At 71.2% G+C, this 57,671-nt stretch carries 43 protein-coding genes and 4 pseudogenes (1 of these 47 only partly in view); 19 read left to right on the top strand and 28 right to left on the bottom strand.

All coding sequences use genetic code 11. The features are described from left to right. The 3 genes from OV079_RS34445 to OV079_RS34435 form a co-directional block, all read left to right on the top strand. On the top strand, positions 1-17 hold the 3' end of the coding sequence (locus tag OV079_RS34445; RefSeq protein WP_346660444.1) for a CsbD family protein. It extends 178 nt beyond the left edge of the window; 17 of the gene's 195 nt are visible here — the last part of the coding sequence; its start codon lies beyond the left edge, outside the window; it ends in the stop codon at positions 15-17. A gap of 254 nt (positions 18-271) precedes the next feature. Then, positions 272-448: a DUF1328 domain-containing protein gene (locus OV079_RS34440; protein ID WP_267712013.1), complete on the top strand. Its 177-nt coding sequence runs from the start codon at positions 272-274 to the stop codon at positions 446-448. A gap of 494 nt (positions 449-942) precedes the next feature. Continuing rightward, positions 943-2,880: an IgGFc-binding protein gene (locus OV079_RS34435; RefSeq protein ID WP_267773588.1), complete on the top strand. Its 1,938-nt coding sequence runs from the start codon at positions 943-945 to the stop codon at positions 2,878-2,880. 88 nt (positions 2,881-2,968) lie between these two features. Here OV079_RS34435 and OV079_RS34430 read toward each other — a convergent pair whose 3' ends face one another. From OV079_RS34430 to wecC, 11 genes are all read right to left on the bottom strand, one after another. Next, positions 2,969-5,362: a cation:proton antiporter domain-containing protein gene (locus tag OV079_RS34430; protein ID WP_267773587.1), complete on the bottom strand. Its 2,394-nt coding sequence runs from the start codon at positions 5,360-5,362 to the stop codon at positions 2,969-2,971. A gap of 58 nt (positions 5,363-5,420) precedes the next feature. Further along, positions 5,421-7,673: a cation:proton antiporter domain-containing protein gene (locus tag OV079_RS34425; RefSeq protein ID WP_267773585.1), complete on the bottom strand. Its 2,253-nt coding sequence runs from the start codon at positions 7,671-7,673 to the stop codon at positions 5,421-5,423. A gap of 23 nt (positions 7,674-7,696) precedes the next feature. Next, positions 7,697-9,769 (bottom strand): hypothetical protein, encoded by a 2,073-nt coding sequence (locus tag OV079_RS34420; protein WP_267773584.1) that lies wholly within the window; start codon positions 9,767-9,769, stop codon positions 7,697-7,699. A 200-nt stretch (positions 9,770-9,969) separates the two neighbouring features. After that, positions 9,970-12,738, bottom strand: coding sequence for a beta-propeller fold lactonase family protein (locus tag OV079_RS34415; protein WP_267773583.1), 2,769 nt, complete (start codon positions 12,736-12,738; stop codon positions 9,970-9,972). A gap of 158 nt (positions 12,739-12,896) precedes the next feature. Continuing rightward, the gene (locus OV079_RS34410) at positions 12,897-13,796 is read right to left on the bottom strand and encodes a DUF2804 family protein (RefSeq protein ID WP_267773582.1); all 900 of its coding nucleotides are present in this window, start codon (positions 13,794-13,796) and stop codon (positions 12,897-12,899) included. Between the two features lie 128 nt (positions 13,797-13,924). Next, positions 13,925-14,428: a TIGR03790 family protein gene (locus tag OV079_RS34405; protein ID WP_267778719.1), complete on the bottom strand. Its 504-nt coding sequence runs from the start codon at positions 14,426-14,428 to the stop codon at positions 13,925-13,927. Next, positions 14,344-15,540: a TIGR03790 family protein gene (locus OV079_RS56460; protein WP_267773581.1), complete on the bottom strand. Its 1,197-nt coding sequence runs from the start codon at positions 15,538-15,540 to the stop codon at positions 14,344-14,346. The genes OV079_RS34405 and OV079_RS56460 overlap by 85 nt, the downstream gene beginning before the upstream one ends. Then, positions 15,492-16,223: a site-2 protease family protein gene (locus OV079_RS34395; protein ID WP_267773580.1), complete on the bottom strand. Its 732-nt coding sequence runs from the start codon at positions 16,221-16,223 to the stop codon at positions 15,492-15,494. The genes OV079_RS56460 and OV079_RS34395 overlap by 49 nt, the downstream gene beginning before the upstream one ends. 447 nt (positions 16,224-16,670) lie before the next feature. Beyond that, a complete protein-coding gene (locus OV079_RS34390; RefSeq protein WP_267773578.1) occupies positions 16,671-17,264 on the bottom strand; it encodes a nitroreductase family protein in 594 nt (197 codons plus the stop codon). A gap of 38 nt (positions 17,265-17,302) precedes the next feature. Beyond that, complete coding sequence (locus OV079_RS34385) at positions 17,303-18,916, bottom strand: heparinase II/III family protein (RefSeq protein WP_267773577.1); 1,614 nt, start codon at positions 18,914-18,916, stop codon at positions 17,303-17,305. Next, a complete protein-coding gene (gene wecC / locus OV079_RS34380) occupies positions 18,913-20,184 on the bottom strand; it encodes a UDP-N-acetyl-D-mannosamine dehydrogenase (RefSeq protein WP_338088967.1) in 1,272 nt (423 codons plus the stop codon). The genes OV079_RS34385 and wecC overlap by 4 nt, the downstream gene beginning before the upstream one ends. Before the next feature lie 33 nt (positions 20,185-20,217). Here wecC and wecB point away from each other — a divergent pair, with 33 nt between their 5' ends. The 4 genes from wecB (at position 20,218) to OV079_RS34360 (ending at position 23,951) form a co-directional block, all read left to right on the top strand. Beyond that, entirely contained in the window at positions 20,218-21,411 is a 1,194-nt protein-coding gene (wecB, locus tag OV079_RS34375) for a non-hydrolyzing UDP-N-acetylglucosamine 2-epimerase (RefSeq protein WP_267773575.1), read from the top strand. A gap of 52 nt (positions 21,412-21,463) precedes the next feature. Beyond that, positions 21,464-22,936, top strand: coding sequence for a glycosyltransferase family 4 protein (locus tag OV079_RS34370; protein ID WP_267773574.1), 1,473 nt, complete (start codon positions 21,464-21,466; stop codon positions 22,934-22,936). Positions 22,937-23,164: 228 nt separating this feature from the next. Beyond that, positions 23,165-23,299, top strand: a complete 135-nt coding sequence (locus OV079_RS34365) for a hypothetical protein (protein ID WP_267773573.1) — start codon at positions 23,165-23,167, stop codon at positions 23,297-23,299. Between the two features lie 454 nt (positions 23,300-23,753). Beyond that, a complete protein-coding gene (locus OV079_RS34360; protein WP_267773572.1) occupies positions 23,754-23,951 on the top strand; it encodes a hypothetical protein in 198 nt (65 codons plus the stop codon). 30 nt (positions 23,952-23,981) lie between these two features. On the opposite strand, the gene OV079_RS34355 is transcribed toward OV079_RS34360, so the two are convergent. The 3 genes from OV079_RS34355 to OV079_RS34345 all read right to left on the bottom strand — a co-directional run bounded on the left by OV079_RS34355 (position 23,982) and on the right by OV079_RS34345 (position 27,043). Continuing rightward, positions 23,982-24,305, bottom strand: a complete 324-nt coding sequence (locus OV079_RS34355) for a hypothetical protein (RefSeq protein ID WP_267768255.1) — start codon at positions 24,303-24,305, stop codon at positions 23,982-23,984. Continuing rightward, positions 24,302-25,408 carry an IS630 family transposase gene (locus OV079_RS34350; protein ID WP_267769327.1) on the bottom strand — a complete coding sequence of 369 codons (1,107 nt, stop codon included), beginning with the start codon at positions 25,406-25,408 and terminating at the stop codon, positions 24,302-24,304. Before OV079_RS34350 ends, OV079_RS34355 begins: the two co-directional genes overlap by 4 nt. A 726-nt stretch (positions 25,409-26,134) precedes the next feature. Then, positions 26,135-27,043 carry a hypothetical protein gene (locus tag OV079_RS34345; RefSeq protein WP_267773571.1) on the bottom strand — a complete coding sequence of 303 codons (909 nt, stop codon included), beginning with the start codon at positions 27,041-27,043 and terminating at the stop codon, positions 26,135-26,137. Between the two features lie 870 nt (positions 27,044-27,913). Here OV079_RS34345 and OV079_RS34340 point away from each other — a divergent pair. Both OV079_RS34340 and OV079_RS34335 read left to right on the top strand, forming a co-directional pair. Then, positions 27,914-28,990 carry a type I glyceraldehyde-3-phosphate dehydrogenase gene (locus OV079_RS34340; protein WP_267773569.1) on the top strand — a complete coding sequence of 359 codons (1,077 nt, stop codon included), beginning with the start codon at positions 27,914-27,916 and terminating at the stop codon, positions 28,988-28,990. Positions 28,991-29,442: 452 nt separating this feature from the next. Then, positions 29,443-29,724 (top strand): hypothetical protein, encoded by a 282-nt coding sequence (locus tag OV079_RS34335; RefSeq protein ID WP_267773568.1) that lies wholly within the window; start codon positions 29,443-29,445, stop codon positions 29,722-29,724. Between the two features lie 341 nt (positions 29,725-30,065). Here OV079_RS34335 and OV079_RS34330 read toward each other — a convergent pair whose 3' ends face one another. After that, on the bottom strand, positions 30,066-31,460 hold the full coding sequence (locus OV079_RS34330) for an FAD-binding oxidoreductase (protein ID WP_267773566.1): 1,395 nt from the start codon (positions 31,458-31,460) through the stop codon (positions 30,066-30,068). Positions 31,461-31,478: 18 nt separating this feature from the next. Beyond that, complete coding sequence (gene erpA / locus OV079_RS34325) at positions 31,479-31,874, bottom strand: iron-sulfur cluster insertion protein ErpA (protein WP_267773565.1); 396 nt, start codon at positions 31,872-31,874, stop codon at positions 31,479-31,481. A gap of 357 nt (positions 31,875-32,231) precedes the next feature. On the opposite strand from erpA, the gene OV079_RS34320 reads away from it, so the two are divergent. Continuing rightward, on the top strand, positions 32,232-33,779 hold the full coding sequence (locus OV079_RS34320) for a hypothetical protein (protein WP_267773563.1): 1,548 nt from the start codon (positions 32,232-32,234) through the stop codon (positions 33,777-33,779). Between the two features lie 111 nt (positions 33,780-33,890). Here the strand turns inward: OV079_RS34320 and ligD are convergent. After that, positions 33,891-34,771: pseudogene (ligD, locus tag OV079_RS34315) on the bottom strand (non-homologous end-joining DNA ligase LigD). Positions 34,772-35,171: 400 nt separating this feature from the next. Between ligD and OV079_RS34305 the strand changes: the two are divergent. From OV079_RS34305 to OV079_RS34295, 3 genes are all read left to right on the top strand, one after another. After that, positions 35,172-35,828, top strand: coding sequence for a hypothetical protein (locus OV079_RS34305; RefSeq protein ID WP_267773559.1), 657 nt, complete (start codon positions 35,172-35,174; stop codon positions 35,826-35,828). Positions 35,829-35,867: 39 nt separating this feature from the next. Continuing rightward, entirely contained in the window at positions 35,868-36,896 is a 1,029-nt protein-coding gene (gene dusA, locus OV079_RS34300) for a tRNA dihydrouridine(20/20a) synthase DusA (RefSeq protein ID WP_267773558.1), read from the top strand. Between the two features lie 101 nt (positions 36,897-36,997). Beyond that, positions 36,998-37,864 (top strand): NAD(P)-dependent alcohol dehydrogenase, encoded by an 867-nt coding sequence (locus tag OV079_RS34295; protein WP_267773557.1) that lies wholly within the window; start codon positions 36,998-37,000, stop codon positions 37,862-37,864. Between the two features lie 104 nt (positions 37,865-37,968). Here OV079_RS34295 and OV079_RS34290 read toward each other — a convergent pair whose 3' ends face one another. Both OV079_RS34290 and OV079_RS59105 read right to left on the bottom strand, forming a co-directional pair. Next, complete coding sequence (locus OV079_RS34290) at positions 37,969-38,331, bottom strand: TetR/AcrR family transcriptional regulator C-terminal domain-containing protein (RefSeq protein ID WP_267773556.1); 363 nt, start codon at positions 38,329-38,331, stop codon at positions 37,969-37,971. Between the two features lie 167 nt (positions 38,332-38,498). After that, positions 38,499-38,546 (bottom strand): annotated as a pseudogene (locus OV079_RS59105) (hypothetical protein); the annotation flags it as partial. Positions 38,547-38,735: 189 nt separating this feature from the next. Here OV079_RS59105 and OV079_RS34285 point away from each other — a divergent pair. Together OV079_RS34285 and OV079_RS34280 are read left to right on the top strand one after the other, a co-directional pair. Further along, the gene (locus OV079_RS34285) at positions 38,736-40,085 is read left to right on the top strand and encodes an efflux RND transporter periplasmic adaptor subunit (RefSeq protein ID WP_267773555.1); all 1,350 of its coding nucleotides are present in this window, start codon (positions 38,736-38,738) and stop codon (positions 40,083-40,085) included. A gap of 9 nt (positions 40,086-40,094) precedes the next feature. Continuing rightward, a pseudogene (locus OV079_RS34280) lies at positions 40,095-43,242 on the top strand (efflux RND transporter permease subunit). Between the two features lie 96 nt (positions 43,243-43,338). On the opposite strand, the gene OV079_RS34275 reads toward OV079_RS34280, so the two are convergent. The 5 genes and pseudogenes from OV079_RS34275 to OV079_RS34255 all read right to left on the bottom strand — a co-directional run. After that, positions 43,339-44,025: a hypothetical protein gene (locus tag OV079_RS34275; protein ID WP_267773554.1), complete on the bottom strand. Its 687-nt coding sequence runs from the start codon at positions 44,023-44,025 to the stop codon at positions 43,339-43,341. A gap of 280 nt (positions 44,026-44,305) precedes the next feature. Then, a complete protein-coding gene (locus OV079_RS34270) occupies positions 44,306-45,052 on the bottom strand; it encodes a hypothetical protein (RefSeq protein ID WP_267773553.1) in 747 nt (248 codons plus the stop codon). A 220-nt stretch (positions 45,053-45,272) separates the two neighbouring features. Beyond that, positions 45,273-45,692, bottom strand: a complete 420-nt coding sequence (locus OV079_RS34265) for an SRPBCC family protein (protein WP_267773551.1) — start codon at positions 45,690-45,692, stop codon at positions 45,273-45,275. Positions 45,693-45,940: 248 nt separating this feature from the next. After that, positions 45,941-46,834 carry a DMT family transporter gene (locus tag OV079_RS34260; RefSeq protein ID WP_267773549.1) on the bottom strand — a complete coding sequence of 298 codons (894 nt, stop codon included), beginning with the start codon at positions 46,832-46,834 and terminating at the stop codon, positions 45,941-45,943. Positions 46,835-47,188: 354 nt separating this feature from the next. Further along, a pseudogene (locus tag OV079_RS34255) lies at positions 47,189-48,606 on the bottom strand (WGR domain-containing protein); the annotation flags it as partial. Between the two features lie 241 nt (positions 48,607-48,847). On the opposite strand from OV079_RS34255, the gene OV079_RS56455 reads away from it, so the two are divergent. From OV079_RS56455 to OV079_RS34235, 3 genes are all read left to right on the top strand, one after another. After that, positions 48,848-49,048, top strand: a complete 201-nt coding sequence (locus tag OV079_RS56455) for a SiaC family regulatory phosphoprotein (RefSeq protein WP_267773545.1) — start codon at positions 48,848-48,850, stop codon at positions 49,046-49,048. Then, entirely contained in the window at positions 49,036-49,215 is a 180-nt protein-coding gene (locus OV079_RS34240; protein ID WP_267773542.1) for a hypothetical protein, read from the top strand. Before OV079_RS56455 ends, OV079_RS34240 begins: the two co-directional genes overlap by 13 nt. 602 nt (positions 49,216-49,817) lie before the next feature. Beyond that, complete coding sequence (locus tag OV079_RS34235) at positions 49,818-50,774, top strand: YopT-type cysteine protease domain-containing protein (protein ID WP_267773539.1); 957 nt, start codon at positions 49,818-49,820, stop codon at positions 50,772-50,774. Positions 50,775-50,853: 79 nt separating this feature from the next. Here the strand turns inward: OV079_RS34235 and OV079_RS56450 are convergent, their stop codons facing one another. Together OV079_RS56450 and OV079_RS34225 are read right to left on the bottom strand one after the other, a co-directional pair. Beyond that, a complete protein-coding gene (locus OV079_RS56450) occupies positions 50,854-51,870 on the bottom strand; it encodes an ABC transporter permease (RefSeq protein ID WP_267773536.1) in 1,017 nt (338 codons plus the stop codon). Beyond that, positions 51,857-52,651 carry an ABC transporter ATP-binding protein gene (locus OV079_RS34225; protein ID WP_267773533.1) on the bottom strand — a complete coding sequence of 265 codons (795 nt, stop codon included), beginning with the start codon at positions 52,649-52,651 and terminating at the stop codon, positions 51,857-51,859. The genes OV079_RS56450 and OV079_RS34225 overlap by 14 nt, the downstream gene beginning before the upstream one ends. 250 nt (positions 52,652-52,901) lie before the next feature. Between OV079_RS34225 and OV079_RS34220 the strand changes: the two genes are divergently transcribed. Further along, positions 52,902-53,387: a host attachment protein gene (locus tag OV079_RS34220; protein WP_267773531.1), complete on the top strand. Its 486-nt coding sequence runs from the start codon at positions 52,902-52,904 to the stop codon at positions 53,385-53,387. Positions 53,388-54,265: 878 nt separating this feature from the next. On the opposite strand, the gene OV079_RS34215 is transcribed toward OV079_RS34220, so the two are convergent. Further along, a complete protein-coding gene (locus tag OV079_RS34215) occupies positions 54,266-55,453 on the bottom strand; it encodes a GAF domain-containing sensor histidine kinase (RefSeq protein WP_267773529.1) in 1,188 nt (395 codons plus the stop codon). Further along, positions 55,408-56,361, bottom strand: a complete 954-nt coding sequence (locus OV079_RS34210) for a hypothetical protein (protein ID WP_267773527.1) — start codon at positions 56,359-56,361, stop codon at positions 55,408-55,410. Before OV079_RS34210 ends, OV079_RS34215 begins: the two co-directional genes overlap by 46 nt. Between the last annotated feature and the right edge of the window lie 1,310 nt (positions 56,362-57,671).

Here is a 57,671-nt window from a genome sequence, read left to right as displayed (position 1 = left end):
ACCTCCATCTGCCATAGCAACGAAGCGCCGGCGACATGTGGCCGCCGGCTGAATCACCGCGCCTGCCCCCTCGTGCAATCGGGGGCGGGCGCGGTCCCTTTAAGGGCCAGAAGCCCGTAGGAGCCTGAATTCTGGCACGTACGTGCTGGGCTCGCTGCCCTGAGAATCGACGCGCCGGGGTTGATTGTGCATAATGAGATGATCAAAATGGCGATAGCATCGTTGCCCGGCCGCCCGACCTGCCTATTAATATCCGTAGGAGGAAAAAACAATGCTTCGTTGGGCCGTCGTCTTCTTCATCATCTCGATCATCGCTGCGATCTTCGGCTTCGGCGGTGTCGCCAACGCCGCCTCCGACATCGCGCAGGTGCTGTTCTTCATCTTCATCGTGATCTTCGCGGTGATGCTGGTCGCCGGCCTCGTGGCGGGCAAGAAGATCGCCGGCTGAGGCGCCCCGCGCCGCGCTGTCCCGCGCGGGACGGCGCGCCGGAGGGCGCACCGCGGACGCTTCCACGAGCCCGCGGTGCTGCGAGCGACGAGTTCAGCCGTGCGCGGGTCGATGACGACCGCCGCGCACCGCGTCGCGTGACGGCCACGGGCCAGGTCACGTGGCGCGCGCCCCGCGGCAGATCCGCGCCGCGCACGGCCGTTCCATAAGATGTCTTGAAGGACAGATAGGGCCCCGCAGCGCGCGCCACGCGAGCTGCGGGGCGCCCTTGTCTGTCCCGAGCGCCATGTGCCCCGAGGGACATGTGCAAGCGTCGACGCATGTCGCCGTCGACCCGCAGACGCGGAGCTGCGAGCGAGCGCACGGGTCGCGAGCGCGCGTACGGCCACACATGCAGGCCGGCGGACCCCCCGGTCGCGCGCGCGTGACTGCTCGGACTGCTGCGCCGCCACTTTGCGTTTGAGCGGCTCGGCGGTGTGTGGCACACGTGGCTGATGCTGAAGCGGGAAGACTTGTTCAAGCTTGGGTTGACGGCGGCCGTACTGCTGCCTGCGTGTGGCGACGACGGGGCGACGACGGCCGTGTCGGCGACGAACGTGACGGGCCAGACGGAGGCGACGACCACTCCGGGGACCACCGACACGCCGACCTCGACGAGCGACACGCCGACCTCCACGGCGGCCACCACCGAGGGGACCGGCACCGCCAGCGCGAGCGAGGGCACGACCGACACCTCGACCACCAACGCGAGCACGGTGAGCACCACCGACGTCTCGACCTCGACCACCGACACCACCGGGCCGGTCTCCGGGACCACGACAACCTCCACCACCACCACGAGCGACACCGACACGACCGCCGGCCCGTGCGTGTGCAACCCGGGCGACCTCAACGGCTGCGAGGGCGACCAGATCCTCGTGTGCAGCGACGACTGTCAGGGCTTCGAGCCGCAGCCGTGCCCCGGCAACGGCCAGACCTGCAAGAACGGCGCGTGCGGCTCCATGCTGTGCAACCCGGGCCAGGTGCTGTGCGAGGGCCTCGACGCCGAGAAGACCTGCAACGCCAACGGCGACGCCTTCGACCCGCCGGTCGCGTGCAGCGCGACCCAGCAGTGCGACTTCGGCGGCTGTACCGAGCTGTGCGACCTCGTGCAGACAAGCCCGAGCTCGGTCGGCTGCTCGTTCCTCGGCCAAAAGATGGACAACTTCAACGACGGCCAGGCGGACTCGCTGATCGTCGGCAACACGCACCCGACCAAGACGGCGCAGGTCCAGCTGTACTTCGTGCCGAACGGCCAGAACGTCGAGCAGCCCCAGGGCGCGCCGGTCAACCTCGCGCCGGGCATGACCTACACGTTCCAGATGAGCAACGCCGCGCTCGACAAGAAGTCCGAGCTGCGCAAGGGCGGGGTCTACCGCGTAAGCAGCAACATCCCGATCATCGCCTACCTGCACTCGCCGCTCGGCTCGCAGGCGACCAACGACGCGTCGATGCTGCTGCCCGAGTACGCGCTGCGCCAGAACTACATCGTGGCCTCGTGGAAGGACACGCACAACCAGTACCCCAGCTACTTCAACGTGATCGCGCTGCAGGACGGCACCACGGTCAAGTGGACGCCGCCGCAGAACACGCTGGCGGGCGCGGGCGTGCCGGCGGTCAACGGCGGGGCGACCGGGCAGGTGACGATGAACCGCTTCGACACCCTGCAGGTCCGCGGGCCGCAGACGGGCAGCGACGTGTCGGGCACGTTCATCGAGGCCGACAAGCCGATCTGGGTCGTCGGCGCCGTCGAGTGCGTCAACGTGCCGACCAACCAGGTCACCTACTGCGACCACATCGAGGAGCAGATGCTGCCCCTCGACTACTGGGGTAAGACCTACGTCGGCGCCCACTCGCCCGACCGCGGCAACGAGAAGCACTACTGGCGCGTGTTCGCCGGCGAGGACGGCACCACCGTCTCGACCGACCCCGTCCAGCCCGGTACGCCCTTCACCATCAACAAGGGCCAGTACAAGGACATCGTGGTGCCCAACAACACCAGCTTCATGTTCTCGGGCGACAAGCCGTTCCTGCCGGTCCAGTACCTCGAGAGCCAGGACGGCGGCGCCGGCACCGGCGACCCCGCGATGTACCAGATGATCCCCGTCGAGCAGTTCCTCGACCGCTACGCGTTCGCCACCGGCACCGGCTACTCCGCCGACTACGTCCAGGTCATCCGCGTCAAGGGCGGCGCCGACGTCAAGGTCGACGGCGCGACCGTCGGCGGCTACTACACGGTCGGCAACTACGAGGTGTCCGACTGGAAGATCAGCCAGGGCGGCCACCTCGCCGAGAGCGACGAGCCGTTCGGCATCGTCAGCGTCGGCTACACCGGCGTGACGTCCTACGCCTACCCCGGCGGCATGCGGCTCAAGATCATCAACCCGCAGTGAGCGCCGTCCGCGAGGGCATGACCCTCGGGACATGAAATAAGGGACATGCCCGCGAGGGCATGTCCCTTCGTTTTATCGGCCGTAGCGATCAGCCGGCGCTGAGCAGGACGACCGGGCAGGGCGCGTTCTTCAGCAGGCTCTCGACGCGGTGGCCGAAGAAGGCGCGGGCCGAGACGGCGCGCAGGCTGCTGCCGATGATCAGGAGGTCGTAGCCGCCCTGCGCGGCCACGCGGACGATGTCCTCCTCGGGCCGCGCGCCCTCCATGACGACGGTCTCGACGCTGGCGCCGAACTTCTTGGCCCGCTCGGCCTCGCGCGCGACGATCTGGGCGCCGATCTCGTGCGGCCGGGCGATGTCGACGTCGTTCGAACCGGTGCGCGAGATGTGGATGATGGTGACCTCGGCCCTGGTGCTGGTCGCCAGCACCGCGGCCAGCTCGACGGCGTTCTTGCTGTACTCGGTGCCGACGGTGGGCACGAGGATCTTCTTCGGCGACCACACGCGGTAGAGCGGCGGCTTCTCGCCCTTGGCGATCTTGGGCGCCGGCTCGCGCACGATCAGGGTCGGGCACGGCGACTTGTGGATGATGCGGTCGGCCACCGGCCCGAACAGCGCCTCGGTGCTGCGCTGGGTCTCGCCGAGCACCAGCAGCTCGTAGTCGCGCGCGGCCTCGGCCAGCACCTGCTCGGCCGGGTCGACGTCGGTGATCAGCTTGAGCTCGGGCCGCGAACCCTTGAGCAGCCGCAGCGGCCGACCGATCCGCTCGAGCGCCTTGGCGCCGGTGGCGTGGTAGCGCCGCACGCGACGCGCCAGGCCGCGCCACCACGGGGTCTTCACCGCCTGCGGGCAGGCGTACACGGCGGTGACCTCGATCGGCTGCTCGTGGCTGAGGTAGCCGAGGATCTGCGCCGGCAAGTCGACGCTGTGGGCGTTGCGGCTGACCATGAGGACGCGCCGCACCTGGCGGATGAAGCTGCTGGCCGCCAGCGCCTCCATCTCGAGCCGCTTGGCCTCGCTCTCGCCCATCTTGACCTTCGAGAGGGTGTAGCGCAGGAGCGGCGGGGCCATCAGCGAGGTGGCGATCGCTACCATGACGACGATCGAGTACATCTCGACGCTGAGGACGCCGAGGCTGAGGCCGATGGTGGCGACGATGATCTCCATGGCGCCGCGGGCGTTCATGCCGGAGCCGAGCGCGAGCCGCTCCCAGTGGGAGATCCCGCAGACCCAGGCGCCGAGGTAACAACCGACGAACTTGCCGAAGCAGGCGATGCCGAGGACGATCGCGCCGACGGTGGCGACGTCCGGGTCGGCGAGGCGCATGAGGTCGACCTTGACGCCGGCCGAGGCGAAGAAGATCGGGGCGAGGAAGCTGGCGGTGACGAGCTCGAGGGTGTGCGCGACCTCGTGGCGGAACCGCGGGGCCTGGCCGGCGAGGATGCCGACGGTGAAGGCGCCGAGCACGGCCTCGATGCCCATCTCGTGGGTCAAGGCGGCGGTGGCGAACGCGAGCGCGAGCACCAGCGACATCTGCGAGCCGGAGCCGCCGAACCGCTTGTCGACGGTGGCCATGACCCGGGCGATCAGCGGCGCGCCGAGCGTGAAGGCGAACAGCATGAACACCACCGCGCCGCCGATCGACTTCAAGGCGGTGACGACGTCGACCACGCCGGTCTTGGCCAGGCCGGCGACGACGGCGAGGAGGATCCAACCGATCGTGTCGTCGGTCATCGCCGCCGCCAGGATCAGCTGACCGATGTCGCGCCGGATCAGCTTGAGGTCCATCAGCACCTTGGCGATCACCGGCACCGCCGAGATGCTCATCGCCACCGCCATGAACAGGCTGAACACCAGCCGCGCGTCAGGGTTGGCGAGGTAGGCCTCCGGCAACATCTCGCCGAGCGCGAAGCCGGTGGCGAACGGGACGAGGATGCCGCCGGCCGAGATCATCAGCGCCGTCTTGCCCCGCCGCTTGATGAGGCCGAGGTCGGTCTCGAGGCCGGTGCAGATCAGCAGGAAGAGCACGCCGATCCACGAGATCGCGGCCAGCAGATCGGCCAGGTGCTGGTCCTTCGGGAACAGGGTGTGCTGCGCCTCGGGCCACACGAGGCCGAGGATCGACGGGCCGAGCACGACGCCCGCCATCAGCTCGCCGACCACCGGCGGCTGCTTCAACTTGCGCATGATCTCGCCGAGGAAGCGCGCCATCGCCAGCAGCACGGCGATCTGCACGAGCAGCATCAGCACCGCGTGGTGCGCGAGGCCCTTGATGACGGCGGTCGACGCCGCAGCCTCGGCGGTGTCGCTCAGGGCCGCGAAGAGAGAGGTGAGGTCGAACGAGGACGCGAGGGGGCGCAGAAGGACATGGTCGCGGTCACAGGTCCCTTGGGTCCGCTCAGGACGCGTCCGGGAGGGCTCGATGCCGCGAGGTCCCCGGCGAGACCCGTAGCGACGGTGATTCTTGCCCTTTCGGTGTATCACGAAGCGCTGTTCGTGAAGCGCGCCGCAGCGGCGCTATTTCGAGCCGGGCCCGCGAGCTTCAACCGGCGCTGAGCAGCACGACCGGGCAGGGGGCGTGCTTCAGCACGCTCTCGACGCGGTGGCCGAAGAAGGCGCGGGTCGAGACGGCGCGCAGGCTGCTGCCGAGCACGATGAGGTCGAAGCTCCCCTGCGCGGCGAGGCGGACGATGTCCTCCTCGGGCCTCATGCCCTCCATGACGACGGTCTCGACGCTGGCGCCGAACTTCTTGGCCCGCTCGGCCTCGCGGGCGACGATCTGCGCGCCGATCTCGTGCGGCCGCGCGGTCTCGACGTCGTTCGAGCCGGTGCGCGAGATGTGGAGGATCGTGACCTCGGCCTTGGTGCTGGCCGCGAGGACAGCCGCGAGCTCGACGGCGTTCTTGCTGTACTCGGTGCCGACGGTGGGCACGAGGATCTTCCGCGGCGACCACAGGCGGTACAGCGTCGGCTGCCCGGACCCGAGCTCGCGCGCCGGCTCGCGCACGATGAGGGTCGGGCACGGGGCCTTGTGGACGATGCGGTCGGCCATCGGCCCGAACAGCGACTCGGTGCCGCGGTGGACCTCGCCCAGCACCAGCAGCTCGTAGTCGCGGTGCGCCTCGGTCAACACCTGCTCGGCCGGGTCGGGGTCGCTGATGATCTTGAGCTCGGGCCGCGAGCCCTTGAGCAGCCGCAACGGCCGGGCCAGCCGCTCCAGCGCCTTGGCGCCGACGGCCGCGTAGCGGCGCCCGCGGCGGCTCCAGAACTGCCACCACGAGGTCTTCACCGCCTGCGGGCGGGCGTACACGGCGGTCACCTCGATCGGCTGCTCGTGGCTGAGGTAGCCGACGATCTGCGCCGGCAGGTCGACGCTGTGCGCGTGCCGGCTGACCAGGAGGACGCGCCGGATCTGCCGCACGAAGCTGCTGGCGGCGATCGCCTCGGCCTCGAGCCGCTTGGCCTCGCTCTCGCCCATCTTCACCCGCGACAGCGCCCACCGCAGCATCGGCGGCGCCATCATCGAGGTCACGATCGCTACCATGACGATGATCGAGTAGAGCTCGATGGTGAGGATGCCGAGGCCGAGGCCGACGGTGGCGACGACGATCTCCATCGCCCCGCGGGCGTTCATGCCGAAGCCCATGGCCAGCCGCTCCCAGTGCGACAGGCGGGCGAAGGCGGCGCCGACGTAGACGCCGGTGATCTTGCACGCGCACGCGAGCCCGAGCACGCCGAGGCCGACGAGCGCGACCTCCTGGTTGGCGAGCCGCGCGAGGTCGACCTTGACGCCGGCGGAGGCGAAGAAGATCGGGGCGAGGAAGCTGGCGGTGACGACCTCGAGGGTGTGGCCGACCTCGCGGCGGAACCGCGGCGCCTGGCCGGCGAGGATGCCGACGGCGAAGGCGCCCAGCACCGCCTCGATGCCCATCTGATGCGTCAGCGCGGCGGCCCCGAGCGCGAGGGCGATGACCAGCGAGGTCTGGGCGTTGACGCCGCCGATCCGCCGGTCCACGCCGGAGATGATGCGGGCGACGATCGGCACGCCGACGGTGAGCATCACGCCGAGGAACACCAGCGCGCCGCCCACGGCCTCGGCGACGGAGATCGGGTCGACCTGGCCGGCGGTGGCGAGGCCGGCGACGACGGCGAGGAGGATCCACCCGACGGTGTCGTCGGTCATCGCCGAGGCGAGGATCAGCTGGCCGATGTCGCGCCGGATCAGCTTGAGGTCCATCAGCACCTTGGCGATCACCGGGACCGCGCAGATGCTCATCGACACCGCCATGAACAGCGCGAACACCAGGCGCTTGCTCGGGTCGGCCAGGTAGACCTCGGGCAGGTACCAGCCGAAGGTGGCGCCGGCGATCAGCGGGATGGTGATCCCGCAGCTCGAGATCAGGAGCGCGCTCTTGCCCCGGCGCTTGATGAGGCCGATGTCGGTCTCGAGGCCGGTGACGATGATGAGGAAGAGGACGCCGAGCCACGACACCACCGACAGCAGGTCGGCCTGGTGCTGGTCGCGCGGAAAGATGTAGTGCTGCAGCTCGGGCGCCAGCGCGCCCAGCACCGACGGCCCGAGCAGCACCCCGGCGGCCAGCTCGCCGATCACGGCCGGCTGCTTGAGCTTGCGCAGCAGCTCGCCGAGCAGCCGCGCGGTCGCCAGGAGCACCGCCAGTTGCAGTAGCAGCAGGAACACCGCGTGGTGCCCGAGCGACTTGAGGACGGCTTGCCCGGCCTCGCCGGCCTCGGCGGCCGTCTCCGTCAGCAGAGTTGCGGCTGTTTCAAAGACCATGATGCTCAGGACAGGTCCGAAGGTCAGATCATGCTGCGCCAGCGGAGGTCGTGGGTGACGGGGCCGACGGCGGTGGAGCGGAGGGTGAGGAAGCCGCCGGGGCCGCCCTGATCGACGAGGTGGCGGCGGCGCAGGTCGTCGATCTCGGGGCCGATCCCGCCGCCGCTGCGCACGATCTCCTGCAGCTGCGTCTCGGTCAGCGCGCCGTGCTGGACCAGGCTGACCAGCACCTGCCGCTGCGACAGCGACAGGTCGTTCAGGGCGGTGCCGCGGCGGCGCGGCAGCGGACGCACGAGGATGTCGTGCTCGGTCTTCACATCGAGGCGGGCCGAGAGCAGCCAGTAGTCGAGGGCCTGGCGCAGGTTGCCGGCGCACATGCGCTCGAGGTCGGCGAACCACTCCTCGCCCGGGTCGGGCAGCATGTCGGCGCGGGTGAAGGGCCGCCGCAGGCGCTGCAGCGCGGGGGCGCGGCGCTCGCGGAAGCGCAGGCCGAAGCCGCTGACGCGGTGGCGCGAGCGGATCATGTTCTCGATGAAGCGACCGGACTCGGCCGGCACCTCGACCACCTGGCCGAAGTAGAGCGGCAGCCGCAGGCAGGTCTCCAGCAGCGTCGCGGCGGGCGCGGCCATCAGCACGATCCACAGCATGGCCTCGTCGGTGACGCGGACCATGTCGAGGAAGGCCTGCATGCGCGCGAGGCCCTCGGGGGTGCGCACGAACAGCTGCTCGGCGTTCTCGAGGATCAGCACGCGCCGCTTGCCGACCAGCGGGACGACGCGGGAAAACTCGGCGAAGCTGGCGGCGTAGGGGGCGCCGGTGACCTCGCACAGGGCGGCGCACAGGCGGGCCTCGCTGGCCAGGTGCGGGCCCATCGAGATCCAGTGCATCGGCAGCTCGCCGTGCAGCTCGGCGCGCACGCGGTTGACGAGGGTGCGCTTGCCGGCGCCGCGGTCGCCGGTGACGAGCAGGGCGGTGCGCTGCCCCTCGAGCCAGGTCTCGAAGACCTTGCGGCACGGGGCCTCGAGGCGCGGGCGCCGCTGGTAGAGGTCGGACAGGCCGAGCGGGACCTCGCCGAACAGGCGGCGGTAGATCGCGGGCAGGCTGCTGGCGCGGTCGTCTCCGGCGATCAGGAGGTCCCAGTAGCCGACGCGCGGGCCCTCGCCGGTGAAGGTGCGGCGGACGTCCTGGGCGAGCTCGCGGACCAGCGGCGCGGCGCGGGTGTAGAGGGCCGAGGCGCCGAAGCGGGCGCGGTCGCGCTGGGCCCGCAGCCACGACGGCCGCGACCGGGCGGCCCGCGCCTCGAGCTGCTGCATGAGCTCGTCGGGCCGGTGCGTGCGCAGCGGGGCGAGGGCGTCGTCCATGCGCGCGGAGCTCTCGCCGACGAACCACGCGAACAGGCGCCGGACGTCGCGAGCGCTGCGCTCGGACAGCGTGCGGACCAGGCGGATCGCGTGGCCGAGGCCGGTGTGGGCCGACTCGTCGCGGGCCTCGACCTCGCGGCTGTCCTCGACGATGAAGAGGTGGTAGTCGAGGACGGTCTCGATGCGCTCGAGCTCGGCGGCGGCGTCGCGGGCGAGGGCGGCGGCGCGGCGGGTGAGCTCGATGACGAGGCCGCGCACCGGCTCGGCGAACATCTCTTCGAGCCAGCGGCGCAGCGGCACCGCGATCTGGACCGGCCCGGCCTTGGCGGCGGCGGAGTCCTCGGCGGAGCGATCGAGGAAGTAGAGCTCGGGCTCCTCGGCGACGGTGCGCGCGAGATCGGTCAAGAGGCCGGCGGCGGCCATGCCGCCGTCGAAGGCGGTCGCGGTGGCGGCGAGGGTGTCGCGGGCGGCGTGGATGGCCGGGCGGATCTCGTGCTCGAGCACGGTGCGCCAGCGCGTCCGCGACAGCGGGTGCCGGTTGTCGTCGTCCGCCAGAGTGACGAGCGTCTCCTCCGGCGCCTGCGCCGGCTGCATCTGCTGCTCGAGCGTCAACGCGACCTGTTCCAGGCCGCCGAGGCAATCTCCGCGCAAACGTTGGTCGAGCAGCTCGCCGGCCCGTCCCTGGAGCGCCGCGAACCACTCAGCCAGCCGGGCGAGCTGAGGGTCGAGGATCACAGGCCGAGGATATCAGCTCGCGACCCCCGGCGGTGAAGGCGACGCAAGGCGCGTTCCCGCGCCGTCAGCGCGCGCCTGAACAGGCGCGCACCTGCTCGGCGCGATCGGCGGAGGTCTTACCTGTCCCTCGGGACATGCTCGGGTGTCCCGAGACATCCGGGGTGTCCCGAAAGACATGTCGGTTTCCGCGCCGCGCGGGCTCACGGCGTGTCGTTCGGGTCGGCCGGGTCGCTGAGGTGCAGCAGCTCGTCGCCGTCGCGGTGGCCGTCGCCGTCGCGGTCGACGCCGAGGCGGAAGCCCGAGCCGGGCGGGGTGCAGGTGTAGGTGACGGGCTTGCCCGACTGGGCCAGCAGGCGCACCGCGACGTCGCTGAGCGGCGGGATCGCCGAGAAGCTGGTGACGTAGCTGCCGCCCGAGTAGTAGAGGCCGAGCTCCTGGCCGCCGACGTGGGCCTTGGCGACCAGGTCGCAGTCGCCGGCGTCGGCGCGCTGGCGCAGCAGGTTGATGCGGGGGCCGACGACCGCGCCGTTGCTCGCGGTGAGGCTGATCTGCTGGCCGACGATCGGCTTGAAGTTGGTGTCGAAGGCGAACGTGAACTCGGCGACCTTGCGCATCTGCTCGAAGTCGGTGAAGCCGTTCGGGGTCACCGGCGTGGCGACGAAGGCGTTGAAGAAGCGCATCGGCGAGTCCTTCGAGCCGTCGTGGGTGTAGCCGAAGCCGCGGATCTGGTCGCCCTTGTGGCTCGGGTCGTAGAAGGCGCTGGCGTCCGGGTCGTTGAAGACGGGGTCGCCGCCGGGGAAGCCGAAGGTGCCGACCTTGGTGTACATGTTGCGCAGGTGGGGGATCTTGAAGGTCTGCGAGAACTCGCCGCCGACGAGCTCGCCGTCGCTGCCGAAGAAGCCGGGGTGCGGCTCGCCCGGGTTGGCGGTCGGGTCGAGGCGGTGGCAGCCCTCGCAGGTGAACTTGCGCTCGGGCACGAACGAGAAGGTCTCGACGTTCATGAAGAAGTCGCGGCCGAATTGCTGGTCGGCGTTGAGGCTGTTGTCGAGCGCGCGGATCGGGTTCGGCGGGTACATCACCTGCAGCTGGAAGTCGGTGAACGCTTGCATCTGCTGGGCCGTCAGCGGCCCGTCGCGCCCGAGCAGGCCCTCGAAGGCGACGTTGAAGGCGCCAAAGGCCGCGACCTCGCTGAAGGCGCCGCCGTTCGGCTGGGCGTTGGCGCCCTGACCCTCGCCGTTGCGATCGCCGCGCCAGTGCATCGGCCCGTGGTTGGCGAGGCCGCGCAGGCTCTGGGTCGTCATCGGCCCCTTGTTCGGGTGGAACGGGACCTGGAAGTCGAAGAACTCGTCCTTGAGGATGTTCGGCGGGTCGGTGACGTCGCCGTCGGGGTCGCCGAGGTCCCACGCGAGCTCGTCCTTGTCGCCGAAGATGTGGCACGACGCGCACGCCTGGTCGCCTTGGCTCGAGGTGAGCGCGGCGTCGTAGAGGAAGCGGCGGCCGGCCACCAGCGACTGCGGCTCGGGGTTGTGCATGGTGACGTGGCCGACCTCCTCGCGGTCGTCGGTGTCGATGATCGAGATGCCGTTGTCGAAGCGGGTCAGGACGTACAGGCGGTCGCGGTACTCGTCGAGCACCAGGCCGGTCGGGCCGCCGCCGCTGACCGCGATCTGATCGATCTCGTCGGGCCAGTGGTCGTCGCCCTCGAGGTCGCCGGTGTCGTAGAGCACGACCTTGTCGTTGCCGAGGACGGCGGTGTAGAGCGTGCGGCCGTTGGCGGTGATCGCCATGCCGAGGGTCTGCGAGACGCTGAGGGCGTTCGTGTCGTTGGGGATCGCGCCGCAGCAGTCGTCGCGGTCGATGTGCTTGTTGAGGTCGCGCGGCTGGACCGAGCCCGAGCTGCCGAGCACGGAGATGCGGTTGTCGACGGTGTGGCCGCGGACGGTCGTGCCGGCGAAGTCGCCGTGGCCCTCGAAGCGGACCTCGTTGCGCGCCTCGGTGTTGCTGACGTAGACCTTCCCGTTCAGCGGGTTGACGATCATGTTGAAGATGACCGTGCCGACGCTGCGGTAAAACCCCGAATTGCCGGGCAGGACCGCCGGGGTGGCCGCGTTGGCGTCGATGACGAACACGTCCTTGTCGGGCAGGTTGAACTTGATCTTGCTGTCCCACCAGCGGCCGATCTCGTCGACCCAGTGCGCGCCGTTGTACTTGACGATGAGGCTCATGTCCGGCTCGGGGACGCCGGCGTGGTTGACGTTGGGCAGCGGGATGCCGCCGACGGCCTGACCGCCGTCGGGGATCACGCCGAGGGCGACGACCGCGGTGCGGTTGCCGGACACGAACGAGGCGGCGTAGACCTTGCTGCCGTTCGGCGACACGGCCAGGGCGCGCGGGACGTCGCTGAAGAGGTTGACGATCGTCAGCGGGGTGCCGCCGAGGCTGCTGCCGAGGTTGTTGGCGTTGAACACCCACACGTCGGCGCGGCCGATCCCCGGGGTGGTGAGCTTCGGGTCGAACGGTGCGTTCTGGCCGCGGTGCGCCGCGGTGATGAACGCCCGCGACTTGCCGGGCCCGGCGAACACGATATCCCGCGGCTCGTCGCCGACCAGCAGGGTGCGCTTGACATAAAGAGTGGCGCTGTCGACATCGACGATGCTGACGCTGTCCGAAAGATGGTTGACGACCCACACCTCGTCGTCGCTCCGCACGGCGACGGCGACGGGCTCGAGTCCGACGGGTACCGACGCCTCGTGCTCGAGGGCGCCGCTATTCTTGATCTTGTAGACCTCGAGCCGGTTGTCGGGGGTATTGACCGCGTAAAGTCGGGTCCGGCTGTGGTTCATCGCCAGCGGGCGCACCTGGCCGCTCTCGAAGGCGGCGAAGGGGGTCGCGGCGTGTGCGGACTCAATGGTGCCGCCTATGGCGAGGAGCGTGACGAGCGAGCTGATGCACAGATTGCGAGTTTCCATCGCAGTCACAGTACCGAGGCGCCGCCGCCGCCGACAAGCGCTGATCGTTGTCTGCTGTGATCATTCTGAATGTCATGTGAACACTGCAGCGAGAGCACATGTATGTACAGTGCGGCGGGCGGATCATCAGGGTCGTCCCGACACGCTTGCGCCCGCACTCACCAGCGGCCGTCGTGCTCCTCGGCGACCCCAGTGAGGCCTTGAAGCGGCACGGAGACCCCGCCCAGCCGTATTTCGCCCTCGACCTCGACGAACAGTTCATTGTGCTGAAGGTCGACGAGGAAGGGCACGAGCGGGGGAATCGTCACACGGTCGCGATGGACGCGCCGGGGCCGTACGACCAGGTCGAGCTCCCGCGAACGGACCCGCCAGGGCGCCGCCAGGTCGTCGCGGTCGTAATCGAAGTCGACGTCGGGGTCGAGCCGGTGCCACGCCCCGCGCCAGTACACCTGGGTGTAGCGCTGGGCATAAGCGCCGTGGTTGACCAGCGAGGCCAGCGCGATGTCGTCATTTTGCACCGCGAGCCATTGCCAGGAGGCGCGCCGCGGCACGACGCCGAAACAATGATCGTAGTAGGACCGCGCGGTGTCGACGGCGAACCGGCGCCCGAACGCCTCGATCTCGCCGCGGACGCGGTTGAAGAAGCGGTGCAGCAGGGCGTAGCTGCACCGGAAGTAGTTGTCGCGGCGGGTGAACGGCAGGCCCTCGCGGCAGATCTCGAGGTCGACCCGCAGGTCGGCGGTGCGCGCGCGGAACACCGCCCGGCCGTCGCCGTCGCCGCGGTACTCGAGGTCGACGGCGCCGCGGTGGCGCAGGTCGAGCACGCCAGGCGCCTGGGCGCGGTCGAGGTAGAGGTTGTGGTCGACCGACCAACTCTCGTCACTGGCGAGGTCGCACAGCCACAGGCGGAACTTGTCGACCGCGAACGCGCGCGCGAACGACCAACTCATGTAGACCCGCGCGTGCGGGTCGTGGAGGTCGGAGAACCACCATTCCTTCTGGCGCAGCGCGCCCTCGGCGCGCGGGGTACGGACGAGCCACTTCTCTTCGAGTTGCATAAGTAAGTCCTGTCAATAACGATGTTTCATGAGCGTCGCGGGCGACGTTCCTGGATCGCAGCGGGGGCGTGCGGAAGCGTCGCGCGAGGCGGTGAAACACCGGCGCGAATGACACAAATGTCAGTAGTTCAGCCGGGCCCGACGATCCGGTAGAAGGGTTCGGTCGCGCCCGGGATGTCGACTTCGTGGATCGCGTCGGCGGGCGGGGTAGATTCGCTCGACGCGGTCCACGGCCCCTGCTCGCTCGGCGCCGATTCGACGGTGTAGGTGACGCCCGGCGCGGATTGTCGCGTGCGGATCTGGAGCGACAGCGTGTCGGGGTCGAACTCGACGGTCGCGCCGGCATACGGGCGCGCCAGCGGCTCGCCCACGAACACGCCCTCGCCGGGCCAGCTCACCGACTTCCAGTAGGCCTCGACCAGCGTCTCGCCGCGCCAGTAGTGCGGCACGAACACCTGGGTCTCCGGGAACTTCTGCGGGTAGTTGCACGGCTCGGTCGCGGTGCCGTAGCTGCCGGTCGCGCCGGCCTCGAGCCAGCGGCAGACGCTCATCTGCCCGCTGTCGCAGATCTGCCCGCCGTAGGAGGTGAGGTGGTCCGCGACCGCGCCGGGCAGGTAGGTGTTGGTGGCGATCCCGGGGACGTCGGCCAGGCCGGTGAAGTAGAAGAGGATGTCGGTCTCGCCCTCGAGCGCGTCCGAGCCCATGCCCATGGCGTTGTCGACGTACTCCATGGCGAGCAGCTCGGGGCTCCACTGGTCGACCGTGGCGGTGAAGAGGGCCAGCGGACGCTCCGGGCGGTGTCGGTGGTGCGCACGAACCAGCCGGTGCCGACAGGCGCGGTGGCGTCGGCCGCGACGCCGCGGTCGATCAGCGCCTGCACGTTCTCGAGCGAGGTGCCGGCGAGGTGCATGGCCGGGCGCAGGCCGAGATCGGTGAAGGGGCGCAGCGAGCTCGAATCGTAGTAGCCGCTCGGCGCGGTCTCGCTGCACGGCTGACTGCAGTACTTGGCGGGGTCGTGGCCGAGCGCGAAGGCGCTGACGAGCGACTGACACTCGACGCGGTAGGGCTTGGTCCACGCGATCGCCAGGGCCTGGATGTCGGGGCCGAGGGCGGCGTCGACCTGTCCTTTGAGACCGGCGAAGACGTCGGCCGCGAGCGCGTCGCCGGGCGGGGCGAAGCTGAGGACGAGGAGGTTGTCCGCGGGCAAGCCGCGGGCCGCCATGTAGTGCGCGGCGACGGCCATGGACTGCGGGTCCTGGTCGTTGGCGAGGACGGCCAGCTCCTCCGGCTGGATCGATGCGCGCGGGAGGATGACCGTGGGCGCGACGGGACGGTCCCCGGTGGTGCCGGTGGTGGTGAGCGGCTCGGCAGTGGTGCCGGTGGCGGTGCCCGAGCTGGTCGAAGAGACAGGTTCTGCGCCGGTGGTCGACGAGGTCGAGGTGGTCGACGAGGTCGGCTCGTCGGTGGTCGCGGCGGAGGTGGTGCCGGTGATCGGGCTCGAGTCGGTGCCGTCGCCGCCGCTCGGGCTGCAGGCGCAGGCGAACAGGAGGGCCGCAGAGAGGCGCGCGCTGAGGCATGCGGCGAGGGTATCAGCCGACCTCGCGCGCGCCGTGGGGGCCGCAGACGACGTTCGGAGGCCTCGGGGTCCCCGGCCGCGAGTCGCGGCGCTGCGGGATCGGTGAGACGTGCGAGGCCTCAGTAGCCGCGGCCGCCCTTGCGCGGGAAGCCGCTGGTGCTGCGCCACAGCGCGGGGTCGTCGGGGCCGCGCGAGTAGCGACGAGCGGCGAGGCTCGCTTCACCGCTGGCCGCGAACCAGAGGAAGATGGCGACGACGGTCATCATCGTGCGACCGCTGGCGATCGCGTAGGCGCCGAGGCCGACGGCGGCGAACTTGCCGACGGCGGCGGCGATCTCGGTGGCGCGCAGCGGGCCCATTCGCGCGGAAAGCAGGGCGCGGAAGACGCGGCCGCCGTCCATGGGGAAGGCCGGCAGGAGGTTGAAGACGCCGAGGCCGAGGTTGGCCCACGCGAGCGCGCCCAGGAAGGAGTGCGGGCTGGCGTCGCCGGTGAGCGCGGAGAGGGCGAAGAACAGGCCCGAGAGGAGGAAGCTGACGACCGGCCCGGCGATGGCGACCATGAACTCCTCACGCGGAGGCATGTGCGCGCCGTCGATCTGGGCGACGCCGCCGATCGGGAGGAGCAAGATCTGCCGGGTCGAGATCCCAAAGCTGCGCGCCGTCAGGGCGTGGCCGAACTCGTGAGCCACGACCGAGGCGAACACCGCCAGCAGGAAGGCGAGGCCGTAGACGACGGCGGCCGGACCGCCGCCATAGCTGCTCATAACCGCCCACAAGAGCACGAGGACGAAGGAGGCGTGGACCCGCGTCTCGATGCCGAACAGTCGGCCAAGCGACCATGACCATTGCATGATGAAGCCACCATGCGCACGCGTCGGCGAGGGTCAAGGTCGCCGCCGGCGCCGGGCAGGCAGCGGTGAGGCGAAGCGCACGAGACGCTCGCAAGCGTGCCTCGGCGGTGATGGCGCGACGGAGAGGTCTGCGTCCACCTGCGCGGAGGTGCGGGGCCAGGACCTGGTTCGAGGGACAGGTGGCTGGCGAGGGTTCTTCCGGGGGGCCAGTGGGCCCGCTCACCGGATGCGCTCGGGACAGCTCGGTCGAGCGAGTACGGACGGAGATGCTTGAGATGTCCTCGGGGACAGCTCGCGCGGACCGGCCGAGGGACGGCAGGTGAGTCGGCGCCCGGCGTGAGATGTCCGAAGAGACAGCCACCGACTTCGTGGCGGCTGTCTCGCGGCTACGTGGGCCTTCGGGGCCCGCGTCGAGCTGGTCAATGTAAAGCTGTCCCGAAGGTCAGGTCATCCAGCGGAGCTGAAGCGGCCGCGGTGGAGGAAGCTGGCGGCGGGGACGCGGGCGCTGGCGCCTTCGCGGGCGCGCAGGCTGTCGGGGAGGCTCTCCGGGTCGCCGGGGGCGCCGACGGCGATCGCGGCCATCGCCTCGAAGTCGGGCTCGGGGACGCCGAGATCGGTGTAGGTTTTGGCCTCGTCGAAGCCGGCCATCGCGTGGGCGTAGAGGCCGAGGACGCGGGCCTGCAGGGCGAGGGACATCCACGCGCTGCCGCAGTCGAAGCCGGCGTGGCGGTTGGCCTTGCCGGAGGCGGCGAAGCGGCGGCGGCCGAACAGGATCATCACCAGCGGGGCGTTATGGGCCCACGACTGGTTGAACGAGACGAGGCAGCCGAGCACGCGCTTGTGGTCTTCGGTGCCGGGGCCGTGCCCGTACACGACCATCCACGGCTGCTCGTTGTAGCTGGACGGGGCCCAGCGCATGGCCTCGAACAGGCTGGCGAGCTGCGCGTCCGTCAGCGGCTCGGGCCGGAACGCGCGGGGCGACCAGCGGTCGAGGAACATGGGGTGGACGTCGGCGTCGGGCGTGCGAGGGGTCGCGGTCATGGAACGACCGATCTAGCACAGCGCGCGGGCCGTCGGACTCACGGCAGGAGCTCGAAGGCGATCTCGAGGCCGGCGGGTCCCGTCGGCAGGGCGAGGCAGTGACGCGGCGCCGGGCTCGACATGGCGGTCCAGCCAGGGGCGGCGGTGGTCTGCCAGCGCAGGTCGGCGGGACCGCGCACGACGAAGCGCCGACCGCCGGGGGTGCGCACGCGGACCGCGGGGCCGTCGACCGTGAGGTCGCAGGTCTGCGGGAGGTGGAGCCGCATGGTCGCAGGGACAGGTTCGCCGTGGTCGGGGACGACGCGGTCGAGGCAGCGGAAGACGCGGCCGTCCCAGCTCAGCCGCCGGTGGTGGACCGCCGGCGAGCGGAAGCCGCGGACGCCGGCGGAGACCTCGGATGTCCCGAAGGACAGGTCGACGAGCTCGGCGCGGCCGCCGATCCGGTGGCTGGCCCAAAGTTCATGTTGATCGCGGTCGCCGGGGCCGACGGTGACGGTGTTGTGGGCGCGGGTGCTGCGGGCGTAGTCCCGCTCGGGGCCGACCTCGTAGGTGCCGACGCCGGCGTCGACGACCACCCGCTCGCCGCCGAGCGACAGCTCGAAGCCGAGCCAGTCGCCGTGGATGTGGCCGACCTGCTGCGGCATGCCGAGGCCGCCGGCGTTCCACAGCAAGGTCCACGGGCCCCAGGCGCGGCGGAACAGGCCGGAGGCGGGGGCGTTGTAATCTGTCCCCTGGGACAGGCTCGTGCCGCAGCGGGTGGCGAGCGCGGCGGGGCTGACGAGGCCGCGCTGGCTGTCGCCGAACAGGGCGACGTCGCCGTCGGGGTGGGTGAAGGCGGGCAGGACGGCGAGCATGCGCGCGAGGTTGTCGCGCAGCTGCTGACCGGCCCGCGGATCGGCGCGCTCGGGGCCGAGGGCGACCACGCCGGCGAGCTGCTCGGCGAGCAGGCAATGATAGGAGGGGGTGCGCTCGCGGTGGAAGCCGTCGAGCGCGAGCTGCTCGCTGGTGACGGCCGCGAATCGGCCGACCGCGGGCGCGAGCAGGTGGGCGCGCGGGCCGTCGAGGGCCAGCGCGCCGGCGGCCAGCGCGGCGAGGTCGGTCCACAGGTGATTGCCGTCGAGGTGGTGCTCGAGGTGGCGCTCGAGGTGCCGCGATTGCCCGGCGAGCGAGGCGAGCAATCGTCGGCGCGTCATGCCGTCGAGCTCGTCGATATGTCCCGAGAGCCAGCCGAGCCAGTGCAGCGCGCGCACGGCCGTCGGGTACGGCTCCCAGCCGACGCCCTCGGTGTGGTTGGCGATCCAGTGGTCGAGCGTCGCCAGCGCCAATGCGGGGGTGAGCCGCTGCAGCCAGCCGTGGTAATGCAGGGTGTAGAGGTAGAGCGGGCCGACCGGCGGGTCCCAGCCGGCGCGCAGCGGGTCGTGTGGCGGCTGTCCCAAGAGACAGATGCCATCCGGGCCCGGCTCGCCCTCGGGCGTGGGCGCGGGCATGCGAGCGAGCAGGCCGGTGACGCCCTCGAGGCTGGTGGCCTTGGGCCGGCGCGCGGGGCCGCCGAGGCGCCTGCGCAGCTGGTAGGCGATCTGCCGCGGAGGCAGGTGCGAGGCCGTGCGGAAAAGCGTCCCCGGGCCGTGACGGAAGAGCCGGGAGGTGGTCATACGCGCTTGTGTTCGGCGCCGGCCAGGAGGCCGACCGCGTCGACGACCATGACGCGGAGCAGGTCGGCGGAGCGCAGGCGGCGGAAGTCGCGGTGAGCCACGAGGATGACGAGGATGTCGGCCCGCGCGAGCGCGTCGTCGAGCGAGACCAGCGGGCAGCCGGCGATCGGCGAGCCGTGGAGGTGCGGCTCGACCAGCAGCACGTCGCCGAGCCCCTCGCGGTGCACGGCCTCGGCGATGTGCAGCGCCGGGCTCTCGCGCAGGTCGTCGATGTCTGGCTTGTAGGACAGGCCGAGGAGGGCGATCGTCGGCGCGCGCAGCTTGCCGGCGAGGCGGCGGATCTGGCCCAGGACGCGCTCGGGGCGGCCGTCGTTGACCTGGCGCGCGGCCTGGATCAGCGGCGTGTGCTCGGGCGCGCTGGCGGCGATGAACCACGGATCGACCGCGATGCAGTGCCCGCCCACGCCGGGTCCGGGGCGCAAGATCTGGACCCGCGGGTGGCGGTTGGCCAGCCGGATCACCTCCCAGACGTCGAGGCTCAAATGGGCGCTGACGTTGGCGAGCTCGTTGGCGTAAGCGACGTTCACGTCGCGGTAGGCGTTCTCGGCCAGCTTGGTGAACTCGGCCACCTCGGCGCTGGTGCGGTGGACCTCGGCGCGCACGAAGCCCTCGTAGAAGGCGGCGCAGCGGTCGGTGCAGGCGTCGGTGAGGCCGCCGACGATGCGCTCGTTCTCGACGACCTCGCGCAGGACGGCGCCGGGCAGCACGCGCTCGGGGGCGTGGGCGAGGAACAGATCCTTGCCGACGACAAGCCCGCTCTGGCGCAAGATCGGGGCGACGAGGTCGCGCAGGGTGCCGGGCGGGACGGTCGATTCGAGGACGACGAGGTTGCCGGGCCGCAACACCGGCACGAGGGCGCGGCTGGCGGCCTCGACCGCGGCGAGGTCGGGCCGGTGGTCGGAGGTGATCGGTGTGGGTACACAGATCAAAAAAGTGCGCGCGGGGACGGGCTCGGCGACGGCGCGCAGGGTGCCGGCGAGGACGGCGGCGCGCACGAGGGCGTCGAGCTCGGGTTCGACGATGTGGATCCGCCCGGCGTTGATGGTGTCGAGGATGTCGCGCCGGAGGTCGAAGCCGGCGACGCGACGACCGCGCGTGGCGAGGACGGCGGCGGTGGGTAGGCCGACGTAGCCGAGGCCGACGACGCAGACATCGAGATCGAGCGCGCCCTCGCTCTCGGGTTGGGGATCGTTAAGTGAAATGGTCACCGGCTTTTCGGGCATGCTATCTGGGTCGCGCCGATGCCGTCCACTGGGCCCCGGATCCTCATCGTTCTTGGCACTCGCCCCGAGGTGATCAAATTGGCGCCGGTGGAGCGCGCGCTGCGGCAGCACACCGACTGGCAGGTGTCGCTTTGCTGCACCGGGCAACACCGCGAGCTGGTGCCGCCGATCTTGCAGACGTTCGGGCTGCAGTGCGAGGTCGAGCTGAGCGCGATGACGCCGGCGCAGTCGCTGTCGAGCCTGATGGCGCGCCTGCTCGACGGGATCGATCCCGTGCTCGACGCCCTGCGGTTCGACTGGGTGGTGGTTCAAGGCGACACCACCACCGCCCTGGCCGGCGCCCTCGCGGCCTTTCATCGCCGGATCCCCGTCGCCCACGTCGAGGCCGGCCTGCGCACCCTCGACCTCACCGCGCCGTTCCCCGAAGAGGCCAACCGCCAGCTCATCGCTCGCCTCGCCAGCCTCCACCTCGCCCCCACGCCCGCGGCCCGCGAGGCGCTGCTCAGCGAGGGGGTGGCGCCGGAGTCGATCGAGGTCACCGGCAACACGGTGGTCGACGCGCTGCGCTGGGCCTCCAGCCGCCTGCCGCTCGAGGGGGCCCCGGCGCCCGAGCTGATGCGCTTCGCCAAGGGCCGGCCGTTCGTGCTGGTCACCGGCCATCGCCGCGAGAGCTTCGCCGGCGGCCTCGCGGCGGTGTGCACCGGCCTCGCCACGCTGGCCCGCGCCTATCCGGGGGTCGACTTCGTGTATCCGGTCCACCTCAACCCGGCGGTGCAATCGGCGGCGCGCGGGCTGCTCGGCGGGCTCGGCAACGTGTTCTTGCTCGAGCCGCTCGAGTACATGTCGGCGGTGTGGCTGCTCAAGCGCTGCATGTTCGTGATCACCGATTCGGGCGGGCTCCAGGAGGAGGCGCCGGAGTTCGGGAAGCCGGTGCTGGTGACCCGCACGACCACGGAGCGCATGGAGGGCGTGGCGGCCGGCTGCGCGGTGCTGGTCGGCTATGACACCGACCTGCTGGTGACCACGGCGCGGCGCTGGCTCGACGACCCGGCCGCGTACGCGGCAGTCTGTCCGCGCAAGAACCCGTACGGCGACGGTCGCGCGGCTTCGCGCTGCGTGGCGGCGCTGCGCCGGCGCCTCGGCTTGCCGGCGGCGTCGGTGACGCCGTGGCCGGAGGCCCGGATCGAGCGAGCTGCGACCGACATGAGGTAGGATCCGCGGGTGAACGTCGGCGCACGTGGACGCGGGATTTCCGGGGGTCCCCGTGAGCGCCGCGACGTGGGTGCTGTGGATCGCCGGGCTCGTGGCGTTCGTGCTGGTGGCCGTGGCGATGCCGTGGGCCATTCGTGGCTGGCGCGCGCTGGGCCGCTCGGACCGCGAGATCAGCCTGCGCAAGGTCCATCAGGGCGAGATCGCGCGGGTCGGCGGATTCGTGATGATGGTGGGTATCGGCGCGGTGGCGTTCCGCGGCCTGGTCGGCACGAGCGAGCTGTCGCTCGTGCACGAATGGCTGTCGCGCAATCCGCTGAGCGGGGCGCTGCTCGGGGCGCTGCTGTGCGGGCTCGTCGGGCTCTACGACGACCTGGTGGGGGCGCGGGCGCGGGTGAAGCTGGCGCTGCAATTGTTCGCGGCCGGGGTGGCGGTGTTCGCCGTCGGCCTGCGCTGGCCGGCGATGGCGGAGCTGCTCGGCCCGCTGGCGGCGCTCGAGCCGGTGATCACGCTCGGCTTCTTGGTGGCGTCGGTCAACGCGATCAACCTCAGCGACGGGCTCGACGGGCTGGCCGGCGGCAACACGGCGATCGGCTTCGGGGTGGTGCTGGCGGCGACGCTGCTGCACCCGCAGCCCGACCTCGCGCTCGGGTGGGTCAGCGCGGCGGCGCTGGGCGGCGTGCTCGGGTTCCTGGTCCACAACCGCCACCCGGCGCGCGTGTTCATGGGCGACGCCGGCAGCTACTTCCTCGGCTTCCTGCTGCCGGCGCTGCTGCTGCAGATCGCGCCGGTGCCGGAGCGGGTGGCGATCATCGACGTGTCGCTGCCGCTGATGGTGCTGGCGCTGCCGCTGCTCGACATGGGGCTGTCGATCGCGCGAAGAGCCGCGCGCGGCCAGCCGATCTTCGCGCCGGACAGCGATCACATCCACCACCGCCTGCTGGCCCGCGGCTTCACCCACGGCCGCGGGGTGGTGGTGCTGTGGCTGACGACGGGGATGTTCGCCGGGCTGGCACTGCTCAACGTGCTCGGCGTCAGCGGCTGGTGGACGCTGACGGGGGCGGGGGCGGGGCTGCTGGTGGTCGCGGGGCTGCTCGGGTACCACGAGCTGCTGCGCCACCTGCCGGCGTTCACCGGCGACCGACTGGTGCTGCGCGACCGTCGGCGCGCGGTGGTCGAGCTGCTGGCCGACCTCGATCGCCTGTCCGAAGAGACAAGGCGAAAGGGACATGTCTTCCAGGACACAGAGGATCCGGCGCTGGCGCGGTGGGTCGGGCTGGCGCCGTCGCTGCTGCCGATCCTCAGCCGCATCGGGGTGCCGGGGTTCGAGCTGCGGCGCGGGACGGCGACCGCCGTGAAGTGCGGCGACGACTCGCAGGCGTGGGGCTTCCTCAGCCTGCCGCTGCCGCAAGGGGCGGAGCTGCGGCTGGCGCTGGTGGCCCGCCTGCCGGAGCTGCAGCCGGAGCAGCTGGTGCTGCTCGAGCGCGTGGTGGGCCTGCTGGCCGATCAGTCGCCGTCGCGGCGTTAGTCGCGATTCCGCGATCGTAATCGGGAGCACACGCCGGACGTCGCTACGGCGTCGGCGCGGGCGATGAATCGCCGTTCGCCGCGGAGGCCCGGGCTCGCTGCGCTGGTTTGCCGCGTCGCGCCGGCGTCGCTGCGAATCGTGGCGCCCGTCATATCGAGGCCGTGGCCCGCTCGCGGAGTCGATGCAAACTTGGTGTGTCGCGCTGCGACGTAAGGAGATATCGGGGCCATGCTGTTCAATCACACGACCATCTTATTCGCCAGTATCATGCTCACCGTGCCGTTCATCGAGGAAGGCTGCCCGTGCGACCCCGGCGACGCCCACGACGACGACGACGACGACGACGACGATCACGACGACTGAGCCCGGCTCCTGATTGGCGGAGCGGTCGCCCGCGGCGTTTGACCTGCGCGCGTCCGCTCGTCGCTCTGGCGTCGTTGCGCCGACGAATCTGCACACCGTGCGCGCTCGCGAGGACGAAGGGTTCGCTCTCGCCGGGCGCGTCGATGTCGCGACGTCGGGTCATCGACCCCGCGCTCGCGAGAGGGTTTCGACCTCGCCGGGCACGTCGACGGTTCGACGTTCGTCGAGCGAGACGAGGGCGTCGCATCCTCGTCGCGAACGGGCGCGTCACCGCGGGTCGCTGCCCGAGGTCGCCAAGTGCCCGGGGCGGTCGGCGGTTTTACGCCGCCTGCGCAAGCGATGGGGGGATGAAGACCTCTGCAGTGAAATAGCTCCGTGCTGGACCGGGGAACTCCGGATTTGCGGGCGGCTTGGCCGCGACCGGGGCGCTCGTCTATAGTCCAGCCAGGTTCTCATGAAGTGGGTCGAAGTCAGGCACGAAGGAGACGGCAACCGCGGCGCCGCGTACGTGGCCGAAGTACCCGGCGGCGTGCTCGTGCGGACGGTGACGCACCTGATCCTCCACACCGGCCTGTACGTGTCGGAGGCGCTCACGTTCGTGCCGAACGTCGGCCTCGCCGACTTCGAGCGCAAGCCGAAGGACGAAGACTAGTACAGCCGCCCCGAAGTTCTTCGAGGGTTGTTAGGCCTGTGGCGTGAGGACCCACCCGAAGTCCGCGACGAGCGCCTCGAGCAGTGCGTCGCGGGGGGCGCGGAGGGGAGTCGGTTGCCAGCGGCCCGTGTGGGTGGCCATCTCAAGCTGCCAGATCTGGCCGGCCACGCGGCGCAGGCGAGCGTGCGGGATAGGGTCGTTTGAGGGACCGGACTCGAGGGTGATGAGCGCCCCGCGGTGGCGGACGCGGATGTGCGCGAGGTTTGGACGACGGCGAAAGAACTGTTCGACGGCGCGAAGGTCGTCGTCCGTGTCGGGGACGGCGCGGCGGGCGGTGGTTCGAGGGCGGCTCATGAGGCGAGTCGCCGCTCATTCTGGACGAAGTGGCCGCGGAAGGTCCAGTTGAACGGGTGGGCCTCCTTGCGGTTCCAGTGCCGGATGAAGCCCCTCACGGCGCGAAGCAACGCGTCGGCGTCGGGGAAGTCGGCGTGGCGCAGGACGCGACGCTGGAGCAGCGAGAACCAGATCTCGATCTGGTTGACCCACGACGCGTGCAGCGGCGTGTAGACGAAGTGGAACCGGCCGCCGTGACGCTTGTTGAAGCGGGCCCAGCGCTCCTCTCGACCATCGTAGTGGATGTTGAGGTTGTCCCAGACGACGTACACGTCGCCGGTCGGGTACTTGCGCGCCAGGCCCTCCATGAATGCGACGAGGTCCTTGGCTTCGCGCCCTGCCTTGCACTCGCCGAACAGCTCGCCGGTGCGAACATCGAAGGCGCCGAACAGGCACCACGTACCACGTCGGATGTACTCGAACTCGAAGCGACCGGCCCGTCCAGGGGCCGGAAGCTTGGTCGGAAACCGGCGTCCGAGTGCTTGCATGCCGGTCTTCTCGTCGACGCAGATGACATGAGCCTCGTCCGGCGGGTGATGATAGAGGTCGCAGATATGCTGTACTTTGGGACAGAACTCAGGATCGGGGCTGTGCAGCCACAACCTCATCTTGTGAGGTCTGAAGTCCTCGTTGCGGAGGATCCTGCCCACCTCGGACACGCTGAGCTTCACGCCCGTCTCGCGCAGCAGCACCTTCGCCAGGGCCCCGTAGGTCCACGTGGTCTGGTGCTTGACACCGTGGTTTTCCGGCTTGTCGCATGCGAGCTTGATGAGCTCGCACCGCGTTGCCGCGGAGACCCGCGCTGGACGGCCGCTGCGCGGCAGATCTGCGAGCGTGCTCACCCGGCCGTCCTCGGCGAAGCGCTGGCGCCACTGCCTCACGGTGTCGACGTGGCAGCCCACTCGCCGAGCAATCTCGGCGTTCGGGAGCCCTTGGGCCGCCAGCAGCACGATCCTGGCTCGCTGAACCAGGCGCGCCTCGATGCAACGACTCCGCGCCAGCGCCTCCAGCTCCTTGCGGACGGACGGCGCCAGGCGGAGTCGCTGCGCTCTCGGTCCCGGCACACCAATGAGATCGTTTTCGCGCGCTCTCTATTTCAAGGCCTACGGCCCCTTCAGCGATGGATCCAGGTGGATCCATGAACCGCCGCCGTCGATAAACCCCTGGAGAACTTCGGAGCGGCTGTACTAGGTCGCTGCCGCGAGCGACGCGGCGGTCTCTCCGCGACCCGTAGGGGGCGGTGCAACCTCGCATGCGTGCGAGGCCAGGCGCTTCGCGCAGTCAGCCGAGGCAATTTCGGCGGCCGGGCTCGATATGTCCTTTCGGACAGGCCGCGGACTTCGCCAGCGCGCGTGAGCGACCCGACACGGGTTCGTGAAGGTGAGCGCTCGCGGTCCCGACCTCGCTGACGGCGAGCGTCCTCGAGTCGGGGCCGAGGATGACGGCGAAGTAGCCCCTCGTGAGGCGAACGACCGCGAGCTCGGGGCCGCGGACTTCGCCAGCGCGCGTGAGCGACCCTTCACGGGTTCGGGAAGGTGAGCGCTCGCGGTCCCGACATCGCTGACGGCGATCGACCTCGAGTCGGAGCCGAGGATGACGGCGAAGTAGCCCTTCGCAAGCGAACGATCGCTAGCTCGAGGTCGCGGGCAATAACGAAGGAACTGTCTTGCGGCGACCTGCGAGCTCGGGGTCGAGGCGAAGTCACCCTCCGCGCGGGCGCTCGCGGCGACCGCGAGCTCGGGGTCGAGGGTGACGGCGAAGTCACTCGTCGCGAGGTCGGTGCTCGCGGCTCAGTTGCGCTTGCGGCGATCGACCTCGAGCTCGGGGCCGCGGACGGTGGCGAAGTAGCGGTCGGGTTTTCGCTGCAGGACCATGAGGGTGGGGTCGCGGTCGGCGTCGAGGCCGAGGGCGCCGGTGACCAGCAGGGACTGCGACGTGGTCTGGAGCAGCGGCTTCAGCCGTTCGGGGCTGACGGCGAGGACGGCGGAGAGCAGGTCGTCGGCGGAGTTCTTGGCCGGCTCGCCCTCGCCCGCGGCCTTGGCCCAGCGCTGGATGACGGGCAGCGGCTCGGGGCCGATGACGACGAGGAGACCGCCGGCGCGCTCGTCGGCGGCGAGGGCCACGCGGAGGCGGCCCCTGTCGTCGAGCAGCGGCTTGCCGACGGCGGGCACGTGGCGCGACACGCCGTCGACGCTGAGCAGGTAGACCGTCGGGTTGTCGCCGACTTTAAAGCTGGCCCCGGGGACATCCGCGAACATGCGCGCCAGGCTGAGGTTGTCGACCAGAGTGCGCAGACAGCCGACCAGGTCGCGATAACCGGCGGCCGGGTCGTCGGCGCCGAGACCGAGGCGCAGGTGCCGGGCCGGGCCGGCGCCGAGCAGGACGCGGCCGTTCCAGCGGCGCAGCGCCTTCGCGGCCTGATCGACCAGCGGGTCGAGCATCAGCTTGGCGGCGAACCCGGCCCGGTCGACGCCCGCGTTCATCTGCTTGATCGCGTCGGCCACGGCCTTCTTGTGGCCGGGCCAGCGCGTGCTGACGCCGGCCGCCAGCTCGGGCACCTTGAGCATGCCGGTCAGGGCGCCGTTGGCGAGGTCGGGCGAGCTCGGCAGCGGCTTGCCGGGCGCCTCGAGCACGTGCACGTCGAGCACGTGCAGGCCCTGACCGGCGGCGGCGACCCGCGCGTACGGGAACTCGGGCATCACTGCGCGCGCGCGTGTCGGCGAGGGTGAACCATGGCGGGCGTGAGCCGTAGGTGGCGGGCAACTGGCGGCTGGTGGCCAGGCCCTGCAAGGTGGCGGCGAACACGAGGTTGTTCGTCTGGCCGTCGAGCCAGGCGAGCCGCGGCGCGGGCGGCTGGCCGTCGGCGGGGGTGCTGTCGCCGGCGGGCGCGGGCAACTGCACGGCCCCGAAGTCGCCGACGGACTCGAGGCCCTTCAGCGCGTCGGCGACGGCCGAGCCGGGTCGCACGGGCAGGACGACGATGTCCTCGCCGGCGACGTGGACCCCGGCCCACGGCCGGTCGCCGACGACCTGCGGCGCGAGCTTGTCAGCGAGCTCGGCCGGGGCCTGCATGCGCAGCACGAACTCCGCGAAGGTCGGCAGCGCGGGCACCTCGGGCAGGTAAGCGTCGACGCCGGCGAGGACCTCGGCGGGCCGGGCGATGAAGGCCCCGGCGTCTGGCATTTGGGACAGCTGGTGCGGCGCCGGCAGGGCCGGGCCCTCCGGCGTGCGGGCGCGCGGCGGGGCGCCGGTGGCGGTGGAGGGACGCGCTGCGGGGCCTTCTTGCAGCCCGGTGCGGCCAGGACGGTGGCGGTGACGAGGGCGGCGGCGAGGGCGACGTGGCGAGGCATGGAGCGTGCGTACCGTAGCAGGTGGGCGCGCTGGACGCATGCGCGGGCTCACGGCTTCACGGCGAGGGCGCGGCCCTGGGACGAGAATTCTCAGGAGCGAGCGGGCGTGACGACAATCATCGTCGGCGCGGACGAGCGGACGTCGCGGGGCGCGGACACGGTCGCGGACAGGCGCGCGGCATTGCGAGGGCGGGGGGTTGCCCTATCCTCCGCCGCGTCATGACGATCCGCCTGGGAATCAACGGAATGGGCCGCATCGGGCGGCTCGTGCTTCGACACGCGCTCGCGCGGAGCGCCGACTTCGCTGGCTCGGGGGCCGTGCGCAAGGGGCCGGCGATGCAAGTGGTCGCCGCCAACGACCTCGCCGACGCCGACGAGCTGGCCTACCTGCTCGGCCACGACTCGGTGCATCGCTACCAGCTGCCGAAGGCCCGCGCGGAGGGCGGCGCGCTGCACCTCGGCGATGGATCGATCTCCCTGTTCAAGGAGCGCGATCCGGCGAAGATCCCCTGGGCCGACCACGGCGTCGACATCGTCATCGAGGCGACCGGCAAGTTCACCACCGGCGAGCAGATGGCCGGCCACCGCGCCAATCCGAACGGGCCGTCGCACGTCATCCTCGCCGCGCCCGGCAAGAACGTCGACAAGACGCTGGTCGTCGGCGTCAACGAGGAGTCGTTCGACCCGGCGAAGGACCGCCTGGTGTCCAACGCGAGCTGCACGACCAACGCGCTGACGCCGGTGCTCGCGGTGCTCGACCGCGTGTTCGGGGTCAAGTGGGGCCTGGTCGGCACGACGCACGCGTACACGGCCGGGCAGGGCCTGGTCGACGGCCTCGCCGGCAAGGACCTCCGCCGCGGCCGCGCAGCGCCGATCAACATCGTGCCGACATCGACCGGCGCGGCCAAGGCCATCTCCGAGGTGCTGCCCAACCTCAAGGGCAAGTGCGACGGCACGGCGGTGCGCGTGCCGGTGGTCGACGGCTCGCTGTACGACGTGGTCTGCCAGCTCGAGGGCGAGCCGGCCCTGGCCCGCGTGATCGAGGCGCTGCGCGAGGCGGCCGCCACCGAGGCGCTCCGCGGCGTGCTCGACGTCCGCAAGGAGGCGCTGGTGTCGAGCGACATCCTCGGCGACCCGCACTCGAGCATCGTCGACGTCGACGCGTGCATGGGCCTCGGGGCGCTGGTGAAGATCGTCGGCTGGTACGACAACGAATGGGGCTACTCGGGCCGCGTGCTCGACCTCGCGGCGATCGCCGGCAACTGGATCGTCGCCAATCGCGGCAAGAAGAGCTGAGCCGCGGTGAGCAATCAGGAGGGCTCCGTCTCGCCGAGGCGGAGCCCTTCAGCGCGCCGTGAATCGCAGGCGCCGCGGGTCCTGACGCTGGTCGGCGACGAGCAGGATCAGGATGTGGTCGGCGCAGATCTGGTAGTAAATGGCCAGATAGAATCGTCGGTCCACGATTCGGCGAATCGGTGCACGCCACGTGGGATACGCGCCGGGGAATGCACGGACTCGGCGGAGGAGCTCGGCGATCGTGCGTTCCAGTGACGGACTCTCGGCTGGCCGCCGAACTCGCGGTAGTATCGCCGGACGCGCTCGAGGTGCGGCAGAGCGAGCGCAGACATGCGGATCGGGAGCGCGGCCATGTCGCCGGAGAAGATAGCGGTCGGCGCAGATGGCGCGCATTTCGCGCATTTTTCCTATCCGAGCCGCCCGCAGTGCGGAGAAGCTGCTATAGAGAGGGCATGGGCTCCCGCGCCAAGTCCCCCACGCCTCGCATCGAGCCTCCGGAGGAGCCCGTTCCGTCCGAGCAGACACTCGCGGAGTACCAGGCCGCCTGGGAGGACGAGGTGTCGAGGCTCGCGGAGGAGCAAGCAGAGGCCGTCCCTTCCGAGCAGGAGCTCGCCGAGAACGAGGCCGCGTGGGAAGAAGAGGTGCTGCGGATCGCCAAGGAGCACGAGGAAGGGCGCGCGGAGTCCATCCCGTGGGAGCAGGTGCGGGCGCAGCTGTTCGGCGAGCGCAGCTAGGTCGTCGTGCGATTCGAGCGCGGCGCGGCGCTCGGCGACGCGGGCGCATTCGCTGTCTCTCGGGACAGGCCGTGAGAGCTCGGTCTTGCGAGGCAGTCCGGGGACGGCCGAAGCGCGCGGCGGTATTTGCTGTCCCGAGGGACAGGCCGTGAGAGGGCGAGGCTCGGTCGCGCGAGGTAGTCCGGGAACGACGAGTTATGCTGTCCCCTGTATGACGCAGCGGGCGACCTCTGCCGCTCCCAGGCGGCGTGTGACCGCATTTGCTGTCCCGAAGGACAGGCCGTGAGAGGGCGAGCGTCCGGGCGTTCGAGCGACCGGCCCGCTCCTCCGCGGGGCACGCCTCAGGCCGGCGGGAAGACCTTGCCCGGATTCAGGATGTTCTGCGGGTCCCAGGCGCGCTTGAGGGCGAGCTGGAGGGCGCGGAGCTCGGGCGGCTGCTCCAGCGGCATGTACGGGCGCTTGCTGAGGCCGATGCCGTGTTCGCCGGAGAGGGTGCCGCCGAGGGCGATGGTGGCGGCGAACAGGTCGGCGACGCAGCGGTCGACGCGTTCGCCGATGTCGCTGCTGGCCTTTGGGTCATACAAGAAATTGACGTGGAGGTTGCCGTCGCCGGCGTGGCCGAAGCTGGCGACGTCGACGCGGTGACGCGCGCCGATCTCCCGGGCCGCGGCGGCGAGGTCGGGCAGGCGCGCCAGCGGGACCGCCACGTCCTCGCTGATCTTCTTCGGCCAGTGCGCGCGCAGGGTGTGGCTGAGGGCGCGGCGGACGTCCCACAACGCGTCGCGCGTGGCGGCGTCGGTGGCCTGCGCGACCGCCAGCGCCCCGGCCTCGCGGCACAGGTCGGCGGCGCGCAGCAAGGCGCGGTCGAGGCCGGCGCCGTCGCCGTCGAGCTCGACCCATAGCAGGGCCCGCGCGCCGGGCGGCAGCTCGACGGCCAGGGTGCCGCTGCGCGCGAGTAACTCGGTACATGTCCGATCGGCCAGCTCGAGCGCGGCCGGGGCGACGCCGCCGGTGAGGCAGCGGTGGACCGCGTCGCAAGCGGCGGCCTCGTCGGCGAACGAGGCCAGCAAGGTGACGGCGAACGGCGGGCGCGGGATGAGGCGCAGGACGCAGCGGGTGATGAGGCCGAGGGTGCCCTCGGAGCCGACCAGCAGACCGGCGAGGTTGTAGCCGGTGACGCCCTTGATCGAGCGGTGGCCGACCTCGTGGCTGACGCCGGTGCCGTCGACGACGTCGAGGCCGAGGACGAAGTTGCCGGTGACGCCGTACTTGCACGCCCGCGGGCCGCCGGCGTTGGTGGCCACGTTGCCGCCGACGCTGCAGATCTTCAGGCTCGCGGGGTCGGGCGGATAGAACAGGCCGCGCGCCTCGACGGCGCGGTGGAGCTCGCCGGTGAGGACGCCGGGCTCGACGATCGCCAGCATGCTGCGCTCGTCGATGTCGACGATCGAGCGCAGACCGCCGAGGTCGAGGACGACGCCGCCGTGGTCGGCGAGGCAGCCGCCGACGGTGCCGGTGCCGGCGCCGCGCGGGCTCAGCGGGACGCCGAGCGCGTGGCACAGGCGGACCAGCGGCGCGACCTCGGCGCGCTCGCGCGGACGCACGACCAGGCCCGGCATGAACGGACCCTCGGCGCCGTCGTCGCGGGCGTAGGGCTCACGCTCGCGGACGACGATGTCGGAGCCGAGCTCGGCGCAGATCCGCTCGTGCAGCGCGGCGAGGTCGAGGACGGCCATGGTCCGCGACGTGCCGCGCTAGACGGAGAACGAGCTGCCGCAGCCGCAGGAGCCGGTGGTGTTGGGGTTGTTGAACTTGAACCCCGCGCCCTGCAGGCCCTCGACGTAGTCGATGCTGGTGCCCATCAGGTACATGAAGCTCATCTGATCGCAGACGAGCTTGACGCCCTGACTCTCGAAGTGGTTGTCGCCTTCGACGGGCTCGTCGAAGTAGAGGTCGTATTGAAAGCCGGCGCAGCCGCCGCCCATGACCTTGACGCGCAGGGCGTAGGTGCTCTCGATCGCCTCGGTCTCGCGGATCTCGCGGATCTTCGCGGCGGCGGTCTCGGTGACCTCGAGGGCGCCCGTCATCTGCGGGTCGTGGGCTTCGTGCTGGGTCGGCGTCGCGGGCGCGGTCTCGGTGGCTGCAGACATCAGGGCTCCCAAAGTTGACGTTCGGGTAGGATGGTGCGCTGGCCCGTGCGGGTCAAGTCTGCGGCCCTGCACGGTCGGGTGCGGCAGGCCACGCAGCCGCGAGTTCGTCGCTCGTCGCAGCGGCTCGGGTGCTGCCATTGCTGCCGCGTTCGCGGGCGATGCAGCGCGCCGTCCGAAGGCCTCCACGCGAGTCGCGACGTGGCGGTGGCAAGTAAAGTGAAATCCTTCACCCACGCAGCGTGGCCAGGTGAGAATGGGCGGCAGGGCGGTGTTTGACAGCGACGGCGACCTTCCCCTACCGTGGCGATGCGGCAGTTTGCCGCAGCCGCACGAAGTCGGCCGGAGCACGGAGAACGCATGCGACGAACCCACGCCACCACCCTCACGCTCCTCTCGTTCGCGCTGGTCGCGGGCGCGCTTCCCGCCTGCGGCGAGGGCCGCCAGGAGATGCTCGAGCGGGAGATGGAGTACGCGAAGGCGGGCCGCAAGGACGACAAGGGCGTCCCGATCCCGGAGATCCCGCCGGACGAGATGCGGGAGGCGCTGCGGCCGCTGCTGACCCAGATCTACTCGAACACCGAGCGCCTGCCCGACGTGACCGAGGGCGACGTCGAGCCGACCGACGGCCGCAACTACGTGCTGCAGCCGGGCGTGCTGGCGGTGGTGACGGTCAAGAAGGGCCTCACCAAGGCCGACAAGGCGCGGGCGATCATCCTCGGGGTGGCCGAGGCCGACGCGTGGACGTTCCGCAAGAACGCGCGCAAGGAGTTCGCGCTGCAGGTCGAGAAGCTCAAGTACAGCTTCGGCGACGACACCAAGGCGAAGGTGCTCGACGCGTACCCCCACCTCAAGCTGCTCAGCTTCTTCGGCTCGCCCGAGGCCGACAAGGCGCTCGGCGAGCTGTCGGGCGACGCCAAGAGCACGGCCGAGGCGATGCGCAAGGAGTACACCGAGGGCAAGCAGGACATCTGGAAGAAGTGGCTGGGCGTCAAGATGTACGCCCGCCGCCTGGTCGGCCAGGACGAGCCGTTCCGCAGCGTGCTGAAGAAGATCGCCAAGGACTTCGGCCAGGAGGAGGTGCCGCCGAAGCCGTTCAAGGAGTCGGTCGACGCGCCGTTCAAGGCCTGGGCCGAGGCGATCGAGAAGGACGAGAAGCTGCTGACGATGCTCACCAACTACAAGGAGCTGCGCGACCGCGTCGACTTCCTCGGCGAGGCGCACACGCTGTGGGCGATCGAGGGCTCGAAGCTGGTGCCCGAGCGGGCCAAGGGCGTGGCGATCGACAAGAAGCTCGGCTACGGCTTCTTCCGCGAGGACCTCGGCGGCGGCTACAACGACCTCGTGTTCGTGTTCAGCAAGAAGCTCGGCGGCAACGAGCTCAAGCGGGCGTTCCTCCACTCGTTCCTGTTCCGCCAGCTGCTCACCGACTTCCAGCTGCTGTCGACCGCCGGCACCGACTTCGCCAAGCGCGGCCCGGACGGCCAGGTCGACATCGGCACCGCCACGGTGCCCGACAAGTACGACCCGCTGTACGCCAGCTGCGGCGGGTCGGCGGCGCTCGAGACGATGCTTTACAGCTTCAACGACGAGTTCCCGCTGCTGAGCGGGGTGCCGTCGAAGGTCAAGGACTCCGAGGCGGCCCTCAAGGTCGCCCACAAGTGCGTCGTCGACGGGGCCGCCGGGGACATCAAGATCCCGGCCAAGAACGACGAGTTCGACACCGAAGGCCCCGCGCCGGCGTCGCGCCTGGCCCTGTTCCAGATGCTCGCCCGCTTCGAGAACATCAAGGTCAACACGGCCGTCCTCGCCGGCGACCAGCGCACGGCCGAGGACGACGCGATCGACGACGGCGAGAAGCTGCTCAAGCAGCTCAAGGCCGAGGCCGACGCGAAGAAGAAAGACTAGCTGTCCCGCAGGACAGGTCGCTCCGTGGAGCGCACGAGACCTCGCCCCGGCGGGGTCTCGGCAATTCTCGGGGAGGCGCGCGTCGAATCGGACGCCGGCGAGCCGCCCGGCTCATGAGATGTCCCGAGCGACGCTCGCGCGGAGCCGGCGAGCTTGCGGCGCCTCCGGACGTCGCGCTCCGAGATCCGCACGATGTCCCGAGGGACATCTGCGGCGATCATAGATTCGCCAGAGTCTCGCCGGCGTCGGCGAGCGAGCGGGCGTGGCTGTGGATGTCGCGCCACAGGTCGCCGACGTCCCACAGGCGCTCGCGGACGTTGCGGACGTGCCAGCGGCGGGCGTCGAGCTCGGGGTCGTCGAGCTCGTCCCAGCCGATCGGGACGGCCACGGGGGCGCAGGGAGGGCGCGAGCGCTGTACGGGGCGACGGTGGTCTGGGCCTGGCCGTTGCGCAGGTAGTCGACGAACACCCGGTCGCCGCGCTTCTTCTTGTTGATGTCCATGGTGAAGCGCGCGGGGTCGGTGGCGACCAGGTACTGCGCGACCTTGCGGGCGAACTCGCTGACGCCGTCGCAGTCGAGCTCGCGGTGGATCGGCGCGACCACGTGGAGGCCGCGCGAGCCGGTGGTCTTGACGAACGGGACCAGGCCGAGCGCCGGGAACAGGTCGCGCAGCAGGCGAGCGCCGTGGCGGACCTTGGCGAAGTCGTCGTCGCTCGGGTCGAGGTCGATGATCACCATGTCCGGCCGGTCGAGGCTGTCGCGGTGGACGTGACAGGTGTGGAACACCAGGCAGTTCTGGCTGGCGAGGAAGACCAGCGCGGGCGCGTTGTCGGCCACGGCGTAGACGGTCTCGCCGCTGTGGCTGGCGAGGGTGAGGCGGTGGACGTAGGCCGGGAAGTGCTCCTGCGCGGCTTTTGAAAGTAGCCGCGGGCGGCGATGCCGGACGGGAAGCAGTGCAGGGTCAGCGGCCGGCCGGTCAGGTGCGGGACCATGAAGGGGGCGACGTCGCGGTAGTAGGTGACGAGGTCGCCCTTGCCGATCTGCTCGTCAGGATAGAGCAGCTTGTTCGGGTGCGTGACCTCGATGCTCTCGCCGTCGACCTCGACTGTCGTGATGCCCTTGGCCACCGCCCGCTCCCCCGTGAGGCCTGCATGCTGCCTCGAACGAGCCGGCGACGCCACGCGCGCAGGCGCGCTCGCCGGGGCGCGGATGCGCGCGCAGGCGCGATCTGGCGGATCGGGCAGGTGACCGCATCGGGCCTTCGAGGCGGTCATATCAATGGTTCTTGGGACATGTCACGCGGGACATGTCATCCAGGCGCGGCGGCCGGCCCGCTGCCGGCGTGAGCGCGGCGTCACTGGCGGCCTGCGCGATCGCGCTACCCTTGCCTGCATGCGGCACATCGTCCTGATCCCGTGGTTGGCCGTCGCGGCGGCCGGGTGCAACTACGAGAGCGGCGGAGGGACCGCGCCCGCGACGGACTCGGCGGTGATGACGGACGGCGTCGAGGCGACGGCCGGCGACGGGACGAGCACGACGCTCGGCGCGACGGGCTCGGCGACCGGGGCGACGACGGAGGTGGCGGTGAGCTACTGCCACGGCTTTCAGGCCGCGGCCGGGGCGCCGTTCCTGTCGCTGTACATCGTCGGCGGCGAGCTGCTGACCGACGGCGCACAGTGGCCGATCGAGTGCAGCGAGGGGCGGTGGATGTTCGGGCTCTACCCGTCGCTGGGCGGCTGGGACCCGCACGCCGACCAGGTGCGGCTCACGGTCGAGGTCGATGTCGAGGGCTATGAGCTGGACAGCGAGCACCACTTCTTCAGCGACGAGGTCGACTATCACATCGGCTGCGACAACCCGTGGGCCGGGCTCATCGGGGTCGCGCCGGTGTACCTGCCCGAGGGCGTGAGCGAGCCGGGGCAGCTCGACGGCAAGCCGGCGAAGGTGCTCGTGACCGTGCTCGCGGGCGACATGGAGCTGCGCGCCGAGGCGTCGGTGACGCTGTCGGCGCCGCCGGACGTGCTGCTGCAGGGCTGCACGTCCCCGTGAGGGGTTGACGCGGCCGGCGCGATCGGTCATCCCACCCCGGTGTCGAGCAGGCGAGGCCTCGTGCGCGCGCTCAGCGTGGCGCCGATGATGGAGTGGACCGACCGCCACTTCCGCTGGCTGGTGCGCCAGATCAGCCGGCGGGCGCTGCTCTACACGGAGATGGTGACGACGGGCGCGGCGCTGCACGGGGAGCGAGAGATCGTGCTCGGCTTCGACCCGTCGGAGGGGCCGCTGGCGCTCCAGCTCGGCGGCGACGACCCGCAGGCGCTGGCCGAGTGCGCGCGGATCGCCGAGGGCATGGGCTACGACGAGGTCAACCTCAACGTCGGCTGCCCCAGCGACCGCGTGCAGGGCGGGAACTTCGGGGCATGTCTGATGAGACAGCCGAGCCGCGTGGCCGCGTGCGTGGCGGCGATGCGGGCGGCGGTGTCGCTGCCGGTGACGGTGAAGCACCGGATCGGCGTCGACGGGCGCGAGCGCTACGAGGACATGCTCGAGTTCGTCGACGCGGTGGCGGCGGAGGGCTGCGACCGCTTCACGGTGCACGCGCGGATCGCCATCCTCGCCGGACTGTCGCCCAAGGAGAACCGCACGGTGCCGCCGCTGCGCTACCCCGAGGTGTACCGGCTCAAGGCCGAGCGGCCGGGGCTGGTCGTCGAGATCAACGGCGGGGTGCGCTCGCTCGACGCGGCGGCCGAGCACATGCGCGCGGGGGTCGACGCGGTGATGATCGGCCGCGCGGCCTATGAAGATCCGTACTGCTTCGCCGAGGTCGACCGCCGGTTCTTCGGCGAGACCGAGGCGCCGCCGAGCCGCTTCGAGGTGGCCCGCCGCTACGCCGAGCACGCCGACGCGCACCTGCGGGCGTACCCGCGGCGCAAGGCCTCGGCGGTGCTGCGGCACGTGCTGGGGCTGTTCACCGGCCAGCCGGGGGCGCGCGAGTTCAGGCGGATCCTCAGCGAGACCCGCGACGAGCGGCCGCCCTCCGTGCGCATGGAGGCGGCGCTCACGGCGGTGCGGCGGGCGCACGAGCGGATCGCCGAGCACCGCGCGGCCGCCGGGTCGTGACGGGAGGTCGCTGATGCGGGCGATGGCGCAGCGGAGCTGGGCGCAGGACGAGCCGCTGGAGCTGATGGAGCTGCCGACGCCGGCGCCGCGGCGCGAAGCTGGTGGTGCAGGTGCAGGCGATCGGGGTCAATCCGGTCGACTGGAAGATGCGCACGCGCGGGCCGCTGCGGCTGGCGGCGCGGCTCGTCGGGCCGCGGCCGCCGGTGGTGTTCGGGGTCGACTTCGCCGGGGTGGTGACTGCGGTCGGCGAGGGGGCGCGGGTGCAAGTCGGCGATCGCGTGGTCGGCGGGACCAACTTCGCCCGCAAGCAGCGCGGCAGCTACGCCGACGCCGTGGTGGTCCGCGACGACCAGGTGGCGGTGTTGCCCGCCGACTTCGACATGATCGTCGCGGGGGCGCTGCCGGTCGCGGGCGTGACCGCGTACATGTGCGTGAGCGAGGTCGGGCGGCTGCAGGCGGGCCAGCGGGCGCTGGTGCTCGGGGCCTCCGGCGGGGTCGGCCAGCTCGCGGTCCAGTTCGCGCGGTACGTCGGCGGCAGCGCGGTCGGGGTGTGTTCGACGCGGAACGTCGAGCTGGTGCGCTCGCTCGGGGCCGCGGCGGTGATCGACTACACGCAGGGCGATCCGCTGGCCCAGGCGCGGGCGCACGGGCCGTTTCACCTGGTGGTCGATTGCGCCGGCGGCTACGCGGGGGCGGCTTGCCGCGCGCTGCTCGAGCGGAGCGGGCGGCACGTGATGATCGCCAACGAGTCGGTCGGCGAGACGCTGAACGTGCTGGTGCCGCCGTTCGCTTCGAAGAGCGTGCTCGGACGGCCGACGCGGCCGCGGCTCGAGGCGGTGGTCGCGGCGGTGGCGAGCGGGGCGGTGAAGGTCCGCGTCGAGGCGACGCTGCCGCTGACGCAGGCGGAGCGGGCGCTCGAGCGCAGTCGGGGCGGGCGGCTGACGGGCAAGCTGGTGCTGCTGCCGTGAGGCGCCGAGGCCGTCACGAGGAGCGATGTCCTCGCGGACAGGTCCTCAGAGACATGTCATGAGGATGTACTTTGGGCAATGTCCTTATGGACATTGCTCTTGGGTCATGCCTGGTGTTCCGGCGTGGCGGTCGGCTGGGCCGCGCCGTAGGCGGCGAGGAACACGTGGACGGCGCGCTGGACGGTGGCGACGATCGCCGGCTCGAGCGGGTCGGGGAGGACGCCGAACTGCGAGCGGACCGCGAGGTCGCCCTTGCACAGGAGGAAGAACTGGACCCCGGCGGCGTGGACGTCGGGGAGGTTCAGGGCGCCGAGGTCGTGCCAGCGGCGCAGGTACTCGGCCATCGCCGCGTGCATCGCCGCGGGGCCGCGCTCGAACAGCAGCGCGCCGAGCTCGGGGAAGCGATCGATCTCGGCCGAGGTGTTGCGGTAGAGGGCGACGATCGCGGGTGCGAGGAACAGCGACACCAGGTGCTCGCCGACCGCCTGGAGCGCCGGGGCGATCTCTCCGTCCGGTTCGCTGCGCAGCAGTTGCAGCGAAGTGCGTCGCGCAGCTCGTCGGCCTCCTCGGAGAAACAGGCGACGAACAGCGTCTTCTTGTCGTTGAAGTGGTTGTAGACGGTCGCCTTCGACACGCCTGCGCGGGATGCGACCTGGTCGACGCTGGCCCGCTCGAAGCCCATCTCCGCGAACACTTCGCGTGCGCCGGCCAGGATCTGGCGCCGCTTGGGGAGTGCTCCAAACCGCACGGGCGCGCCGACTTGTCGGGGTGAGTCATCGAACACGATTAAACTGAACGGTACAGTCTTGACCGTCAAGCACCCGCAGAGCATTGTTTGGAAGGTCGCGGCCGACGCCGCGCAATTCGCTCCATGCTCGCGTCCCGGCTCTTCCCCCTGGTCTTGCTCGCGCTCGTGGCCTGCGGCTCGCCCGGGTCGGCAGCGGCCCCGAAGTCGGCCCCGGGGCCGGTCGAGGTCGCCGTGCTGACGCTGGCCCCCACCCCCGTGACCCTGACCCGCGAGCTGCCGGGGCGGGTCTCGGCGCTGCGCGTCGCCGAGGTGCGAGCGCGGGTCAGCGGGGTCGTCGAGAAGCGGCTGTTCGAAGAGGGCAGCGACGTGAAGGAGGGCCAGGCGCTGTACCGCATCGAGGCGGCGCCGTACGAGGCCAGCCTGAAGTCGGCCCAGGCCAGCCTGCGGCGGGCCCAGTCGGGGTTCGCCTCGGCGCAGGACATCGCCAAGCGCGACGAGGAATTGATGAGCGTCGCCGGGGCGGTCAGCGCCGAGACGGCGGAGCGCTCGACGGCGACGCTGCGGTCGGTCGAGGCCGACATCGCGGCCGGCAAGGCGGCGGTGCAGACGGCCAAGATCAACCTCGGCTACACGACCGTGACCGCGCCGGTGAGCGGGCGGATCGGTCGCTCCGTGGTGACCGAGGGCGCCTACGTGCAGGCGTCGCCGGCGACGCTGATGGCGACCATCCAGCAGATGGACAAGGTCTACGTCGACGTGACGCAGTCGACGACCGAGCTGCAGCGGCTGCGCCGCGAGCTCGAGAGCGACACGCTGCGCCCGGCCGGAGCGGCGACGACGGTGACGCTGCTGCTCGAGGACGGCAGCAAGTACAGCGAGACGGGCACGCTCGAGTTCACCGACGTCACGGTGGAGCCCGGGACCGGCTCGGTGGTGCTGCGCGCGGTGTTCCCCAACCCGCGCGGAGAGCTGCTGCCGGGGATGTTCGTGCGGGCCCGCATCGACCAGGGCGAGGACCCGGCCGCCCTGCTGGTGCCGCAGCGCGCGGTGACCCGCGACACCCGCGGGCAGGCGTGGGCGATGGTGGTCGGCGCCGAGAACAAGGTCGAGCGGCGCAAGCTGGTCGCCGACCGCGTGGTCGGCAACGCCTGGCGCGTGACGTCGGGGCTGTTCGCCGGCGAGCAAGTGATCGTCGACGGGCTGCAGAAGATCCGCCCGGGCGCGCAGGTCACGACCGTGGCCGCGCCGCCCGAAGACAACGCGGGCCCCGGCGGCGCGCCGCCCGAGGCGGTGGCCGGGTCGACCGATCCGAAGAACGATCCCGCGAGCGAGGCCAAGGCCGCGACGCCGGCCGGCGAGGGCAAGGCGGCGGGCGAGCAACCCGCGACGCCGGCCGCCGCGAGCGAGGGCGCCGCGACGCCGGCCCCTGCGAGCGAGGGCAAGGCCGCGGTCGGGTCCGCCGCCAAGCAATAGGAGTCGCGCGTGTCCAGGTTCTTCATCGATCGGCCGATCTTCGCCATCGTCCTGGCGATCCTCGTCGTGCTCGTCGGCGGGCTGGCGATCGTGTCCTTGCCGATCGCGCAGTACCCCGCGATCGCGCCGCCGACGATCTCGGTGAGCGCGAGCTACCCGGGCGGCTCGGCCAAGACGCTCGAGGACACCGTCACGCAGGTCATCGAGCAGCGCATGGTCGGCCTCGACGGGCTGCGCTTCGTGTCGTCGTCGAGCGACGCGACCGGCTCGGCCCAGCTCACCCTGACCTTCGAGCCGGGCACCGATCCCGACATCGCCCAGGTGCAGGTGCAGAACAAGCTGCAGCTGGCGATGCCGCAGCTGCCGCAGGAGGTCCAGCGCCAGGGCGTGCGCGTCGTCAAGTCGGCCAGCAACTTCCTGCTGATCGCCGGCTTCGTGTCGATGGACGGCAGCATGACCCGCAACGACATCGCCGACTACGTGGTGTCGGCGCTGCAGGACCCGATCAGCCGCGTCCCCGGCGTCGGCGACGTGCAGGCGTTCGGCTCGCAGTACGCGATGCGGATCTGGCTGAACCCCGACAAGCTCATCTCGTACAAGATGACGCCGCTCGACGTGAGCGCGGCGATCCAGGCCCAGAACGCGCAGGTGTCGGCCGGGCAGTTCGGCGGCCTGCCGCAGGTCAAGGGCCAGCAGCTCAACGCGACGATCACGGCGCAGACGCGCCTGCAGACGGCGGAGGAGTTCGGGGCGATCTTCCTGCGCGTCAACCCCGACGGCTCGCAGGTGCGGCTGCGCGACGTGGCCCGCGTCGAGCTCGCGGGCGAGAGCTTCGACGTCGAGGCTTTACAACGGCAAGCCGACGGCGGCGATGGGCATCCGCCTGGCGGTGGGTGCCAACGCGCTCAACACCGCCGACGCGATCCGGGCCCGCCTCGGCGAGCTCGAGGCCTTCTTCCCGCCAGGGCTCAAGACGGTCTATCCGGTCGACACCACCCCGTTCGTGAAGATCTCGATCAAGGAGGTCATCAAGACGCTGGCCGAGGCGATCGTGCTGGTGTTCGCGGTGATGTACCTGTTCCTGCAGAGCTTCCGCGCGACGCTGATCCCGACGCTCGCGGTGCCGGTGGTGCTGATGGGCACGTTCGCGGTGCTGGCGGCGTTCGGCTACAGCATCAACACCCTGACGATGTTCGGCATGGTGCTGGCGATCGGCCTTTTGGTCGACGACGCGATCGTGGTGGTCGAGAACGTCGAGCGCATCATGCACGACACCGGCCTCGAGCCGCGCGAGGCGACGCGGCGGTCGATGGACCAGATCACCGGGGCGCTGATCGGCATCGCGCTGGTGCTGGCGACGGTGTTCATCCCGATGGCGTTCTTCGCCGGCTCGGTCGGCACCATCTATCGTCAGTTCTCGATCACCATCGTGTCCTCGATGGCGCTGTCGGTCGCGGTGGCGCTGACGCTGACGCCGGCCCTGTGCGCGACGCTGCTGAAGCCCGGGCACGGGCCGGCCACGCGCGGCTTCTTCGGCATGTTCAACCGCGGCTACGAGCGCACCAGCTCGCTCTACCACCGCGGCCTGGCCTGGCTGCTGCGCTGGCGCAAGACGGCCATGCTGGGGTTCCTGGCCCTGACGGCCGGGGTCGGGCTCGGCTTCATGCGCATGCCGACCGGCTTCTTGCCGGAGGAGGACCAGGGCTCGATCACGGTGCAGGTGCTGCTGCCGCCGGGCTCGACGATGGAGCGCACGCGCGTGATCATGGCCCAGCTCAGCGACTACTTCCTGCAGCAGGAGGGCGACGCGGTCGAGTCGGTGCTGTCGATCTCCGGCTTCGGCTTCAGCGGCCGCGGCCAGAACTCGGGCCTCGCGTTCATCCGCCTGCGCGACTGGAAGGAGCGCGAGAAGCCGGAGCTGAAGGCCAGCGCGGTGTCGCGGCGGGCCTCGATGGCGTTCAGCAAGATCAAGGAGGCGACGGTGTTCGCGTTCGTGCCGCCGGCGATCTCCGAGCTCGGCAACGCGACCGGCTTCCAGCTGCAGCTGCAGGACCGCGCGGGGCTCGGGCACGAGGCCTTGATGGCGGCGCGCGACCAGCTGCTCGACCTGGCGATGAAGGAGCCGTCGCTGACGAAGGTGCGCCAGGGCGGGCTCGACGACACGCCGCAGTACAAGATCGACGTCGACCGCGAGAAGGCGGCGGCGCTCGGCGTCGCCCTGTCCGACATCAACGCGACGCTGGCCGCGACCTGGGGCGGGGTCTACGTCAACGACTTCCTCGACCTCGGGCGCACCAAGCGGGTGTACATGCAAGGCGACGCGCCGTACCGCATGCAGCCCGACGACATCAGCCGCTGGTACGTGCGCAACAGGAACGGCGAGATGGTGCCCTTCTCGGCGTTCGCCAGCGGCAACTGGACCTACGGCTCGCCCAAGCTCGACCGCTTCGGCGGCTACCCGACGATCCTCATCCAGGGCGAGGCGGCGCCGGGCTTCAGCTCGGGCGACGCGATGGCCACGCTCGAGCGCCTGATGACGCAGATGCCGACCGGCATCGGCCACGAGTGGTCGGGCCTGTCGTACGAGGAGCGGATGTCGGGCGCCGGGGCGATGATGCTGTACGCGTTGTCGCTCCTGGTGGTGTTCCTGTGCCTCGCCGCGCTGTACGAGAGCTGGTCGATCCCGATCGCCGTGCTCCTCGGCGTCCCGCTCGGGGTCGGCGGCGCGGTGTCGACGACGCTGCTGTTCGGGTTCGCCAACGACGTCTACTTCCAGGTCGGCCTGCTGACGACGATCGGCCTGTCGGCCAAGAACGCGATCCTCATCGTCGAGTTCGCCAAGGAGCTGCGCGAGCACGGCAAGAGCGGGGTCGAGGCCGCGCTCGAGGCCGCCCGCGAGCGCCTGCGACCGATCTTGATGACCTCGCTGGCGTTCGGCCTCGGCGTGCTGCCGCTCGCGCTGTCGGCCGGCGCCGGCGCCGGGGCGCAGAACGCCATCGGCGTGGCGGTGCTCGGCGGCGTCACCACCGGTACGTTCCTCGGCATCGCCATGGTGCCGGTGTTCTACGTGGTGATCGCCCGCCGCGACCCGCCGCCGCGCACGGTCGCGCAGGTGCCCGCGCCGGTGAAGGAGCCGCCGCATTCGGGCATGGTCTGAGGGGGCATGTCCATGAGGACATGCTCTCAAGGATAGGTCGACCGTCGACCGCGCCGCCGCCTCACCCGCCCTCGCAGGCGAGGTCGACCGCGGCCCTCAGGTCGTCGCAGCCGGTCTGCATCTCGAACTCCGGGCACGGCAGGTCGACGAGGCAGGCGTACCACTCCTCCAGGGCCGAACCGCAGGGGGGCCCATATAGTAGGAGTAGATGTTGACGCCGTACTGGCACATGCCGGCGTAGGCGGGCAGCGGCATGCCGTAGCACTCCTCCTGCTTGGCGGCGAAGGCGACGCAGCCCGCGCTCGGTTCGGGGTAGCACTGCCCGGACGCGGCGAACTCGTCGGCGCACAGGTCCTCCTGCTCGCACGGGCTGGCCCCCAGGCAGTCGTAGAGGGCGTCCTGCAGGGCGAGGCAAGTGGGGCCGAAGATCGCCGCGACGCGGGTGCGGGTCATCGCGCAATAGGCGTACAGCTCGGCCTCCGTGCTCATCGATTCGGGGGAGCACTTGAGGCTGTAGGCGACATAGCCCGCGCAGGCCGTCTCGGCGCCGGCCGTCTCGCCGGTGCTGGTGGTGGGCCCAGTGGTGGGCTCGCCGGTGGTCGTGGTCGTCGCGCTCGAGGTGCCGTCGGTGGCGCCGTCGGTCGTGCTGGTGGTACCGCCGGTCGGGTCGGTGGTGCCGTCAGTGTCGTCCGTGGTGTTGCCGCCGCCCTTCGGGTTGCAGGCGAGCGGCAGGGTCCCGAGCGAGAACAGGAAGGCGAGGCTGCGGTAAGCCGAGGACTCCATAGGAGGCGCAATGTATCGCGTCCACGGGGCCGAGCGCCGGTGCAGCCGCACGGGCTCGCGCGGGGTCGCCGGGCGACAATGAAGATGAATCACGGTTTTTAGCCCGTAGGGTGCATGACTGAAGAGCTCGGTCGTGCGGCTCGCTCCGGAGCGGCGACTGCCGGCCGCGGGGCCGATCCGAGGACGTCGAGGGGCTCGGCGCGGTGGCGACCGCGAGGCGAGCGAGTGGCGGCGAAGGCGACGCAGCGCTCGTGCGGCCCGCAGCTTCACCCGCGCGGCGTCACCGGCCGCCGCCGCAGGCCATGGCGAGCCCCGCCTCCTGGACGTCGCAGCCGCTGCCCATCTCGAATTCGGGGCACGGCAATTCGGTCAGGCAAGCATAATACTCCTCGAGCGCCTCGCCGCACGCCGGGCCGGCGTAGTAGATTTGACTGTTGACATACACCTGACAGGTACCGGCGGCGTATTCGGGCACTGGCTGGCCGTAACACTCGGCCTCCTTGGCGCTGTAGGCGATACAGCTGGCGCCGGCCTCCGGCAGGCAGGCGTAGGCGATGTCCGTCTCGGCGCCGCAGACCGGCCCGTCCTGACATTCCGCGGTCTCCATGCATTCGAAGGCGGCGTCGTGCAAGACGAGGCAGGTCGGGCCGTAGAAGGCTTCGAGCTGGCGCCGGAGCGTCGTGCACTGGGCGTAGAACTGGTCCTCGAGGCCCGCGGCGTCGGGGTCGCAGCGGAGGTAATAGTCGACGTACGACTGGCAGGGGCCGCCGGCGCCGGTCGTGCCGCCCGGGTCGGTGGTGCCGACGGAATCAGTGGCGCCGGTGCTGCCGTCGGTGGTGCCGGCGGTGGCCGGCCCGGAGCTCATGCCGTCGGTGGGCGTGGCCGGCGTGCCGTCGGTGGTGCCGCGGGTCGGGTCGGTGCCGCCGGCGCTGCCGTCGGTCGTGTCGGCGTCCTTGGGGCCGCAGGCGATCGGTAAGGTCCCGAGCGAGAACAAGAAGGCGAGGCTGCGATAGGCGGAAGATTCCATAGATCTTCACTGTATCGCGTCTCCGATGCGGGCGCTCGCCTTATGGCGAGACGGCCCGGGGGCTCTCGGCGATCGTGTGCGAGCGCGGTGAGGCCGATGAGTACGCTGTTTCGAGAGCGAGCTCGTCTCTTCATGTCTCATCAGACAGGTCGCGTCGGCGCGAGTCGGGCGACGAAGCTCGCTGCCAGGGGCTCCAGGAGGCGGCGTACGCGATCGCGCGCTACGTGACTGTCTTGAGAGACAGATGGCTCGATGGCTTCACCGCGGCGGCGCGACCCGGCGCGCGCAGCTCGGCGAGGATGTCGGTGGTCTCGGCGCTGCGCTTCAGGCCCGCGAGGCGCAGGCGCATGTCGCGGGTCAGGACGCGGGCGACGATCGGCTCGACCACCGGGGCGGTGAGCCGCGGGCGGGTGGCGAAGTTGTAGCGGAACACCACGCGGGTGCGGTCCGCGGCCAGCGGTTCAAATAGCCATGCGCCCGAGAACTGTCTGAAGAGCCATGGCCCATCGGTCATCTTCATGGCGACCTGCTCGGGCGCCTTCACCGTGATGTACTCGACCTCCATCGCCAGACCGTTGCGCGCGCGGACCCATACGCGCACGCCGACGGCCGCCTCGCCGGCGCCGCCGCGGAACCTCATCTCTCTTAAAGGGGTCCCAGCGCAGGCGCAGGTCGTAGTCCTGAGCCAGCGCGAACAGGTCGGCCTGGGGAGCGGCGATCTCGAGCTCGGCGGCGATCGTCGGCATGGCGCGCGCCAGCGTAGCGCGGAGCGAGGCGCGAGGGGACGCCGGTCGCGAGCGCGTGGACCGGAGGCCTCGCGTCGAAGGGGCTGGGTTCGCGGACGGCCAGTCGATGGGCCAGGGCCGCTGCGCGGCGCTAGCGAGCTCGTCAGGCGCGGCGGCGCAGGCGGGCGACGCGGCGCTCCTCGAGCTGGAACAGACCGACGCCGGTGAGGACGATCGCGCCGCCGGTGAGGGTGAGCGTACCCAGTTGCTCGCTGCGGTAGATGCTGCCGAGGACGACGGCGATCGGCGGCGTGATGAGGGCGACGAGGGCCATGAGGGTGGCGCTCAATCGCTTGAGGAGGCCGTAGTAGATCATGAAGGTGACGATCGAGCCCATCAGCGCGAGGTAGGCGATGGAGAGCACGACGGTGGAGTTCCAGGGGAACGGGCGCGACCACTCGCCGGCGATGCCGGCGACCACGAGCAGGACGAGGCTGCCGACGAGCATGCCGGCGCCGCTGAGGAACACCGTGGGCACGTCCTTGCCGTCGCGCTTGATCATGACCTGCGGGTAGCCCTGCACGAGCACGGAGCAGGTGACGATGGCGACGCCGAGCGCGGTGTCGGGTCCGAGCTCGCGCAGGCTGCCGTAGGACAGCAGGGCGAGGCCGGAGAAGCCGAGGACGATGGCGAGCAGCTTGGCGAGGGTGAGCCGCTCGCCGAGGAGGAAGTGGGCGAGGACGGCGACCCAGAACGGGAAGAAGCCGAAGGTCAGCGAGCCGAGGCTCGAGGGGATCCACATCGCCGCGACGTAGGTGGCGCCGTAGCCGAAGCCGAAGCTGAGCAGGCCGACGAGGAGCGCGAGGCGCCAGGCGGTGCGGTCGCGGAAGGAGGCGGGGGCCATGATCCGCGCGGCCGGGAGGAGCAGCGCGGCCGCGATGGCGAACCGCAGCGAGGCGCCCAGCAGCGGCGGCATGCCGGCGTCGAGGCCGAGCTTGATCGCCAGCCAGGTCGAACCCCAGATGAGGCACAGCAAGATGTAGCCGACGACCGCCACTGCGCGGCGAGTATAGCGGGGCGTCCGCGCGGACGAACCGCCGCGCCCGGCGCCGGCCCGGCGCGAGCGCACGCGCGAGCGCGGGCGTGAGCCGAGAATGAAGTGTCCTTCAGGACATGTCCCCAGAGCGCGGGCGACGGGCGATCGTCCGGACGCGGACGCCCGAGGGACGCGGCCGGTCTCGATCACCCGCGGCCGCGACCCCGCGTCCGCTCAGGCGCGGACTTTCTTGGCGGTCTTCTTGGCCGGCGCGGCCTTGGTGACCTTCTTGGCCGGCGCGGCCGAGGCGACCTTCTTGGCGGCCTTCTTGGCGACGACCGGTCCGGCCGCCTCGCCGGCGGCCGTGGGGGCGAGGCGGATCTGCCCGCGCACGCGGTAGAAGCCGCCGCTGCCCGACAGCTCGAGGCCGTCGACGAGGTAGCGCGTGCCCGGCGTGCGGATGTCGCGCGGGAACTGGACGTTGAAGTCCTCGTTGAAGCCCGGCGACAGCGGCCGCACGCGCACCTTGCCGCCCTCCTCGACGCACTCGACGAGCACGCCCGCGGCCCCGGCGGCGGCCTGCGGCAGGGCCTGGCCGACGGTGGCGACCTGGACGCTGCGCTCGGCCTTGACGAGCTTGAGGTCGGGCACCTTGCCCTCGCGCGCCTGGGCGATCGCGGCCTCGCTGACGTCGATGCAGGCGAAGGCGCCGTCGCCGGTGACGATGTAGAGCTTGTCGGCGTGGTACTGCATCGACAGCGCGGAGCCGCAGGTGGTGTCGAGCTTCCACAGGCGGGTGCCGGCGCGGTCGAAGCAATACACCGAGGAGGCGTTGTCGCCGGCGAACACGTACTTGCCGCCGGGCGCGGCGGCGCACGAGAACACGCTGTCGTCGCACTTGTAGCGTCGACCAGGTACGCCGGCTTTTGAAAACACTTCGACGTGGTCGCTGGTGGTGCCGGCGTAGACCTCGGTGTCCTCCTGCCAGCCGAACAGGACGCTGCCCTCGGTCTTCTTGGCCCACAGCTTCTTGCCGGTCCAGTCGTAGGCGGTGACGCCGTCGGCGTGGCCGTGGTAGATGCCGGCGCCGTCGCAGCGGACCATCCAGCCGCCGCTCGTGTAGCTCTTCTTGGCCCACAGCTTGTCGCAGTCGTGGTCGAGGACGGTGACCTGGCCGTCGTTGCTGCTGACCGCGAGCGAGCCGTCGTGGATGTCGAGCCACAGGATGTTGACGTCTTCGCTGATCTCGTAGGCCTCGAAGGGCTGGGCGCCGGAGAGGTCGTAGACCTTGCCGTCCTGGCAGCCGCAGTAGAGCCACTGGCCGTCGCGCACGAGGCTCATGACACCCTCGGGGACCTTCATGCGCCGCACGACCTTGCCCTCGTGGTCGAGCGCGGAGATCTGGCCGTCGTCGTCGCCGACCCAGCACAGCTCGTCGTCGACGAAGACGCCGAAGGCGCGGTCACCGCTGTCGTAGCGCCAGAGCACCGGGGCGCGGGTGGTGCCGGCCTTGGCCGCCCGGCTGGTGGTGACCGGCCGCTCGGTCACCGCGCGCTTCTTGCGGACGCCCTGGACCGCCGCGGCGTAGCCCTTTTGATCTTGCCCTGGATGGCTTTCTGCGCCTCCTTCTGGGCCTCGGCAGGGGTCGCGTAGCTCTTGCTCTGGGCCTGTCCGGCGTCGCCGATCCGCCCGTAGCGGATGCTTACCTGCTTGCCGCTGACGATGACCTCGTAAAACTTGTGCGAGCCGCCGCCCTCTTCGGACAGCTCGAGATACGTCCGCTCGTCGCTCATCGCGTACTCCTGAGTCCATGCCAAAGGTACACCGTCGCTCCCCAGCCCGCGGCTCGCGGGCCTGCGCGCGGACCTGCGCATGCGGACGAGGGGTTCCGTGGAACTGGATCTCAGGGGGCCCCACGGTTGGGGGCTCTTGCCCAGAGCTGGCCTTTCGGTGATCGTGGCGCGAAGGAGGGGTCTCTTGGTCGCGGAACGCCTTTACTTGCCTGCACAGGCCGGCAGCTATCCCACTCCAGGCGTGGATTTCGACGGCGAACTGGGGCTTCTACGCCTCGAGGGCGAGAGCCACCCCGAAGAGGCCGCGCAGTTCTATGCGCCGCTGATCCTCTGGCTCGACACGCTGATCGCCTCGCCGCCCGCGTCGGTGGTGTTCGAACTGCGCCTGACGTTCTTCAGCGCGGCGACCCGGCCGCGCTGCTCGCCCTATTGCGACGATTGAAGAAATGGGCCAACCGCGGAGCCACGGTCCGCGCGACCTGGTACATCGACCCGGGCGACGAAGACATGGTCGACGTCGCCGGCGACCTGGCGATGATGTCCGGCCTGGCCATCCGCGTGGTCAGCACCGCCGTGAATCACTCGGTGATGCTCGGCATCGCGGTGTGAACGGGCGGAGAGGCGCGTCGCACGAGGGCCCCCGGCGCTCGCGGGGGCGCGCGAGCGCAACGACGCGCGTTCGGGTGCCGGCGGCAGGTCCCGGCATTTCCGAAGAGAAATGGCATGTGTCGCCGACGCCGACGCGAATGCGGGGGCTCGAAAGGGCACAAGAGCGAACGCTGATAGCTGTCTCTTCGGACATCCAGTCCCACGGCCGGGCGGCCGGGAGCCAAGACAGGCGCTCGAACGCCCGTAGACGGCGAATTGACGGCCAGTGGGCCGCAGACTAGCCTGAAACTGGAGACGGAGGGGCTGATGCCGCGGCGCAGGCAAGGGCTCACGGGAGGGGACCCCACGCACGAGAGCGATGTCGATTCGTCGCACCCCTCGGAGGAGGCAGGCGAGGTCGATCGCCCGGAGGAGCGCATCGAGCAGGACGATCTCGGCAGGCACCCGGGATTGACCAGCGCATCTCCGCCAGCGCGCCGGAGCGAGGAATACGAGGTCGACGGCTCGGCGGACGAGCAGACGCCGATCGACGAGTGGATCGACAGCAACCCGCCTCCCCCCGTCTCGCTCATCGTCTCCTCGCCGGGCGGCTCGCCCGGCGGATGGAGCATGGGACAGACGATCGGCAGCGGCGGCGGGCAACCCCCAGGATCTTCCATTCAGGCGGCGCGCCGACGACGACGACGACGAGCACGACGACGACGAGCACGACGACGACGACGACGACGACGACCACGAGCAGCTATCCGGGCGGGCGGACCGATCCCAATAACAACAGCGGCCCGGCAGCGAGGCCTGACGGCGCCGCTCGGTTCTCCGACCTCTCGGACGTCGTCTCCAATCATGGGTCCGCAGACTGGCGGCCCGTCCCCGACAGCGAGGCAAAGGCCAGCGGGCGGCGGTTGCAGCAGGAATTCCGCCGGCGCCTCGATTACGTCTTCTCGCAGGGGAAGGAGTTGGCGCGCCCGCTCGTCCGCCTGCGCTTCGGGCAGTCGCCGGGGATCTGCCTGACCCTGTCGCTCGATTGGCTGGCCCGCATGCATCGCGGGCGCCGGGACTACAACGATCCGCACTACAAGCGGCCGATGAACCGCGTCACTTCCATGTGGAAGCTGGCCGGGATGCAAGGGCTGTACAACAAGCAGAACAGCGAGGGGCGCAAGTCGACGCAGACGCTCATCGAATGGATCTCCGGCCACAAGGACGCGCGGCCCGAAATGTCGCGGCTGCAGGCGAGCACGGCGTTTCATTTTTACAACTACGAGAGCAGCCCCAGGCGCATCGCGCTGGCGCTGCAGACGGCCCTCGAGCACCCGGACCATCCCGGGCTGATGATCCGCCTGAGCGGCGGCGGCCGCGGCGTATCCGGGCACGCGGTGGCGCTCTTCCGCAGACACGACGGTTACGCGGTCTTCGATTCGAACTTCGGCGTGTATCGCTTCGACGACAGCGAGCAGGCGGCGCGCTTCTTCGTCCGCGTGTGGGACGAGATCTACCGGGCGCGCAGCGGCCTGGGGTGGGTCGAGGGGAGCTGGATCGACATGCGCGAGCCGGATTGACGGAGCGCCGCTCCCGTCGACCTCCGCGGGCGCGAGGTCCTCGCGCCCGGATCCGCCGCGGCCGACGCGGATTTGACGATCAGGCGTGCTCGGCGGTGAGGCCGCGGCCCTCGCGGATCTTCCGCTCGAGCGCGCCGAACACCAGGCTGTCGACGAGGACGCCCAGGACCATGACGACGAGCATCCAGGCGAGCAGGCCCTCGGCGTCGCTGAGCTCGCGCGAGAACTGCAGGCGCACGCCGATCGAGGGCGCGTGGCCGATGATGACGAGCAGCTCGCCGGCCATGAGGCTGCGCCAGGCGAACGCCCAGCCCTGCTTGAGGCCGGCGACGAAGCCCGGGAGGGCGGCGGGGATGATGATGTGGCGGTAGAGCGCGAAGCCCCGCGCGCCCATGACCTTGCCGGCGCGCACGAGCAGCGGCGGGACCTGGTCGGTGCTGGTGAGCAGGCCGATGGCGATCGACGGCGCCGCGCCGAGCACCACGACCGCGAGGATCGCCGCCTCGCTGAGCTGGAACAGCAAGATCGCCAGCGGGAACCACGCCACGCTCGGCATCGTCTGCAGGCCGGTGAGCAGCGAGCCGGCCGCCGTGCGCAGGACCTTCACCCGCGCCAGCACCAGGCCGAGGCTCACGCCGGCGACCATGGCGATCGCGTAGCCGAGCAGCGCCCGCTTCATCGTGATCGCCGCGGCCACGCCGATGTCGCCGGCCAGCAGGTCGGTCCACAGGCGGGCGAGCACCGCGCCCGGGCCCGGGAGCACGTACTCCGGCCGCCAGCCGCTGAGCACCACCAGTTCCCACAGGGCCAGGGCCATCGCGGCGGCGGCCAGCTTGGGCCAGGCGGCCGTCCACAGCGCGCGCACGCGGCCGGGCCTGTCGCCGGCGGACGGCTCGCGCTCGACGGCCGGGGCCGGGTCCTCGGCCTCGGCGACGGCGCGCAGGCCGGCGCGCAGGGGGTCCTCGGCGTCTTGCCGTTCGGGCATGTCGATCAGGACATGTCCCTCGGGACTGCCGGCATCGCGCTCGCCGCCCGGGACGGCGTGCAGGTGCGGGCGCGCGGGCGAGGCGTCGCCGGCGAGCTCACGCTGCGGCACGGGCGGCCTCGAGCAGGTGGTCGGTGATCGTGCGGGCCATGCGGGCGACCTCGGGCGACTCGATGCGGCGCGGGCGGTCGAGGTCGACCTGGTACTCGGCGACGAGGCGACCTGGCCGCGAGGACAGGAGGAGGACGCGGTCGCCGAGGCGCACGGCCTCGCGGACGTTGTGGGTGACGAACACGACGGTCAGGCCGGTCTTCTGCCACAGCGCCTCGAGCTCGCTGTGGAGGTGGTCGCGCATCATGGCGTCGAGGGCGGCGAACGGCTCGTCCATCAGCAGCAGCTCGGCCTGCTGGGCCAGGGCGCGGGCGAGGGCGACCCGCTGCTTCATGCCGCCCGACAGCTCGTGCGGGCGCCGGCGGGCGAACTTCTCGAGGTGGACGAGCCGCAGCAGCTCGGCCACCCGCTCGGTCCGGGCCTTGCGCGACAGCCCTTGCATCTGCAGCGGAAAGGCGACGTTCTCCTCGACGCTCAGCCAGGGGAACAGCGCCGACTCCTGGAACATCAGCGCGGGGCGCTCGCCGGCCACCGTGACCTTGCCGGCCGAGGGCGTGTCGAGCCCGGCCACCAGGTTCAGCATGGTCGACTTGCCGCAGCCCGAGGCCCCGACCACGCACACGAACTCGCCCTTCTTCACCGTGAACGACATGGTGTCGAGCGCGACGACCGCGTCGCCGCCGGCGCCGTGGCGCTTGGTGACGCCGTCGAGGCGCAGCGCCACCGGGGCGGGCGAGGGGCTCAAGAGGGACAGCGGGACGTGCGGCAGGGCAGCGCTCATCGGTTTCCTCGGCCCATCAGGCGTACATTATGCTGAACGCTTCGTCAATCCACGGAACTCCGGTGAGGTCCGTGAAAACCGTGTAGCAAGGGTGCAGAGGCCCTCCTGAACCCCGTAGAGGCCGCTTCGCCGGTGGGCGCCCGCCGGCTGCATTCACCAGGATGTCGGGGCCTCCGCTGCGGTGGTGCGCCACCGCTCAGCTTGGATTTTTCCAGTGGCCGCACGGGACTACCGCGATCAGGGTTCGGCCATGAAGCCCTATACTCCGACATGGATCGTGCTCGTGGACGGCTCGCGCGGCCGGATCCTGGTGCAGGAGGCACCCGGCGCCGCGCTGACCCGTCCGTTCGGCGACGGATTCACCAGCGGTCGGGAGCTCAACCACGAGGTCGGTGAAGACCGACCCGGCCGCTCACGCGGCTTCGCGGGCGCCGCCGCCCGCCACGCGTTCGAGCCGCGCACCAACCCGCACGACAAGGCGGAGACCGAGTTCAGCGGCCAGGTCGCCGCGTTCGTCGACCGCGGGGTGGGCGACCGCAGGGCCCAGCGGGTGATCCTGGTCGCTCCGCCGCGCGCCCTGGGCGATCTGCGCAAGGCGCTGTCGCCGCGCGCCTACGCCCGCGTGCACGCCGAGATCTCCCATGACTGGCTCGACCTGCCCGACAACGAGGTCGCCGCCCGCCTCGGCGACGCCCTCCGCAGCCCCATGGCCGCGAACACCTCGCTGGCTGTGTGATCTCGATTGTGCCATCGGACACGCCCCCAGGGGCCTCTGCCTGATTTAGCTCGTTCGTCGATAGAGAGAGTGAACCAGCCTGATGTGCGCGGGGGCGATCCAATGAGGATCGCGCCCCGCGTGCGCCTGTTGGCATTTCGGCGAATAAACGTTGTTCTCGACGACGTCGTGGGGCTGAGCGCGCTGCTCGCCGCGCTTCGTGGATGGCCTCGAGGACAGATGGCGAGCGCCGGACCGTCGAGCACGCTGCGCCCGCCGCGAGAGACGGGATGTCCTCGGGGACATGTGCGGCGGAGCCCGCGGACGCGCGCGCACCGGGGCTCGCAGCGGCCTCGGTGGGCCGCGGTGCGCGGATGTCCTGAAGGACAGGCGGGCGGCCCGGCCACCGAAGACCCCCTCGAACGGCCGCGACCGGCAGCCGCGGGCGCGAATGCGCGCGGCGTCACATGTCTCTTCGGGCATGTCGACATCGCCGCAGGTGGCATCCGAGCGTGGGGGAAGCACCGATGCCGCGAATAAGGCAGGTCCGTTCGGATCTTGCGCGCCCCAAAGACCCTCGCGGCCGCGCGCGCTCGCGGTGACGGTGATCGCACGCGGACAACCGGGCGCACCCGTCCGCCCGCCACGACGCTGAAAACGATATGTCCTCGGGGACATGTCAGAGGCGCCGGCCGCTCGGCCGTCGGCGCGTCGTGTCCGAAGGCAGCACCGCCGCGGCCCGCAAGCCCGGCGATGCGAGCGAGAGAAATATGGTTTTGAGGACATGTCCGAACCGCCATGCTGAGGCCGAGGCCGGCGCCCCTGCGTGACGGCACACATGCCCCCGAGGTCAGGTGCGTAGGCTCGAGCCGAGCGGCGGCTCTTCTAAAAATAAAGATTCAGCCGGTCGGCAGCTCGAGCGTGAAGGCCGAGCCGCGGCCGGGTTCGCTGGTGGCGGTGAGGCTGCCGCCCATCGCCTCGGCGAGCCGGCGGCAGATCGTCAGACCGAGGCCGACGCCGTCGAAGCGGCGGGTCGACGACGAGTCGGCCTGGACGAACGGCTCGAAGGCGGTCGCCAGCTCGCTCGGCGTCATGCCGATGCCGGTGTCCTGGACGACGAAGCGGACTTTTTTCTCAAAGCGGGCGGCGCGGAGGGTGACATCGCCGTGGGCGGTGAACTTGGCGGCGTTGCCGAGCAGGTTGACGAGGATCTGCCGCACCAGGGTCGGGTCGCCGAGCATCACGCCGAGGTCCTCCGAGAAGTCGCAGACCAGGCGGTTGTCGCTGCGCGACAGGTCGGGCAGGGCCATCGTGACGACGTCGTGCAGCAGCGAGGCCAGGTCGATCGGCTCGCGCGCCGCCTCGACCCGCCCGGCCTCGATCTTGGTGAGGTCGAGGATGTCGCGCACGATCGCCAGCAGGTGCCCGCCGGCCCGGCGGATCTTGTCGAGGTCGGCGACCATGCCGTCGTAGCCGCGCTCGTCGGCCTCTTCGGACAGCATCTCGCAGTAGCCGAGGATCGCGTTGAGCGGGGTCCGCAGCTCGTGGCTCATGTTGGCGAGGAAGCGCGTCTTGGCCTCGCTGGCGGCCTCGGCGGCGCGGCGGGACTCCTCCATGCGGCCGAACAGGAGCGCGCGGTCGATGGCGATCGCGGCCTGGACCGCGAGCAGGCGCAGGGTCTCGCTGCGCTCGGGGCTGAAGGCGGCGGCGACCAGGTTGTTCTCGAGGTAGAGCACGCCGAGGCGCTCGCCGCCGTGGACCAGCGGGGCGGCCAGCAGCGAGCGCGGGCGGACCAGGCGGACGTAGGGGTCGGCGGCGAAGCGGGGGTCGTCCTCGGCGTCGTCGACGACGAGCGGGCGGCCGCTGCGGTGAGCGAGGCTCACCACGGCGGCGGGGACGAAGTCGAGCTCGGCCAGCGGGACATCGCCGAGCGGCGCGTGCCGGTCGCCCTCGGCGACGTACATGTGCGCGCCGACCAGGCCGGCCCCGCGCGCCAGCAGCAGCACGCCGCGCTCGGCCCCGCTGTCCTCGACCAGGCGCATCACCGCGGCCAGCAGCCGGCCGAGGTCGAGCTCGTCGGCGAACACCTGCGTGGCCTTGAACAGGGTGGCGAAGTCGAGGTGCTGGCCGGCGCGGCTGAGCGTCGGCTCGGAGCTGGATGTCCTTGAGGACAGGTCGGTGGCGCCCGCGGCGGCGGCAACGAGCTGTCGAGGTCGAGGTCGTGGCCGCGGCGGTCGAGGCCGGCGTGGTTCTGGTCGAGCGCGCGCACCTTGGCCAGCGCGCCCCAGCGCAGGTAGGCCCGCCGGGCCCGGCGCAGGTAGACGTGCTGGGCGTCGCGCAGGCCGGCGCCGGCGAAGTGATGGGCCGCGACCTCGCAGGCGACCGCCTCGTCGTGCGGGCGGGCGTGCCGGACCGCGGCCGCCAGCGCGGCCTCGTAGCCCTGCAGCGCGGCCGAGCCGTCGCCGATGACGCGGAGCAGCTCGGCGCGCACGAGGCGGGCGCGGGCCTCGAAGTTGGCGGCGCAGCTGCGGCTCCACGCGGCCAGCTTGTCGGCGGCGGACTGCAGCGCGCGGCGCAGGCGGAGCGCGCCGATAGGTCCCGGGCTCGGGCCGCGGCGCGCCAGCAGCAGCGCGCGGAAGAACACGTGGTCGGCGTACAGCGGCGCCTGGCCCAGCTCGCGCGCGGCTCTCGGCTCGGCGCGGTCGCTGTCGGCCAGGCCCTCGTCGATGCGGCCGAACAGGAAGTGCAGCATCTCGCCCTGGACCGCGCGCGACAGCGTGACCATGAAGTCCGCCGCGTGCTCGGCGTCGGCGGGCCCGACCTCGAGGGCCACGCCGGTGAGGGCCGTGAACGCCACCGCGCTGGTCTGCAGGTGCGTGACCGCGCTGCTGACGTGCGCCCCGCGGGCCTGCGCGAGCCCGGCCTCGAGGTCCTGGCGCACCTGCTCCAAGGACTGCCGGCCTGCAGCCGCGTGCTGACCAACGTGCTCGCGCACAGGCCGGCGTACAGCAGCTGCCCCGAGTCGAGCCCGGCCTGCAGGCCCTCGCGCAAGATCGGCAGGGAGCGGGTCAAGGCGTGCTTCCACGGCTGGATCATCGCCCCGTACAGGAACTTGACCACCGCCTCGACGCCGCGGTCGGGGTAGCGCGCCAGCATCTCGAGCGCGAAGCGGCCGTAGTCGTCGGCGATCTTGGCGTCGCGCTGGATGATCGCCAGCAGCATGCCGTAGCTCAGGAACTGCGCGGCCGACAGGCTCGACGTGCCGTGCTGCAGCGACAGCCGGGTCGCGCGCATCGTCATCGCCATCATCGTCATCATGTCGAACTGGTAGACCGCGCCGATGATGACGAAGTAGATCCGCAGCGCCAGCTTGACCGTCGGGTCGCGCAGCGGCGGGAGGTCGGCCAGCAGCGCCGGCGAGCGCCCGGCGATCGCCGACTTGGTGCGCATGAACTCGACCATCACCCCGGGCAGGCCGGTCCGGCGCGGGCTGTCGAAGCCGATCGCGCGCAGGCCGACGAGGCCGCGGTCGACGCAGGCCTCGAGGCGGCCGAGGTGGAGGTCGAGCGTCGCCCACAGCTCGGACGCGAGGGCCCGCTCGCGGGGCTCGCGGGCCCGCTCGAGCAGGGCGCCGAGGATCGCCTCGGCGGCCGCGTGATCGCCGGTGAGGAACAGGCCCTCGGCGCGCAGCAGGTCGAGCGCGAACGCGGTCTGCGGGGCGTCGGCGGCGATCGGGGCCAGCGCGGCGGCGCCGGCGGCCGCGTAGGTGGTGGTCGCCGCGAACGCGCCCGAGGCCCGGGCCTGGCGCGCCGCCGCCAGATCGATGTCGGCCAGCGCCCGCCGCTCGTTGGCGTCCTCGATGCGGCCGGCCGCGGCGTTGAAGTGGTCGGCGATCTCGAACAGCTTCGGGTGGCGCTCGTCGACCGCGTCGCCGCCGCGCAGGCGCCGGGCCAGCGCGAGGTGGATGGTCGCGCGCTCGCCCGCGGCCAGCGTCGACTCGACGGCCTGCTGCACGCGGTCGTGGAAGAACCGCCAGCGCCCGCCGCGGGCGACGATCAGGCCCGAGCGCGCCGCCTCGACCAGCGCCGCGGCGACCTCCGGCTCCGGGCGCCCGGTCAGGTCGGCCAGCAGCGCCGCGTCGAACTCGCCGCCGACGCAGGCGGCGCGGCCGAGCGCCTCGCGGGTCGCCTGTCCCAAAGAACGTGTCCTTTGGACCATGACCGTAACGACATCCGCGGACACCGCGGCGCCGGCGATCGCGGCCTCGTCCCAGGTGAAGCGGGCGCGCTCGGAGTCGAAGGCGAT

Origin of the sequence: Nannocystis pusilla, assembly GCF_026626665.1 — a bacterium.
GTDB classification, from domain to species: Bacteria; Myxococcota_A; Polyangia; order Nannocystales; family Nannocystaceae; genus Nannocystis; species Nannocystis pusilla.
Note: the sequence above shows the minus strand (reverse complement) of the source record. Positions and strands in the feature narration are given on the sequence as shown.

Bases quoted from the DNA above. Each gene is read 5' to 3' on its own strand.
- OV079_RS34440 (WP_267712013.1), top strand. From the start codon at position 272: ATGCTTCGTTGGGCCGTCGTCTTCTTCATCATCTCGATCATCGCTGCG.
- OV079_RS34435 (WP_267773588.1), top strand. From the start codon at position 943: ATGCTGAAGCGGGAAGACTTGTTCAAGCTTGGGTTGACGGCGGCCGTA.
- OV079_RS34425 (WP_267773585.1), bottom strand. From the start codon at position 7,673: ATGGTCTTTGAAACAGCCGCAACTCTGCTGACGGAGACGGCCGCCGAG.
- OV079_RS34415 (WP_267773583.1), bottom strand. From the start codon at position 12,738: ATGGAAACTCGCAATCTGTGCATCAGCTCGCTCGTCACGCTCCTCGCC.
- OV079_RS34410 (WP_267773582.1), bottom strand. From the start codon at position 13,796: ATGCAACTCGAAGAGAAGTGGCTCGTCCGTACCCCGCGCGCCGAGGGC.
- OV079_RS34395 (WP_267773580.1), bottom strand. From the start codon at position 16,223: ATGCAATGGTCATGGTCGCTTGGCCGACTGTTCGGCATCGAGACGCGG.
- OV079_RS34390 (WP_267773578.1), bottom strand. From the start codon at position 17,264: ATGACCGCGACCCCTCGCACGCCCGACGCCGACGTCCACCCCATGTTC.
- OV079_RS34385 (WP_267773577.1), bottom strand. From the start codon at position 18,916: ATGACCACCTCCCGGCTCTTCCGTCACGGCCCGGGGACGCTTTTCCGC.
- wecB (WP_267773575.1), top strand. From the start codon at position 20,218: ATGCCGTCCACTGGGCCCCGGATCCTCATCGTTCTTGGCACTCGCCCC.
- OV079_RS34365 (WP_267773573.1), top strand. From the start codon at position 23,165: ATGCTGTTCAATCACACGACCATCTTATTCGCCAGTATCATGCTCACC.
- OV079_RS34360 (WP_267773572.1), top strand. From the start codon at position 23,754: ATGAAGTGGGTCGAAGTCAGGCACGAAGGAGACGGCAACCGCGGCGCC.
- OV079_RS34355 (WP_267768255.1), bottom strand. From the start codon at position 24,305: ATGAGCCGCCCTCGAACCACCGCCCGCCGCGCCGTCCCCGACACGGAC.
- OV079_RS34345 (WP_267773571.1), bottom strand. From the start codon at position 27,043: ATGCCCGAGTTCCCGTACGCGCGGGTCGCCGCCGCCGGTCAGGGCCTG.
- OV079_RS34340 (WP_267773569.1), top strand. From the start codon at position 27,914: ATGACGATCCGCCTGGGAATCAACGGAATGGGCCGCATCGGGCGGCTC.
- OV079_RS34335 (WP_267773568.1), top strand. From the start codon at position 29,443: ATGGGCTCCCGCGCCAAGTCCCCCACGCCTCGCATCGAGCCTCCGGAG.
- OV079_RS34330 (WP_267773566.1), bottom strand. From the start codon at position 31,460: ATGGCCGTCCTCGACCTCGCCGCGCTGCACGAGCGGATCTGCGCCGAG.
- erpA (WP_267773565.1), bottom strand. From the start codon at position 31,874: ATGTCTGCAGCCACCGAGACCGCGCCCGCGACGCCGACCCAGCACGAA.
- OV079_RS34320 (WP_267773563.1), top strand. From the start codon at position 32,232: ATGCGACGAACCCACGCCACCACCCTCACGCTCCTCTCGTTCGCGCTG.
- OV079_RS34305 (WP_267773559.1), top strand. From the start codon at position 35,172: ATGCGGCACATCGTCCTGATCCCGTGGTTGGCCGTCGCGGCGGCCGGG.
- OV079_RS34285 (WP_267773555.1), top strand. From the start codon at position 38,736: ATGCTCGCGTCCCGGCTCTTCCCCCTGGTCTTGCTCGCGCTCGTGGCC.
- OV079_RS34275 (WP_267773554.1), bottom strand. From the start codon at position 44,025: ATGGAGTCCTCGGCTTACCGCAGCCTCGCCTTCCTGTTCTCGCTCGGG.
- OV079_RS34270 (WP_267773553.1), bottom strand. From the start codon at position 45,052: ATGGAATCTTCCGCCTATCGCAGCCTCGCCTTCTTGTTCTCGCTCGGG.
- OV079_RS34265 (WP_267773551.1), bottom strand. From the start codon at position 45,692: ATGAGGTTCCGCGGCGGCGCCGGCGAGGCGGCCGTCGGCGTGCGCGTA.
- OV079_RS34235 (WP_267773539.1), top strand. From the start codon at position 49,818: ATGGAGCATGGGACAGACGATCGGCAGCGGCGGCGGGCAACCCCCAGG.
- OV079_RS34225 (WP_267773533.1), bottom strand. From the start codon at position 52,651: ATGAGCGCTGCCCTGCCGCACGTCCCGCTGTCCCTCTTGAGCCCCTCG.
- OV079_RS34220 (WP_267773531.1), top strand. From the start codon at position 52,902: ATGAAGCCCTATACTCCGACATGGATCGTGCTCGTGGACGGCTCGCGC.